Genomic DNA, 57671 nt, shown 5'->3' on the forward strand with positions numbered 1-57671 from the left:
ATTTAATTTATTTATAATATTTGTAATAATTTTTGAATTTAATATAGCTAAATGAATTTCTAGTTTTTCTGTTGGAAACATCATCATTCCAGCATCAGAAAATATAAAATCAGAATTATAATATCTAAATACTATCCCTAATTCACTTGAAGAAATTTTTGACCAACTTATACCTTCTTTAAAATAAAAATTCAAGTTTTGTGGCCTTGATCTTAGCTTTCCTTTTTCATCTTTGAAATTTTTAATTTCAAAACCATCATTTTCCCAATTTACTAAAAATGTGTTATTGCCATACCATTTACGAGCTTCTCCCCCCTTATTGTATGGAAACCATTTTGATTTTACCTTTTTATAGGAAACTTCATTCCAATCTCTTATAAATTTTTCATTATCTCCAGTTATTAAACCTTGTTTTGGTGGAAATTTCTCAGACAACAAATTCTCAGATTCATTTAACAGAAAATTTTCTTGTTCAGATAAACTATACGCAATCGGGCTACCTGGTATTTTATCAAAATTGGTTTGTGGGATGTTGGGGTAAAAAATACGATTTCCTACGGTAGTTCCTTCAACTGGAATTTCGCTTACACCTTCTTCATCTCTATAAAGATTAAAATCGTATTTGTAATCCACATTTCCTTTACTATACAAGAACAGCTTTTCGATATCCTCGTAGTAAATATGCTGAAAATTTCGTTCGTGCAATCTAAAATATGTACCAACGGGGTTTTGCTCTTTCTTCTTTAAAACTGAAAAAGCTACAGAACCAAAGTCAATACCAAAAATTCCTCTTCCCATATGTAAAAGAGAGTCAATTTGGTAATTCGCTAAATAATGCTGACGCATATTTTCAAACGTAGACAAGAATAACCAAGATGGTAAATTAATTAAGGCAAAACGAAAATTATCTTTGGTTAGATTCGGAATTACCTCCATAAAAACGGTCATCAAATCCGCCTTAGTCATCGGATATTGTGCATTTACATAATCCTTTAACTGCGCATTCATCGACTTTTGTCCCATATACGGCGGGTTAGCCACTACGGCAGCGTATTTTTTAGAAAGCACCAAGGCTACTTCGGTATAGTTTTTTAGTTTGTACCAAACGCCTGCCTCTTCAATATCTAGTGTTCCTTGTTTGTCTTTTTGGCTCCACGCATAATATTGAGCGATCAATACCTCACGTGCTGCATCGCTCAAGCTAATCTTTAAGGCTGAACCTATGTTTTTTCCTTCGCGTAAGGCTTCAAAAGCTTTATACACTTCCTGTACGTGTTGGTTTTGCGTAAACAGGGCCACTTCTTCCGAAGTAAAGCCTGCACTTTCTGGGAAAGCATAGATGTGCGGAATCACATCCAATGGGTTATTCATCAACACCACCGCTTGGCTGGCATCTACTTGCTGTAACTGCTGCGCTGCCTTTAGTAACACCGCAAAACGCGCCAATTGCATGGCACGATCGTCTATATCCAATCCAAACAAATTGTTTTTCAAAATGCTTTCGATGGCATTTTTAGCCGTGTAGCCTTGTTCGCGGTACATTTTGTACAACCACTCGAAGCCCGTTACCAAAATATGCCCCGATCCACAAGCCGGATCAATCAGCGTTAATTGTTCGATATCGTCAATTAAAGCGCCTTTACCTTCGGTTTCATTTTCCACCAAATACTTCATTTGGTCTTTTAAATCCGAATCCTCTTCAAAATCCAAATAGATTTTACCCACGGTATTTTCTACCATGTAGTTTACTATCCATTTTGGTGTAAAGATTTGAGTAGCGGCAGGAATATCTTCAGGACGTGCTTTTTTATTCGCTTTAAAACCTTTGAAGACCTCATCTTTTTTGTCGGAAATGTAAAACTGATACAACCAACCGATTAATTCCACTTCTTTAAAATCGGCAGCAGGTACTTGGTTCGTATCATTTAAGGCGTACAATACACCATTAGGCGCCAACAAATTTTGAGGAATCAATAATTCGGTATAATCGTTCACACGCCCAAACACCTGATTCAGCATCGGGTGTTTGTTGCAGTAATTGATTAAAAGAATAGCAAAGGCTTTTTCTTCGTCGCTATCTAATAAAGACTTTTGTAAATTCGCTTTTAAAGTAGGATGCGTTACCGTATGGTTCCCAGCTTTGGCATTTTGCAAAGCAATAGGAGTTTGTGCGCCATCGGCAAATTGTAAGAAAGGATCAATAAATCCATTTTCTTCCAATACTTTGATCGCTACCAAACGGTTGAACCAGGTATAAGCTGCCTCTTCGGCCACATCTTTAAAAGCATCTTTGTTTGCAGTAATCTTTTCTTTCAGGCGTTCCCATTTGGGCAAAACATTAGCATCGTTATATACTTCGCCACGATGAACGTATCCCCCTTGCGTTGCTGTCGGTTCATTTTCTACTTCTCCTTTTTGAGAAAAGCCCCAATATAATATTTGTTTGCCTACGGCATCCACTAACTGGATGCGCGCAGCTTTTGCAAACGATTTTAATGCGTTTGTATTCATGTTATTTTAAGAATATTTTACCGTTTTTACTTAATTCCACCATTAGCTTATTGCGTAGTTTTTCTACCAATGCATCCACCTGTTCTGGTGTTTCGATGGTATTACCCGCAATGATATCCGAAGAAACTTGAACGGTATGTATGGTTTTAGGTACATAGGTTTCCCCTTTTTCAGCCGCTACTTTTTTAGCACTTGCATCTTGTAAAACCTTTAGATTATCCAACTTAAAGTCAGTTGCTTTTAATTGGGAAATCTCCAGCTCGCTTACTTGTTTTGCTTTTTCAAGCTTCCCAATAATCGTTGCTCTATCTGCAATGATATGCGGCTCTGTAATGTTTAGCACTTGCTTTTTCGCATCCAATTCGTTAAAAATAGCTTCATACAATGCGATGACTTCTGCTTTTAACTCTGTTAAACGGTTTTCTAAAGCTTGTTTTATTTTTTTATTCGTTTTACGAATAATAGGGAAACTGTCGCCTGGTTGATCTTCCGTTTGGAAGTATTGAATCAAGTTTTGTAAATCGTCGGCAAGATCTACCTTTTCGATATTTTGTTTGTTATCGAAAACATAGTTTCTCATTTCGTTGTAGCTTTCAAAATTGCTATCCACAAACTCTTTGGTAGCAACATACACATCACGAAATGCTTTCAATTCCTTTTGCTTACTACTTACCAAATTCATCACTTTTTCTTCGCTACGCGTTTCGTAGATTTCTCTTAAGGCCGCATGGAAGTTATTGAAATGCTTTGCAAATGGATAACCTGCATATTCTTCTTTATACTGATTCGCTTCTTTCAAATAGACAGCAAGTGCATCTTTAAATTGCTTAACAAGCTCTGTTACTTCTGCAGAATTTGCAAAAGATAAGGTGATAAAAATATCTTTCACCGCATTTTTGAACTGTGTAACTTCCTCTTGATTGTAAGCCTTTAGATTTTTGATAATGATGGCCTCACGATCTCTGCTATTGATTGCTTTGGCATAAAAATCTTTTAGTTCTAACACTTCATTTTGGTATTCAATTTGACGGTGTTTTTTATGCGCTAGATTGAATACGATATGTAGGGTTGCTAAATCTTTCCAACCGTACGGCGCTTTTTCAAACATCTTTACCAATTCAGCTAATGAAACTTCATTGCCCAACATTTCAATTTTACTGTTGACTTCTTTTTCGGCAACATTTAATTCAAAATCCATTGTTGTTTGCATCAAGCTACGTTTAACCGCCTCTTGCAAATCGTTGTTGCTTTGGGCAAAATTTGCAGTCCACGCATGATTTTTATATAACGTTTGAATATGGTAGGTTACCATATCAGTGAAACGTTGCGCAGGATTGCTACTCGAAACATCAGATGCATCTACCACATTTTGATTCGAAATGAATGGCGTAGAGGCAAATAGTTTTTCAAAACGAATGATTAAATCTTTTAGTAATACTTCGTTACGTCCGTGAAACTCTTCAAGTGTTTTCGCGCGTGTACCTGTAGCTGATGCACGGTTATCTGATAAATATTGCGCTGTTTTGCAATACGTAAAAAAGTCTTTTTTGAAATCGTTTTGTTGATGGAACCACTGGTTGATGTTGATGCATAATTCATTTGATGCTACTGTCATAGCTAACTGATGGATATCAGCCGCCTCAAAAACCATGAACTTGATTTTAAAAGCATCTCCATTGACTAAGATTTTATCATCTATCGCTAATTCAGCCTTGATAGTTCTGTTTCCTAAGTTAATCGCAGCATCTGGTTTCACCACCTTTTTGATGATACTATCAAAAAAGTATGTTAAACGTGAATTGGATTTTACCTCTGCATCAGAAATGGCATTGGCTACTTTTATTCCTTCGTCATCTAGGAATTTATACTTCCCTTCCGATACTTGAATGATATTTTTATCTACAAGGATATCCAATACTTTCTGTACTTTTTCTTGTAGATTTATTTTAACCTCATTGACGTTGTTTAATAACAATAAAGTTAAGTTTTCTATGGTAGCAGGTAAATTTACACTTGTATCTTCGGTAAGATTCGAAATCATGAATAACACCTTAATCACACGGTCAGCGAAAGGTTTTAAGTCCCCATCGAACTGAATTTGTAATGCCTTATTCAGAATAGAATTAGCTGCATGTGTTAAGTTTTTACTGAATTGATCGTTAAAGAAATTATCAAAAGAGATAAAATACCCTAACTCGTTCAACTTTTGCTTTTCCGCTGTATAATGTGTAATCCCCAGAATTGCACGTTCGGTATTTTTTACTCCTTCACCCACATAACCAACTGTACTGAATGATTGGAATACATCAGAAATTAATCGGAATTGGTACGGAACAAATGGATAAGACAAATAAAAATCTTCGGCATTCTTGTAATTGTTTTACAAGTCGTGATCGAACACAAATTGATTTTCAATCGCTCCTTTGTTTTCTTTGAAGAATGGCACCAAAGCTTTCAGTCCTTCTTCATTTTTTTCCAAAATTCTTTTTTGTGTAATATAAGCAGCATCCTGAGAGTCTAAGGAGATCATGGTCTCAAAACGCCCCATGATTTTACCAAAATCTTCTGATTTTCTATCTGTGTTATTGACTAAATTCTTTAGATCCTGTTGCGCCGTACATACTATCCATACTTTGTTGCCTATTTTAGAACCTATTTCTTCTACAATGGTTTGAAGATTCAATAATAAATCTGTGTTGCCTCCAATATATTGAGACACCTCATCCATTAAGAAAATTAACTTATGATTATCTCCTTTTTGGCTTACATAGTCTTTCAATTCTTGGATCAACTCATCTATTCGATAATCTTGGTCTTCTTTGATGGCGTTTCGTAAAGCATCTTTATCGATGGTTTGGTCTAATTCAAATGCGATATCGATCACTTTTGCTAAACGCATACGAATAATGTCGCGAATTTTAGACTCGTGCCAATCTTCGCCAATTACTTCTTTAACTTTCTGTTTGAACGTTTTGAAAAGACCTTTTTGATCAAAGTGTTTTTCTATCAATAAAGCTACTGCAATGTTCGTGGTATTGTAACCACGTTTCGCATTTAACTGATTGAATAAAATACGCGTAATGGTATTGTTATTTTTTACCGTACCCGAAACAGCATCGACATTGAAGATGATTTCATTGACATCTGTCTTGTCTAAGCTATTTTGAATTAGTTGAACATTTGAAAGGGTTACCTCCGATAGATCATCCAACTTTAAGTCTGTCAATGCTTTTTTGAAACGATCAAAAGCAAATGCACGGGTTTCTTTATTTAAGCAATAAAATAGATATTTTATAAAGTGGGATTTACCACTCCCATAATAACCCGAAATCCAAACTCCAGTTTTTCCTTCTTTTTTATTCGTTATGGCATTTAAAAACTTGTATAGATTTTTGACAATATCTTGTGTGAAAACATACTCACCAATCTCTTGTTCAATTTTATTTTCTTCAAGTTCACTTACTACTACAGCCGGGTTGATATGGCGTGTAATATCTTTTTCATAAATATTTTGTAGAATCATAATTTACTATTATAGTAGTTGATTTAAATGGTTAGCTCTGTATAAATTATCATCATTGAATTCGCCAAACAATGAGTAATTTGCATGTTTAAAGTCTCCTGGATAGAAGACGATCAGTTTATGGTTTACCGCAGATTTTTCGATATTTTTCAAGAAATGTGAAACACGTAAATAAGGGAAAATAGTTCCAAATCCGTAGACCAAAAAATACACCTTATCACTTGATTTTTCTTTGAAATACAATGTGATTTTTTCTCTGATATAATCTAAAAATTCACTCTCTTCTTGTGCTTTTTCTTTGATGTATTCTAGCGCTTCTTCAGGATCTTCGTTTTCCAAATTGATGATTTCATCAATTAGAGATTGACCTGCAAAAGTTTGAGATTCAAGATAAGCAATAAACTCCTGGTAAATATTAATTACCAAACAATTTAGGCTGTTAGATGGACGTTTAAGCTGCTCGTTTAGAATGTTTATTTCCTCACGAATTTGATACTCATCTTTAGGGTCATAAGTGTATATATATACTGGAAAAAATAACAAGCCTGTATTGGGATCTTTAAATGCTTCGTCAGAAAGCAAATTAAAGATTCGTTCAATTCTATTTATTTCCATTATTCTGCTTCTTCTATACTAGGGTTTAAGATGCAAGGTAAAAACCAAGCATCTCCTTTTGTTTTCAATAACTCAACTAATTCATCAGAAATATGAACAGTAGACAACTTATCTTCTTTAAATACTCCTACATCTTTAAACATTTTCACTGCTACTTGCGATAATTTATAAAGCGAGTGTTCAGAAATCGAATTCAACTGTTCTTCAGATAATTTAGACGATAAGTAGTATTTAAAATCATACGTGCTTAGCTCATTATCGAAGTTTTTCCATTTGTTGAATACGACTTCTAGTGCGAATTCTGTAATGATGGAATAGGTTTTACAAATCGCTAAAAACAAGATTACTTTTTGATCTTGCTCCATGAATAGGGAAAATTTATTTAAATAATCAACATCTAAATTCTTTAATCGCTTATCTAATTCACTTTTTATTCTTTTACGTGAAGACTCTGCATTGGTTACTAAAACATCACTTTGTACAGAAAAATCATTTTTCAAATAATCTTCTTTATGATCAATCGCTTGTATGAAATGAAGAGATTCATTATACAAAAGCGCACCTGCTGTAAATGCTAAATTATATTTCATCTCTTTTTTCATCGTTATCAACTAATAAATCCTTTACACTCACATTAAGTATTTCAGCAATTTTGTACAAAGTCTCCAAACTAGGCTGATGCCTATTTTGTACATAACCATTAACCATATTAAAGCTTTTGCCTAACTTTTCAGCTAGCCAAGTCTGCTTTATTCCTTTTTCATCTATAACTTCCTTAATCCTATTCATTTAACTTTAGGTAATGATACAAGGTAAAAATAGTGAATTATTTAAGATAAAAAAAAATGAATTTTTCTGAATTATTAAAATTTCAATCAAAACATAAGAATAAGTTTGTATAAGTTTAATTTATTATAAAAATAATATTATAAATAATTTTTATAATAAAAATATTATACCTATATTTGCAGTTCAAATTTTAAGGTTAATAAAAATAATAGTCTTAAAACTATTATTAGAATAAACAAATGATCTTTTAAAAAGATCAAAAATAAATAGTCCTTATGTGAAAGCACATCATTAATTTTAAGATTTGAAAAGATGGCTGTTAATAAGCCCACTAAACAACCGTACAAGTTGAGTGACATACTTTACAGTAGTGATGTATGTGCAAAGCTTCGAATCAGCAAAAAGACACTCCAACGCTGGGAAAAGACAAAGGGTTTTCCGTTGAGAAGAAACAAACATACAAATATGAAAATGTACGTTGAGACTGAAGTTGTAGAGTGGTTGTTGAATGTCAAGAAGTAAAATAAAGGGGGCTATTATGCCCCCTTATTTGTATCTGAAAAATTCTGAATCCAAATCCTTTGTTGCGTCGAAAAACTCTATTGCTCTATCTATTTCGCTTCTTTTGTCATACAAGCTGAATGCACTATTATCTGACATCGCTTTATGTGTCATCATTTGTACTTTATTACGGTCAACCCTAAGATTTAAAAGGTTGGTAATAAAGCTCGCGCGACAAACATGACTACTTGCAACTTGTGTCATTTTCTTTACTTCATTAACTTTTCCTACACCATAAATAGTACGTTCAAGAGTTACTTTATCATTTACTTTCATTTCCGTTAATAATGCTCTTATCTGCCTTGTTATAGTGGTCACACTTTCATATTTAGGAAATTCTCCTAGTCGATCATAAACCTCAAGGGCTGGTTTCATTAGAGGACTTAATAACTTTATACCAGTTTTATTTGATATATTTTTAACACCAAAAAATTCTACACCAGATGGAGTTGTGATTGGTTGAGGTTGTTGACCATGCAACAACGAAACACTCTGGTGACGCATACCAGTTGTACTTGCTAACATAATATAATCCTTTGCGTGTTGTGTTGGCTTAGTTAATGCTTGATGATTATATATTTTATATAAAAGATCTTCATCAAAATAGAAGTCCTTTGAACCTTTACACGCACCTATGACAAGTCGTTTATCGTCAAGATGTAATGTTGGATGAAGATGATAACCTCTTATGCGAGCTTCACCAAGCATATATTTTAAACGACTCGTAAAAGTATTAAGAGTATTTAAAGAATATCCTTCTTCATTTGTTATACGACTCTTACTTTTTTGGTGATTTACTTTTAATTTTATTTGACCTATTGCTATTTTATTAAGAATATCAATCATTGAGACAAAGACATCATAACTAAGCTCATGTACATATATTTTTTTTTCAATAAATTCTTGATAATTTTTGACGTGAGTGTTTACTTGAATGTATTTTCTCATTGACGAGTCAGCTAACTTTTTCTGTCCTTTTCTTACCAACTCTTTCGACTCTTCAATATAATCCTCTATAAAATCAGTAACCAAAATTTCGTCTGATTTTTTATCAACAACTTTTTTTTCTCTCCCAAGATTTTCGAGTAATTTTTGTTTAAAAAGTTCTAAATCTGCCCCTATTTCTACCCCCAAAAAATACATTAAAGTCTTATCAACTGCTCTCTCAAAATCCTCTAAAACCCTCTTAAACACAAGGACTTCTGGTTTTTTAGAATTTTTTATGTGTTGCGAGTTGAAACTATAATTCTCAGATTTTAATCCGAAATCATTAGGGTTTATTGACTTTCCTATACTTATTTTAAGTCGTGCATTTGGAATATTGAACACACCAGTGATGTATGCGTACACTGGTTGATGTTTAGAAGTGTCCTTACTTTTTAACTGATAGTTAATCATATAGTTATATATTTTAAAATTATTTATTAAACAAAAATACCCCCAAATCTCGAGGTGAGAAATAGGGGTACTTTTAATGACTCAAAGTGTTTTTTAATGTCTTTTATTGTCTCTTAATATCTTATTAATAAAATAATTCAACTAAATGACTTATAATATATTATGTTGACTATTAATCATTTACCGACTCCAATTCGAAGCCCCAATCAATACCTTTATTAATTGCAGAAACTCCTTCTGTCATCCATTTTGGAGCAGGTTTATCTTTAAGATAATGATCAAAAAACTGAACTTGACGTTGCTGAATATCATTTTTATTCGCACGTTTTATCAAGTTATGATCATCACCATTATAATTCAACATCCAAACTGGTTTTCCTAAACGACGCAACGCCATAAACATCTCAATTCCTTGGTACCAAGGAACAGCACCATCTTCGTCGTTATGCATGATTACAACTGGCGTCGTAACTTTTGGCATATTGAACAAAGGCGAATTTTCGATATATAATTCTGGCGCTTCCCACAACGTTTTACCTATTCTACTTTGTGTTTGCTCGTACTGAAATTGACGACTCATACCCGTTCCCCAACGAATTCCACCATAAGCAGAAGTCATATTCACAACAGGCGCACCCGTCCAAGCCGCAGCATACATATTGGTTGCAGTAATCAAATGTGCTACTTGATATCCTCCCCAACTTTGCCCTTGTATAGCGATTTTACTTCCATTTACCCACGTATTTTTCTTCAATGCTTCTACTCCAGAATTGATATAATCTTCAGCAGATTTCCCAGGATGACCAATCGTGTACGAAATATCCGGAGTAAATACAATGTAATCGTTACTTACAAAATATGTATGATTGATACGAGAAGGTGTTGGCGCAGGCGCTTGATAACGATTCAAATTATCCGAAAGTTTTTCGTAGAAGTAAACAATCATTGGATATTTTTTATTTGGATCAAAATTCTCTGGTTTGTACACAACTCCAGTTGCATCTTTACCCGAGTACGTTTTCCACGTTACCAATTCACCATTCCCCCACAAATAATCTTTTTGTTGCGGATTGATTGCAGATATCTTTTTTTCATCTTTAAAATTCGTTGAAACATATACATCAGGCGAATTTCGGAACGATTCTTTTGTATAAATAAATTCGTTCGCATTCAACGCTTTTGTCATTTTTTGTGCTCCCCAAGTATTCGACATCACAACTTCTTCAGGATTTTTTGCTTTCGAAATGATAGTTTGATAAACTCCAGATTGTTTATTCTGATTATTAAAAGCACCTAAATAAACTAAATTATCACGGTTAAGTGTTTTAATATCATCATTTAATTGATTGATATCAAACGTAATATTATGTTTACGACCAAAACCATTTGTCATATTTTCAGGACGACGATTTCCAACCAAATCAAACTCCCAAATATCATAACGATCTTTGATTAAAACCGTTTCATCATTATCCGTAAAATAAGCAACACCGTATTCTTGCGCTAAAGTTGGCGAATCATTTTCTTCGTCATAGAATTTCACTTTTAGCTTTTTATTCAGAACTTTTTTTTCCTTTGTTTCGATATTATAGCTCGACCACAAACCATTTTCGGCATTATAAAAAACAGCAAATTTTCCGTTCGGCGACATCTCTACTCTTCCAGCCAAAGCTTTTGCAAATAACTCGCGTTGTCCCGTTTTCGTATTAATGATATAATAATCTTTACGACCTGTTACATCCCAATTAGAGCTTAATCGATAGGCATTATCAGAAGTTCCTAAAGCAAAGTTTGAATTTCCTTCGTTCAAAATTTCGACTTGATTCATATCCAAATCCGCTAATTGTGTCACTTTTACAGGATTCGATAAATCAATCACTGATAAATACGAACGCTTTTTTTCACGCTCAAGATTCTTTAATTGTTGTGGTTGAATAAAATCATCTTTGTAACTCCAAACATCCACTTTTGCATAATCATCAGCGATTAAAGTTGTGTCTTTTTCTGCTAATTTAGGCATCAAACCAATGAACAAAGAATTTCCATCTTTACTAAATTTTGGTTGACGATTTTCTGAAACTTGCCAATCTTTTTTCAATCCTAACAATTCAGATTTCTTGATTTGTTGCGGATTATTTGTTGCAGAATAATATAAATAATATGTTTTATTTTCCTTTTTCTCTTCGTCAGAAGTTCCAACAAAAGCAACTTTATTTGCTAATTCATCAAACGCAAATTGTTTGAAATCTCCAATTGTATCAACCAATTGTTTTTGAGCAAAAGTTACTGTATTTACCAAGAAAACACCATATTTAGTTTTATCTAAACTGTCTTTTTTCTCTTGTTTTGTCGAAAAAATTAATTGTTTACCATTTTCGCTAAACTCATAATTCATTACATTTTTGAAAGATTTTTTCTGACCAGAAATCAAATTTCTCAACACCAATTCTAACGGCGTATCTTTTTTATCTTTACCCGCTGGTTTTGAAGGTTTATCTTTCGTTTTTGTAGAATCTGACTTGTCTTTTTTATCATTCTTCGCTTCTTCTTTTTCTAATAAATAAGCCAAAAAAGAACCTCCTTTTTTCGGTGTTTTGAATGATTTTATATTTGGTAATTTCTCAACTTGATTTGTTGCTAGATTTAATATTCCGATTGAATCTTTTGCAATTTCATGTTCTTTCTTTTTCTTAATTCGAACCAATTTCAAATCTTTATAAAAAGGTCGAATTTTAAAAACGGCAAATTTAGAATCTGCTGTAAAAACACTTTGTTCACCACGATGAAAACTTAGATTTTTATCCGTTTTCAAACCAAAAAAGTTCAATGTATTATCACTTTCTTGTGCATTGACTTGATAAGCAACCCACGAACCATTATTCGATAATTCTTTCATTCCAATTGATTGCCATTCATCAAAAACAGTCAAATCTAATGGTTTCTTTTGCGCATCAACATTTGTTGCCAATAAAGCGATTGCCGCAGCATACATTGCTTTTTTTGTCATCAGTTGAGTCGCATAATTTTTCAATATTTTAGTAGATAATTTCGATTTCATTCTAACTAATTTTATGCGTTAATTTTATAGAAGTGTGAAAATACTAAAGTTTTTACAAACTATGAGGATATTTTAGTTTAATAATACTTTCGGTTGTATTTTTGTTAAAATTCTTTTTATGAAAAAATATCTATTAAGTATTGGATTTGGAATTTCGATGATTGCCTCAGCACAAAATATTCAGGTTGTTCCACTTGGAGTTTATGGTGGTAGCAACGAGAGTAATCTTTCTTCTTATTTGATTGGTGAAGAAACGACAAATAGCTATTTGGCGTTGGATGCAGGGACAATTCTTTCTGGAATCAATAAAGCAATAGAGAAAGGTACTTTTGAAGAACAAAATAGTAAAGTTCTGAAAAATTATATCAAAGGATATTTTATTTCTCATGGACATTTGGATCATCTTTCAGGCATGATTATTAATTCTCCAGAAGATGCAAACAAGCCTATTTATGGTATTTCTGAAACAATTTCAGTTTTAAAAAATAAATATTTTACTAATGATGCTTGGGCAAATTTTGCCAATGAAGGCGAATCGCCAATTTTGAATAAATATTACTACAAATATGCAGAAATAGGAACACCTTTCACAATAGAAGGAACTAATTTTACAGGAACAATTTACGAATTGAGTCATGTAAATCCTTTGAAGAGTTCGGCAATATTAGTTGAAAATGGTTCAAGTGCAGTCTTATATTTTGGTGATACAGGAGCAGATCGTATCGAAGGAACTAAAAATTTAACAACTATTTGGAAAGCAATTGCGCCTAAAATTAAATCAGGTAAACTGAAAACAATGATGTTAGAAGTTTCTTTTCCTAATTCTCAACCTGAAAAATTATTATTTGGTCATTTAACACCAAAATTGATGAACGAAGAATTAGGTGAATTAGCGAAAGAAGTTGGAAAAAGTAAGTTGAAAGGTTTTACAATCATCGTTACTCATATCAAACCAAAAGATGATTATGAGCAAAAAATTAAAGACGAATTGTTAAAAGATAATCCATATAACATCAATTATATTTTCCCTCAACAAGGTGAAAGAATAATTCTTAAATAAATAATAATTACGAATTTATCATTTAAAGACAAGATAATTTTTAACCATTTTATTTTAGTCGGTCAATTTTTATCATTTTGATAAATTAGCGCTATTGATTTTTCATTAATTCGTGTGGCTATTCTACATTTGAATAAACCATAAGAAAAAATGACCGCGCAAATAGGAGAAATTTTATTAATCGACAACCAACAATATATTATAGCCGAACAACCATTACATCATTATTTTAGAAAATTAAATCATCCACCTTATTTTACTCCGCCTTCGCCAACATGCTGGAGAGGATATTATGGGAAATGGGAATTGAGAAATGACGAATTGTTTTTAATTAATTTCAGAGGATATTTGGATGGTTTGGATGAAGTTGAATTGAATTATTTATTTCCAAAAAGAGAAGAAGTTTTTGCGAGCTGGTATTCTGGAATTATTAAAATTCCTCAAGGAAAATTATTACAATTTAATCAATTAACACATACATCAATTTATGAAGAAGATTTGATGTTGTGTTTTGAAAATGGAAAACTAATCGATTATATCGTTCATAGCAATTGCACAAATTCTGAACGAGAAGTTGAGATCTAATCAATCGAACGCTTCAAAGCTTGTCGGTGAATTCGTCTTGTTATTTGACCTTATTATTCTTTCGAATTCACCGATTTTTATAAAATAAAAAAAACCAACTTTTCAGTTGGTTTTTTCTTTTATCATCAAATCAAAAATTAACAATTTTCGATTACGCTTTTTACCACGCGAATTACATTTGGCATTGCTGTGTTTGCTGCATTTAATACATCTTCGTGCGAAACATCAAATGAAATTTCTGGTCCTCCTAAATCTGTAATAATAGATAAACAGAAAACGCGCATATCCATGTGACGAGCAACAATAACTTCAGGAACTGTACTCATACCAACACAATCTCCACCAATAAAACGAACCAATCCGTATTCAGATGGCGTTTCGAAAGTTGGTCCTTGTAATCCTACATAAACTCCTTGATGAACCAAAATATCATTTGCTTTTGCAAATTCTGCCGCTTCATTCAACATCTCTCTGTCATATGCTTTTGACATATCCACAAAACGAGGTCCTAATTCGTCGATATTTTTTCCACGTAAAGGATGTTCTGGCATCATATTGATATGATCTTTTACCAAACAAATATCTCCAACTTGGAAATTTGGATTAACACCTCCAGAAGCATTCGATAAAACAACTTTCTTAATTCCTAATCCATTGAAAACACGCATTGGGAACGTTACTTCTTCCATCGAATATCCTTCGTAATAATGAAAACGACCAGCCATCATCAAAACTTTTTTACCTAAAATAGTTCCGTATACTAAATGACCTTTGTGCCCTTCTACTGTTACTTGAGGAAAGTTTGGTATATCTTTGTAGCTAATAACAACTTTATTTTCTACTTCGTCTTCTAATTTTCCTAATCCAGACCCTAACACAATTACAAATTCTGGTTGATCTGGCAATAAATTATTGATGTACTTTACAGCCTCATTAATTCTGTCCAACATACTCTAAAATAGTTTGATTAAATTTTTCTTTATCGTTAATATCGATACTAATCGGAATGTAGTATAAATCGTCTTTTATCATGGATTCTTCCATCAAACGCATATAATCTTTCTCTGTTGTCATGATAATTTTATCAAAACGCTTTCTACCTTCCGTATCTTCGTATCGTTTGTAAATATACTCAATTTCTGATTGACTAAAATTATGATGATCTGGATATTCTAAATGCAAGACATTTGCAAAATTTTCTTCCGCAAATTTTACCAAACCATCTGTTTTAGCAATTCCTGTAACCAAAATAACATTCAGATTTTTCCAAGTTGATTTTTCAACATTATCCAATTTTCCAATCAATTTGTTGTCATAAACAATTTTCGAGAAAAATAATTGCTGATGAGATCTTAACTTAATCTTTTTCGAAATTTCTTTGTGCTTTTCCTCCGAAATTCTGTCTGGACATTTTGTTACAATAATAATATCTGCACGACGAACTCCACTTCTACTCTCTCTCAAATCACCTGCTGGCAATAAAAAATCTTTGTAATATGGATTATTGTAATCTGTTAACAAAATATTGAAACCAGCTTTTATTCCACGATGTTGATACGCATCATCTAACAAAATTGCTTCTGCATTGTAATGATCAATTAATTTTTGAGCTCCAAAAGCTCTGTCTTCGCAAACTGCAATCAAAATTCTGTTCTTGAAACGTTGAAAAAACTGCATTGGTTCATCTCCAATATCATAAACTTTGGATGAATAGTTTGCAATCAAAAAACCTTTTGTTTTTCGTCCATATCCTCTACTCAATGTTGCAATTAATTTTTCGTCTTTCAACAAATCAATTAAATACATAATATGAGGTGACTTTCCCGTTCCGCCAACAGACAGGTTTCCAACATTAATAATTGGAATTTTGAATGATGATGAACGCATCATTCCTATATTGTAAAACAGATTTCGAACCGAAGTTCCAATCCAATATAAACCAGAAAATGGAAGTAAAAATCTACGCCAATTCATTTTTATTTTTAATATTAAGCGAAAATACTATTTTCAATTTTAATTCTAAAGAAAGAAACACTTCATTTCTTTATTCAGCGAAAAAAAACCTATTCTATCGGAACAGGTTTTTAATTATTTATTAATCGTATAATTTATTCAATTCGTTGGCGTAACTCGTTTTATCCTCTATCTTCCAACCGTAGGTTTTGGCAAGGAAATACAAATCGCCAAGATTTTGAATTAATTGTTGATGTGCTTCTTGTTTTAGTTTGGTTTGATCAACGGTTTTTTCTACATGCTCCACAGCACGTTTCTTAATTCCGTTCAAATCATCTTTACTAAATTTATTAAAAACACTTTGATCCATATCATAAAAACTAACATCTGGATACACTTGGATTTCAACTGGAGGAATAGATTTGATGATAATTTTTTTGTTCACCGAATCCAATTCAATATCCATTTTTTTCAAATCATACGTTGCTTGTGCTTTGGCTTTCACCAAAAGTGTCACCTTTTTATCCGCAGAAAAAATATCAGTTAAACCTGGCAACGATTTCTTTGACGTGTGATTGTATAAATCTGAATATGTTTGTTCTGCAACAATCATTTTATTCATTCGTTCGATTTGATACGCAATTACATGAGATTGTTCGGTATAACTTTCAGATTTGAATTTGTCCATGATGAAATACGTTATCATCACACCAAAAATGAAGGCTACAACGACAAGAATTATTTTCTTTAAATTATTCATTTGCATAATTTGGAGTCAATGGCGTACCATTCACAATCTGTGCCAAATCTTCTTCTAAATAGCCCGAAACTGGAGATTCTACAATTCTACCAACTTCTTCTTTTTTATTATTATATACGATAATTGTCGGAACGTGCGTCACATTTTTATTGATTTCTTCTCCGTTGAAGCTTTTCTTTTGACGGTTTACACCAATCACTTTCAAACGATTTTGAGGAAATTTAATATCATCTAAAATTTTGTACAAACGCGGCAATTCACGACGAGAATCTGGACACCAAGTTCCTACAAAAACTTCCAAACGATAATTGCGTAAATCTTTTAAACCTTTCAATTTACTTTTTTCAACTTCGTACGTTTCATATTCGTGGTGGTACCAATCCTTAAAATCATCTTCTTCCAACGCTTTTCTTGTAAATTCTCCCGTCAACATTTTCTTCCCATTTTCAGCTGTAATCGTACGATTCAACACTTTATTTTGAGCAAACGATTGTGTAGAAAAACCCAACATTGCCACAAGTGCAATTGCCAATATTTTTTTCATTGTATTTTTAGTTTATAGGTTAAATGTATAAATAATTATGAAATGATTTGACCATTTTCAACTTTAATTGAGCCAATATCGAAAGTCGCTAATTGATTCAATAAAGGATAATTTTTGGTCGTTCCTTTATAAACTTGTTTTTCAGCATCAATTTCGAGATGACCAATAAATTTTCGTAAATCACCAATCTCAATAATTTTTGCGATTTGCTCTACCGAATTATTTTCTTCGTTGTATTCATCTTCAAAATAAATTCCCAAATCGACAACTGAAGAGTTTTCTCCATTTTGAATTTTAACATTATGAATAACAATATCCAAATACTTTTGTCCATTTTGAGGAATCGATAAATATTCATCAAACGGAAAATTTTCTTGCGTAGCTAACGCATTCAATCCCCCTAAAATAGCCAATGCATTGTATTTTCTTGTTGTATTTCGTTGATAATCATTCGGAAAATGTCCCGCTTCAAACAATACACAAGGATAACCCATTTTTGTAAAATTATCTCCAGTTGACATCGGATAAAACTCTGATGTATAACGACCTACATGACCAGAAATCACTTTTTGTAATTCAGTATTCATTGCCTGAATAATTCCCATCGTTTTTTCACGAACTTCGTTCACATCTTCTTCAACATTATAAGAAGGCGCTAAAAATGATAAAGTCGCTGGTTTAGCGGTTTGTCCAACATTGAAAATCGTACGTTGATCATGCAAATTGAATAAGGTTTGATAATTTCCTTTTTCCACTTGATCTAACAAAACATGAATTTCTGTTGATTCTTTTGCTAAAAAATCACGGTTAATGTCAATTCCAACCGCATTTCTACGTGTATTAACATTTGCACCATCAGGGTTTAGCATCGGAATAAAATCAATCGTCAATTGAGATAAAATGGTTTGAGCTAATTCAGATTTTTGTTCAAAAAAATTAATTACATCAAACATTGCACGCGTTCCAGAAGATTCGTTTCCGTGCATTTGAGACCAAATCAATAAACGTTTTTCTCCAGTTCCGAAACTTAATTTATAAATTTCGTTTCCTAAAAAAGATGTTCCAATTTGTTCTTTTTGAGTTGATTTTAATGAAAAATAGTAATTTAAAGCTTCAAAATTTAACCATTTCGAATCAAAACCTTCTTGTCTGAAAATTGAATATTCTTTCTCTAATTGATGAATATCAAACATATTTTTTACGTTATACGTTTATAAGTTCTATGCTATAAATTTTTAGAAAATATAATTCATCTTAATTCTCGATACAATTTTTAGAAATAATCTTTCTAAAAATCACTCGAATTGACAAATTTTAATTCAAAATATATAACATTATTATTTATATTTTACTGAATTGATTTCTTGAAAGTTTTACGACGTTTGTGGTTTACAGGATCATAAGCTTTCCACAAAACTTGAATACTTTCGTTGTCCGCTAGTTCAGGATTTGTTTCCAAAAATTTGATCCCGTTGTTTCTAAACGTATCAAACATTGCATTAAAAATCAATGCTGTAACTCCCTTTCCTTGAAATTTCGGATCAATTCCAATCAAATAAAATTGAGCAGAATCATTATTTTTACTTGCTCTCATCAAATGCCACCAACCAAAAGGAAAAATTTTACCTTTCGCTTTTTGCATCGCTTTCGAGTAAGAAGGCATCGTAATAGCAAACGAAACCATTTTTCCGTCTTCATCAACAATACAGTTTACAAAATCTGGATTAATAAACGGAATATATTTCTTTTTGTAATATTCAATTTGATAATCCGCAATTGGTACATAAGTAGCCAATTCGCTGTAAGTTTTATCTAACAAATCGAACATCTCGTCAACATACGGAATAATCTCTGAAGTTTTTGTAAACTTCAATTCTCGTAATTTGTAACGTTCTCGAATAATTTTATTGAATTTGATAACTTTTTCTGGTAATTCTGTTGGTGCAGGCAATTCATATTCCACCCACTCATTCGCCGTTTCAAAACCTAACGATTCTAAGTGTTGCGCATAGTACGGAAAATTATATAAACCAACCATTGTAGCCAATTTATCAAATCCAAAAGTTAGCAAACCTGCCTTTTCCAAATTCGAAAAACCAACTGGGCCTTCTATATATTCTAATTGATTTTCTTTACCTATTTCCGCTACTTTTGCTAAAAGTGCTTTTGTAACGTCAATATCATCAATCATATCAAACCAACCGAAACGCATTTTACGTTTTTGTTGATTATTGACTTCTTGCCAATTGATAATTGCCGCAACACGCCCCACAATCTTCCCTTCTTTTTCGGCAAGAAAATAACGCGCTTCTGCATCTTTAAAAACAGGATTTTTAGAAACATCTAGTGTTTCCTTCTCCTCATTAATAAAGGGCGGAACGTAATATTGATTATCCTTATACAAATTCATCGGAAACTTAATAAATGCTTCCAAATCATGTTTTGATTGTACTTCTTTTATGCGAATACTCATAGCTGGCAAAGGTAATAAGTTTTGTAATTTCAATTCAAAAATTTTTGAGCAAAATGTCAGCTTTTGTTCATTTTTTACATGATTTAATACAGAACTCTGCCAAAAAACCAACTTTTCTGCTATTTTTGTCTCTATTCACTTATTGGAATACTTTTTGAATTTTGAATGAATATTAAAATTGATTAAAAAATAAAATAGAAATAGATGACAGGTTATTACATTATTATTGGACTGTTTATGTTGATTAGCTGGTTTGTTAGCAACCAATTACAACGTAAATTTAAGTATTATTCGAAAGTACATTTGGCAAATGGAATGTCAGGAAAAGAGATTGCAGAAAAAATGCTTTCTGACAATAACATTCATGATGTACGTGTTATCTCTACTCCTGGACAATTAACAGATCATTACAATCCTGCTGATAAAACGGTAAACTTATCGGAAGTTGTTTACCACGAACGAAATGCGGCAGCAGCGGCTGTTGCAGCGCACGAATGTGGTCACGCAGTACAACATGCGGTTGGTTATAATATGTTGCAATTACGCTCAAAAATGGTTCCGATGGTAAACGTTGCATCGCGCTTAAATCAATGGATTTTAATGTTAGGATTAGTCGTGATGGCTTCATCTAAAAATGCAACTTTGCTGTGGATTGGTATTTTCTTATTTGCGGTAACAACTGTTTTTGCTTTTGTTACTTTACCAGTTGAATACGATGCTTCGAACCGTGCGTTAGCTTGGTTAAAAGGAAACAACATGGTGATGCCAAACGAATATGAAGGTGCAAAAGATTCATTAAAATGGGCTGCAAGAACTTATGTAGTCGCAGCGATTGGTTCGTTAGCTCAACTACTTTATTTTGTCATGATGGCAATGGGCGGACGACGAGATTAAAACTTGATTATTATAAAATTAAAAAATCCCTTCAAAACATTTTGAAGGGATTTTTTAATTTCTTTTTTATTTACTTTTTATCGTATAATTTATTGTATAAATCTTGATATTTAGCTAGCACATTTTTACGTTTCAATTTTAATGTTGGCGTTAATAATCCATCATCAATGGTCCATTCATCAGGCGTTAATTCGAACTTTTTGATTTGTTCCCAATGACCTAAACCTTGATTCATTTTTTCAATTTCACGACCAATAATATCTAAAATTGCTGGTTCTTTAATCAAATCTGCATTTGTAGCAGGCTCAGCAATTCCTTTGATACGTAAATAATCTTTCAACACTTGGAAATTAGGTTGAATAATCGCACAAGGCATTTTCTCTCCTTCTCCAACAACCATTACTTGCTCAATAAAACGAGATTGTTTGAATTTATTTTCGATGATTTGCGGCGCAATATATTTACCTCCAGAAGTTTTGAACATTTCTTTTTTACGATCAGTAATTTTAAGTAAACCTCTTTCAAGAACTCCAATATCACCCGTTTTGAAATAACCATCTGGCGTGAATGCTTCAGCAGTTTTTTCAGGATCTTTGTAATAACCTTGTGTAACGTTAGGACCTTTGACTAAAATCTCTCCGTCTTCTGCAATTTTAACCTCGATTCCTTTTAATGGAGCACCAACAGTTCCGATTCCAAAACCGTCTTTCTTCATACAATTCACCGAAATTACGGGAGAAGTTTCTGTCAAACCATAACCTTCTAAAATAGGAATTCCAGCACCCCAGAAAATATGATTCAAACGTGCTGCTAAAGGCGCAGATCCCGAAACCATACATACTAAATTACCACCAACTCCTTCTTTCCATTTACTGAAAACCAAACTTTTCGCAATTGAATGTTTCAAACCAAATAATCCACCTTTTGGATTGTAAGGATCGTAATCTTCAACAAGGCTTAAAGCCCACATAAAAATTTTCGTTTTAAGACCTCCTGCAGAAGCACCTGTATTGTAAATTTTATCGTAAACTTTTTCTACTAATCGTGGTACAACCGTCATTACATGCGGTTTCACCTCTTTCATATTATCTCCTAATTTATCAATGCTTTCTGCATACCAAATTCCTATACTCAAATGTTGATACAAATAAATCAACATACGTTCGAAAACGTGATTAATCGGAAGAAAACTCAATGCAATCGCATGATTTGGAAAATCTGGAATGCGATCAACGGACATTAAAACATCAGAAACGATATTTTCGTGCGTTAATACAACACCTTTCGGACGACCTGTTGTTCCAGAAGTATAAATCAAAGTCGCCATATCAGATGGTTTTATCATCTCTTTGATACTATCCACTTCATGTTGCGTTGAATTATCTTCACCCAAATCTAAAATTTCTTTATAATTTGGAACTCCAGCAATTTCATCAAAACTATAAATACCAACCAATGTTGACACTTTATCTTTTACGGCTGCAACCGTATCATATAAACCTTTATCAGAAACAATGATAAATTTACATTCAGCATTGTTTAAGATATAATCAAAATCGTCTTCGGAAAGTGTTGGATATAATGGAACGGAAATCGCTCCAACTTGCTGAATACCGATATCACAGATGTTCCATTCGGTACGATTAGTTGAAGTGACTATTGCAATTTTATCTTGTGGCTTGATTCCTAATTGTAATAATCCTCGACTAAATGCATTTGCTTTGGCAACGTATTCTTGCGTAGATGTTTTCACCCAAGTTCCGTTCACCTTAGACACCAATGCATCTTCTCGAGGATTATTTTCTAATTGATTTTGTGGAAAATCAAATAATCTTTTTATTTCCATGGTTTTGAATAATTTTCTTAGTTGCAAAATACTAATAAAAAAATTATAATGCAAGCATATAAAATTATTTTAGTGTAAATCTTACACCAATAAAAACATGGAAATTTTATTAATTTAAGACTTATTCTTCGTCATCTAACAAAGACATTTCTTGATCATAAAAATCTAAAGCGTCTTCGATTAAATTAGCAATTTCAGTATTAAATTCTTCGTTATCTTCTTCTTCAGAAATATCTTCAAACCACTCGATATCGTCAGTTTCTACGTCTAATAAAAAACGAGGATAATCTGTATGTAAAATAAAGATTTTGTCTGGCATTGTAGAGTTATCAGCCAATAAAAATTTTGGTAATTCCATTTTATATGTTTTTTAATTTATCTTCTAAAATTATTTCTGTATTAGGATTTTCCCTAATCATTTTCTTCGTTTGACGATTGTAACGAATCATCAAAAACACTGCCGAAGCTGTTAATCCAGTTCCTAAACCAATCCACATTCCAAACGCACGCATTTCGAAAACAATTGCTAATACTACACCAATCGGAATTGCGATTAACCAATATGATATAAACGTTAGAATAGAAGGAATTTTAACATCGGTCATTCCTCTCAAAGCACCTAATAATACCAATTGAACGCCATCTGACATTTGGAAAAGCGAGGCAATAATTAATAATGATGCAGCTAAATTGATAACGTCTGGATTGTCTAAATAAATTGTTGGTAATTGATAACGGAAAATAATGAATAAAATTCCGCACAAAATCATAAATGATAATACCATTAAAATACAAGACCAACCTGCTTCTCGTAAGGTTTTGTAATCTTTTAAACCTAATTGATTTCCGATACGAACCGTTGCTGCAACTCCAATTCCTGTACACATCATAAAAGTTGTGGAAGCTAAATTTATCGCAATTTGATGCGCTGCTAAATTTACTTTAGCTAATTCTTGATCTGCAATAGAATTTGTAAATGTATAACCGCAAACAAAGGCTGCCAAAGAGAATGCACTCATTTCGAAGAAAGAAGTTAACGCGGTTGGAATTCCAATTCCAGCAATTTTTCTGAAAATAGCTTTCTGAAAATTACTTGCCTTAAATTGAACTTCTTGTAATACAGATTTCGTTTTCTTAAAATTAAATAAAACAAGAATTAAGAAAATCATCATTACCAAACGCGCAACGAATGTTCCCCAAGCTGCACCAGCGACTTCTAAACGTGGGAATCCCCAGTTTCCATAAATCCAACCATAATTTAACGTAATATTAATCACGTTACTCAATACAGTTGCAATTGTAACAGGAATCGTTAAAGATAAACCTTCTGATAATTGACGAAACGTTTGAAAAATCATCAACGGTATCATCGAAAATGTCATAATCGTAAGATATGGAATACATTTTTCTACTACATCAGCGGGTTGTCCCATGTAGAACATCAGCGGTTTTAGGAATGTAATCAATAAGAATAAACCGATTGATAACGTAATATTTAAGACCAAACTGTGCGAAAAATAATTTGCAGCCATTTTTTTATCACCTTTCGAATCTTCTGCTGCAATCAATGGTGACAACGCAAAACTAAATCCGAAAGCAAATACTAAAACTGCAAAAAACAATGAATTTCCTAAAGAAGCTGCTGCTAGAGCTGTTTTACCCAAAACCTCATCTTCTATATTATCATATTTTCCACCTAAACCACCAACCATAATGTTATCAATAATGTTGACAGAAATTTGCCCCATTTGAGTAATCATTACAGGAAATGCTAATTTGATATTACGCCTTAAATGCTCTTTTAATTCCAATTTATTCTCTATTTACAATTGCAAAGATACAGCAAAGGTTTTGCTTCTACATTTAGAAATTGTGATGTAATTTAAAATTAATCAATAAAAAAAGATCAAAATAAAATTTTGATCTTTTTTCTATATCAGTATATTTCATTTAAATCGTTTTACAACGAAACAGTTGTCAACATAGTACTAACCGTAAATGATTTTGTTGTGCTTCCTTCAGTCACTGTTCCTCCCACAATATACCCACTTGGAGATTCTGTTCCTCCAGAAACTGAAGCCCCTTTACTAATTGTGTAACTTCCGTTTATAATCAAAGGATCTGTGATTAAAATAGTAACTGAATTACCATTTCCATTAGAAGAAAAAGCAGGAATTCTATATGTTAAGATTCGTGTTCCAGTAGAACTTTTTAGATTAATGATTGTTGATGTATTATTGGTAAAAGTTGTTGTGATTTTTATTGACCGTTGCGTACTTACATTCGTTGTAGGATTACTCGTTGCTCCACCCGTACCTATTATTGTACCTCCAGTTATTTTGAATGTATTATTATCACAATCAAAACCTTCTTCTGGTGATCTGGCTCCGTTTGAAACTGTAAACCCTCCATTTATAGTAAGCGTTCCATTACTATCAATCCCATCATTTCCTCTTGCTTTCACCCATGTATTTCCTCCATTAATTATTATAGCAGTAGCTGCATTAATTGCATCATCATAGGTTTCAATATTAATTATTCCATCATTAATTGTAAGAATTGCTTTACTTTCCAAACCTTCTCCTCCGTCTGCATTTTGTGTTCCTTTTATTGTTATCGTTCCACTATTAACAGTTAAATTACCATCTGCTTTTACAGCTTTAGGATTTGCGTAATCTGCATTATTACCAGATCCTGATACAAGAAATCTTTCTCCAGATGTTGTAATATTTAGATTTAACAAAGAATTATCTTTATTTAGCTCTCCTATTGTAATATTACCATCAGCCGAAATCCCTTTTCCTCCATTACCAGAACTTGTAGTTGTAATATTTCCTCCGTTAAGATAAATATTAGTATCAGCTGTTATAGCAGTAGAAGCATAAGAATCTTTTATTCCGCTTTCATTTACATAAACGGCACCAGTCGCAGCAGTTTTAATATTTATTGTACCTCCATTAATAATAATTTCTCCATCAGCAGAAATTCCTTTTCCTCCTTGAGAAGCAGAGGTTAACGTAAAATCATACGTTCCTGAATTAATTGTAATATTTTTGTCCGACTTTAATACTGTTCCATACGATGGATCATATCCACTTCCAATTGCTTCAAGAATTACTTTACTACTTATAGATGCTGTAATATTTGCATCTGATATATTAATATTTTGATTCGATTTTATACCTTTTGAAGCAGCACCTGAAATTGTTAAAACAATTGTACCTCCTGAAATATCAACATCTGCTGCACCATTTTTTATTGCTTTTACATCATCTGAAGTCGAAACAATATCAATATTTCCATTAGAAATAGTTATTTTCCCATCGCCTGCATCAATTCCGTCGCTTAAAGAATTTACTTTCAGATTTCCATTAATCATTGTAAAACCTTCTGAATGTAATCCATCGCTAACAGCAGTTTCAACAACAATATTTCCATTATTTACAGTAATCAAAGAACTCGAATTTATTCCATGCTTTTTATATCCTTTGATTGTTAAATTTCCTGTATTTTCAAAAATAAGCGCTCCATTACTTGTCACTACACCAGAATTACTTCCACTAGTTCCATCTATTAAAGTATTTTTAGAATTTTGTTTTACATCAATAGTTGTTGTTTTCTTTCCACTAATCGAGACTGCGGCTCCGTTTGGATTTGTTAAATTCAAATTATTAAATACTAATTTTGAAGACAAATCAGTATTAAGCGAAAAAGAACCATTTGATGATGTTCCGATTAAATTATAAACCAAGTTTGTAATTCCTGCAGTAGAAGTTGCCGAAACTATTCCTCCATTTACAGAAATCACAACGCCTTTATCATTATACGGATTAATAATTGTTGCGTTTTCTAATCCATTATAAATCACAAAAATTTCTCTTTCATTTATAGGATTAGTATCAAAGGAAATACTATCAATAAATGATTTCTGAATTTCAAAAGTTGACACAATTGAAGATTCTTTAATATTAACAAATTGATTCGTTAACTTGATACTATCAACTTTAGTAATTTCGGATTTGTAGATTGTGTTTCCTGCATAATGAACATTAATATTATGCTGAGCTTTTACTCCAAATGGAATCAAAGCAAGAATAAAAATCAGTAAAAAACTTCTCATTTCTTTATTAATTTTAAAGTTGAACCATTCACTTTTACAAAATAAATCCCAGGTAATAAATTTGATACATTTATTTCTTCATCTTTTTTGTAGACTTTAGATAAGACTAATTGTCCCGCTGAATTATAAATATTTAACGTAGATTTTGCTTCTTTAGAAGAAATTTTAAAATAATTAGTTGCAGGATTTGGATAAATGATGATTTGTTCTCTATTCTGCTTAATATCTTCTACTGCTAGAGAATTTTTAAACGTAATCTTAGAAATAATTGAAACTGGAATATTAATTTCAGTACTTTCAAGTGATGTTTTAATGATTAAATTATCATTTGAAAAAAATAATTTTCCAGAATCTTCAACAGCATATTGTTGCTGGGTTCCTGTATAGTAATTGATAACTATATTTGTTTGTGCGAGAGCATTATAACTTACAAACAAAAAAATCGCAAACAAGAACCTAATTAGAAATTTGTTATTTAGTTTCATATATAGTGTTTTGTCAAAACTAAAATTTCAATTATTCATTTCTAAATTTAATCGGTAAACCGTTAAAATTTGTCGGTAAATATTTTCTATAAAAGAACGTTAAATTCATTTTTTCTATTAAAAACTTCTAGATTTTCATTCTAAATTATCCTTATATTGCATCCTATACCACATCAAAAAAAAATTTTAGTATGACCCTACAAGAATTTAAAAATAGTTTAGATTTACCTTTAATCACTTCTCCTATGTTTCTTGTTTCTCGAACTGAATTAGTTGTAGAAGCTTGTAAAAATGGTGTTTGCGGAACTTTTCCTTCTTTGAATGGAAGAACTTCCGAAGATTTCGAACAAATGTTAATTGATATCACTTCTCAATTAAAACAATTTGAAGAAGAAACAGGTAAAAAAGCGGCTCCATTTGGAGTGAATTTAATCGTTAACAAAACAAACCCTCGTCTCGAAGGTGATTTAGCTTTATGTGCAAAATATAGAGTACCACTTATTATTACGTCACTTGGCGCTGTAAAACAGGTTGTAGATGCAGTTCATAGTTATGGAGGCTTGGTTTTTCATGATGTGATCAAAAAACGTCATGCCGAAAAAGCTGCTGAAGCAGGTGTAGACGGAATTATTGCTGTAGCTTCTGGTGCTGGTGGACATGCTGGTACGGCTAATCCTTTTGCTTTGATTGATGACATTCGTACTTTTTATGATGGTTGTTTAATTTTAGCAGGCGCGATGAACAACGGAAATGATATCTTAGCAGCCGAAAATATGGGTGCTGATTTTGCATACATCGGAACTCGTTTTATTGCGACAAAAGAAGCGTCTGCTGATCAAGATTATAAAACAATGTTAGTCGATTCTACTTTCGAAGATGTGATGTATACAGATGGAATTTCTGGTGTAAATGCAAATTTCTTGAAACCAAGTATTATTCATTCTGGAATTGATTTAGACGAAAAGAAAGAAGAAGATTTTTCGAAATTAATTGGAGGCGATGGACATAAAGCATGGAAAGACATTTGGTCTGCTGGACACGGAGTTTCTGGAATTCATGATATTATTTCTACCGAAGAATTAATCAATCGAATGAAAAATGAATATAAATGTGCATTAGAACAAAATGTGCAGAAATTAAATAATTTGAAATTTTAAACTTAATAATGAAAACTACTCAAGAACTCATCGAATTAATTTCTCTCAAAAAACTAGAAGAAAATTTATTCGAAGGGAAAAGTTCTTTTATGGGAAGTCCAAATGTTTTTGGAGGACAAGTTGTAAGTCAAGCTTTGCACGCGGCGTATCAAACTGTTCCTGCAGATCGTTTTTGTCATTCCCTTCACTCCTACTTTATTTTACCTGGACATTTAGAAAAACCTATCTATTTTGAAGTAGCAAATCTTCGTGATGGAGGAAGTTTTAGTACGCGTGTTGTTACAGCAAAACAAGACAGTGTGCCTATTTTTGTAATGGCTTGTTCTTTTCAGTTGAAGCAAGAAGGTTACGAACACCAAGAGGAAATGCCTGTTGTAACGCCTCCTGAAGAATTAATGAGTTGGAACGATGTCGCAGAACAATTTGGTTCGGTTTTACCAAAATCAATAATGCGATTTGTCTTAGCAGAGCGTCCATTGGATTTTAAACCTGTTGAATTTGTCAATCCTTTTGAGAAAAAAGATTATCCAAATTTTAGTAATGTTTGGTTAACTTTTAATGATGTTCCAAAGGATTTACCTTTACCTATTATTCAGCAATTAATTGCGTATAGCTCTGATTACAATTTGTTATCAACAGCGATAAAACCACATGCCTCTAAAGCTCATTTTGGAAATACGCAAATGGCAAGTTTAGATCATTCGATTTGGTTTCACAGAGAACCAAATTTGCATGATTGGATATTAGTTAATGTTGAATCTCCAAGTGCAAATGACACAAGAGGTTTTACAAGAGGAAATTTATTCAATCGTTCTGGTGAACTAATTTGTAGCGTTGCACAAGAAGGTTTAATCAGACCAATAGTAAAAGATAAATAATGAAAAAAGCTAACCAATTGGTTAGCTTTTTTGTTTGAATCTATTTTTAAATTTGATTTTACTATCTTTAATAAAACAATTAAGATGAACAAAGAAAAACCTTTGAGCGAATTAACATTAGAAGAATTAAATGATAAAAGAAAAAAAGTTAATAAACTTAATCTTAGCATTCAAATTCCTTTATTACTCATTGCAATCGTTTTATTAATTCTGAAGATGACAAACAAATATGATATCAATGTAACATTCGTTATTTTATTATCATGTTCTGTAACTTTTATTCCTCTTATAACAGGTTTAGCGAAAATAAATGCAGAAATCAATACCAGAAAAAAAGCGAATCAATGAGTTTCTTTTCTCTTTTTCCTAAGATGTAAAACATTTTTGATTGGATTATAAATCATAATAAAAACCATCATTACAATTCCGAAATAAAATAAAGTTCTAAAAATTTGAATATCTGCAATCAACAAGGCTTGGTTATACAATTGAGATTTCAGATTACTTGCTGTCAAACTGATAGATTCATTTACTAAATGAGTTGTATTGTGTTTATTGAATAGATTATTCCATTGTTCTTGAAAAATCGTATTGGTAATATCTAAATTTTTCGTCATCAAAAATTGATGTTTAGTCGTCAAGAAAAGAATTGCATTTTGCATAATCGAAAAACTAATTGTCGACGACCAATAACGCATTGCAACTGCTGCTTGCATAGTATTCATAGAAAAATTAGCATGTACAGAACATACCATATATTGCAAAATTGGCGCAAACAACATTCCTTGTCCCATTCCTTCCATCAACAATGGCGGAATAACTGCATTCGGACGAGTATCTGGAACCAAAATGTAACTAAACCACAACATAGCAAACGTTAAACAAAAAAAACCTCCAAAAAACACATACTTATATTGCGTTTGAAATTGTGTAATGATGTAATAAGCAAACAATGCTCCGATATAAATTCCGGCACAATTATAATATTGTATTTGCAAAACAAACTCCCAATTCCATTTCCAAACAACATTCATAACTTGATAAATGTTACTCATACTCGATTTGAAAATATAAAATGTAAAAAACAACAACATACCTACAATAACTCTTTCGGAACGAAGAATCTCGAAATGAAAAATCGGTTTTTTAGACGTTAATTGTTGCAAAATAAATAAGCCTGAAAAAATAAACATTGCAGCAAACGCAATAACGATATAAAGCGATTCGAACCAATAATATCTTTTACCATAAATCAATAAAAAAGCTCCTGCTATTAATGACATCATCATCAAAAAATAACCCGCCAAATTTAACTGATACAATGGTTTTTTGGGATACAATCTACCATGACTAAAGAGAAAAACATAAATCAATAATGATAAAACATGAAAAAAGATGACAGTATAAATCACCATATTGAAATTATAATTTTCGATGGCAAATTTTACAATAGAAGTCGTGTATTTATCAGCCGTCATCATAAATCCATACAAAAAAGTATTTCCTAATAATCGTCCATATTCGCCTTTTATACGCGACATAATTAGCGGAACAATAATACATCCTTCGAGATAAGATGTTGTCCCTTGTATCACACGAAGTAAATAAATCAATTGCGTATTTGTTGTCAACGAAATTATTAACATTAATACAATATTGATAATAGTCATAGACAATAAATAAGAACGAATATTAAAGAACTGAAAAAGCCGTTCGTTAATAAAAAGTCCACAAACAATTGTAGCGTAAGCCAAAGAAAAAATGAATTGTAAATCGTCTACATCAACATCTAGAAATGAAGCTGTAAATATACTATTCATATTGAAAAGTGAGAGAATCATCACATGCGGAATCAACGCGGCAATGAGAATTGGAAGCACCAATTTTTCTGGTATCCATTTCTTGAAAATGGGATGTTGATTGTGCATTGAGTTATTTATTCACTTTTACAATCAAGTTCAAAACATTCATTCGAAAGTTTGTCTAATTAAAAATATTTTATTGATTTCGTGATTATCTTACCTAAAAAGTAAAAAAAGGAAGCTGCCTGAGAAAAGTCAAAAGGCTAAAATGTGATTCTGAATAATAAATCGTTAAAATACGATGATTCATTTTTATAAAAATATAACAAATTTAAAATCAATAAAATACAACTAATATTTATTAAAACAATTAATCATTTTTCGTTTGATTTATTTTGATGGCAAAAGTAAGTGTTGTCTCAGAAAAACAAGTTGATTATTTAAGAATAAAATTTGTTCATTTAAGCCATTTATAAATTTAAAAAACTTTAAAATATGACCTTTCTACAGGATAATTTTGATAAAATATTCATTTTAAAAAATTTGTCATAAAAAAAAAACGTACTTGATTCTATTAAATCAAATACGCCAATTAAATAAAAAAGTAATATATAAAAATTATTTTAACGATGTAAAAGTCTATTTTTTATCGGTTGATAAAGAATTACAAAAATCGCAGCGATAATTCCCACAACAAACAATGTTCGGAAAATCTCTATATTACTAACCAACAAAGCTTGGTTATACAATTTTGCTTTTAAAGCTGCGGCAGTAATACTTTCTGCTTCGTTTGGAAGATGACTCGCAATATTTTTATTGAACAAACTATTCCATTGCTGTTGGAAAATCGGACTCGTTTTGTCTAAATTTTTGGTCATCAAAAATTGATGTTTAGTCGTCAAGTATAAAATTGCATTTTGCATCAGCGAAAAACCAATTGTTGTCGTCCAAAAACGAATCGCCGTACCTGCTTGCGCCGCACTACCAGTAATAGAAGGATGTACAGAACCTGTAATATACAACACTAATGGCGTAAAAATAACACCTTGCGCAATTCCTTCTAATATCAGCGTTGGCGCTACTGCCTCGACTTTTGTATCTGGATAAAACAAGTAACTAAACCACAACATGCTCATGGCTAAAAGTACAAATCCAAGAAAAAATATTTTTCTAAAATCAACTTTATTTTTAACCATGAAAAATGAAAATACAATACCAATGATGGAACCTGCTACATTAAAATATTGAATCTGCAACACATATTCCCATTGCCATTTCCAAACTGTTGACATGACTTGGTAAATATTGCTCATCCCAGCACGCAAAGTATAGAAAACAAAAAACATTAATATTCCTAAAATGACACGTTCTGATCTGAAAATCTCAAAATGAAACAAAGGTCGTTTGGCTGTTTTTTGATGCAATAAAAATAAGCCACTAAAAACGAGTGTTGATGCAAATGCTGTGATAATAATTGGCGATTCGAACCAATAATATTTTTTCCCATAAATCAAGAAAAACGCGCCAGAAATTAGGGAAATAATCATCAAGAAAATTCCTCCTAAATTTAATTGATACAATGGTTTTTTAGGAAACATTCTGTTGTGATTAAAGAAAAATACATAAATAATTAATGCTACAACATGAAAACTCATAATCGTATACACCATCATATTGTGGTTATAATTCTCAATCGCAAACTTCACGATAGAAGTCGTAAATTTATCACCTGTTAACATTACGCCATACAAAAACGAATAAGCAATCAATTTTGAATGTTCACTTTTAATATTCGACATAATGATTGGCAACAAAATACAACCTTCGAAAAGCGATAAAGGTCCTTGAATAAAACGCAGAATCAAAATCAATTCTGTATTTGTCGTTAATGTCATTCCAAACAATACCAAAATGTTAAGCATGGTCATTGTTAGCAAATAACTTCTGATATTGAAAAAGTGAAAAAATCGAACGTGAATAAATAAGCCACAAACAATAGTGGCATACGCCATCGAAAAAAGGAACTGCAAATCGTCGACCTCCAAATCCAAAAATGATGCTGTAAACGTACTATTCATGTTGAATATAGTCAAAATCATCAAGTGTGGAAATAGCGCAAGGATAAAAATTGGCACAACCAATTTTTGCGGAACCCATTTATTAAATATTGAATTTTGTTGTGACATTTATTTAATTTACTTTTTCTGCGGAAACATTTACATTCATTCCGGTACGTAATTTTTCGTTGTTTTTAGACTCTTTCAGAATTATTTTTACAGGAAAACGTTGTTCAATTTTCACGAAGTTTCCTGTAGCATTATCAGGTTTAATCAAAGCAAACTCAGACCCAGAAGCTGGCGAAAGTGATTCAATTTTTCCTTCAAACTCAATGTATTTGTAGGCATCAGCTTTTATAATAACTGGTTGATCCAAATCGATTTCTCCAATTTGCGTTTCTTTAAAATTTGCAACAATCCATTTCTCTTTCGAAACTACTTGCACCAAGGCCTGCCCTTCTTTTATTAACTGACCTTCTTGTATATTTTTTGTTCCAACCCAACCATCGTAAGGTGCTACAACATAGGTATATGAGAGAATAAGTTTAGCATCGTTCAATTGGGCTTTTCGTTGTAAAATTTGAGTTTTTGCAGGCGCAACTTTTGTTTGTTCTGCAGACGCACTAACATTCACGGCATTACGTTGTTGTTCCAAAGCACTCAAACTTGCTTTTGCTTGTTTATATTTCGCTTCAACTTCTTCAAACTGTTGCACGGTTGCAGCATCTTCTTGCACTAAATTTTTGAAACGATTATAATCTTTTTCAGTTCTCCAAACCTCTATTTTAGCAGCTTCTATATTTGCATTAACAATATTAACATCACTTGATTTTGTATCTACCGCTTTTTCATATGTTAAAACAGATTGCGAAGTCGATTCTAAATTTGCTTCTGCAATATCAATCTGGTTCTGAAATTCTCTATTGTCAATCACAACAAGCGTATCACCTTTGTGTACAAATTGATTTTCTTCGAAATTTACTTTTTTGATAAAACCAGAAACTTTACTCGAAACTGGCGTAATATATTGTCGCACTTGCGCGTCATTTGTATTGACATGTGAACTCGAAAAGAAATAAAACCAAGCTACTGCAGTGATTCCTATGATAATAAAAATCCAAGCAATCGCAGAAAGCGTTCTATTCATTCGTTTTTCTCCTTTTGTCTGTTGTTTTCCCATTTTTATAAGTTTCCTAAAATGTATTGTAATTGATAGTATTTTAATTGTTTGTTAATTTGCAATGAAATCAAATTCGATTGAGCTTCTAAATAAGCGTTATCCGCATCGATAAGTTCTGTAATCAAACTCAATTTGTTGATGTATTTTGTTCTAACAATTCGATAATTTTCTTTGGCTTGACCAATTGCTTCTTCCGCAATTTTTATTTTATCGATCGATTCTTCTAATCGTTTATTCGCTGCAAAAACATCATGTCGAATTTGTTCTTCTTTCTCTTCTATTTCTAATTTTGCAATTGAAATGTTACGATCTGCGATTTGCATTTTTTGTTTATTCTTGAAAAAATTACTCAACGGAATCGAAACATTTACACCAACAGAACCAAATCTGTACAAATATTCTTCTGGTGGAAAAAACATAAAGTTTGGATAATTATATCCATATTCCGCTCCAGCAGTTATTTTTGGTAATGTATTAGCTTTGGTAATTTTCTTATCAATTTCTTTCAAATTCAAATCATCTTTCGCAATTTTCAAGCTTTCACTTTGATCTATTGCTTCCAAAATCATTTCATCAACCAAACCCAAATGCTCTTCATTTGTAAACAAATCATTGGTGTCAATATGCATTTCTTGATTTTCTGGTAAGGCTAAAATTGTTTTGATTTGATGTTCAATAATCGAAATTTCATTCGCCAATTCTGTAAAAGACATTTTATGATTTGACAATTGCAATTCTGTTCTCAAGACTTCGTTGTAGGTTACCAAACCATTTTTTTTCAAGGATTCTGTTTGTTTAATCACAACCGAATCTTCTCTCATTTTATCTGAAATTAACTTTTGTTGTTCTTGCAAATGCAACGCTTGTAAATAAGCTGTGATGATTTGCATTCTCAATTCTCGTTCATCTTTTCGAACTTGCAGTTTCGAAATATTAGTTTCTATTTCAGATTTTTTCTCATCATTTTTTAATTTACCACCTAAATAAATTGGAATTTCTGCCGAAAGTGTAAAATCGTATTTTACTCGAGGAACAGCATATTTTGTAGAAGGTTTTAGAAAACCGTCTTCATATTGGCGTAAATTACTCAAAACATGAAAACCAGTATGAAAGTCTACATCTGGCAATTTCTCATTTTTAAGATCTTTCTCTTTTAATTCAGCAATATTAGTTTTTAAAGCGCTAATTTGTAATTTTTTATTATTTTGAAGTCCAATTTCAATTGCTTTGCTTAATTTCAGTTGGTTATAGTCTATTTCATTTTGAGCATAACTCAACCCACTCAGCATTAACAACAATGTAAGCAACTGATATTTAACGAATTTAAATATCATTTTGTATTATTTATAAGTCTGTTATTGATTTTTAGTGATGCAAAGTTACATTCAAAACACCTTTACCCTCTTGATAAAAAAAGAAAATAATTTGCTCATTTACGCCAAAATAAAGTAATTTGCAAAAGCAAAAATATTTCACTTTATAAAAGTATAAAACAATGTTGTTTGATCAGTTTTTTTTTAACGAAGTTGACAAATCTAAAGTCCATTTTTACATACAACATGCACATTTAGATACGATAGGAACGCGCGTACATGAACACAAAAAAGCACAATTATTATATGCAGAAGGCGGAATTGTACATGTTTTTGTAAACGACAAACATTGGTATTTGCCTGCGCGTTGTTTTATGTGGATTCCTGCAAATACGCCACATTCTATCTTAACGAATAGTAAAACAGGCGATTTGTATAACTTTTATTTCAAGACCGAAAAAGAAGAAAACGATTTTTATTCGATTACAAATATTTATTACACGAATGAGTTGTTAAGGGAAATGATTTTGTACACCAAAAATTGGAGTGGATCAATTTCGGAAAAAGATCCTGCAAAATATGATTTTGTAAAAGCCATACGATCTATTCTACCCGAAATGGAATCGAACAAATTACCTGCTTTTATTCAGCATCCATTTCCAAAAGATCAGAAACTGATTGATATTGCTCGATTTTTGATGAAAAATATCGAGAAAAACTATACAATAGATGAAGTTGCGCAACAATTTGGTTTGAGCACGCGAACATTATCTCGAAAATTCAAAGATAATATGGGAATTAATTATGTTCGATTTTTACGCGCATTACGTATCACAAAATCATTGGAATTGATTGCTGAAAATAAATACAATATGTACGAAATCGCAATGTTAGTTGGTTATAATTCGTTGTCATCTTTCAGTAATATTTTTCAGAAAGTTTCAGGAATTCGACCAACGGAATATGCGCAATTATTACACACAAAAAAACAATAACTTAAGATAAAAACTATGATTATTAAAGCTTTTGCTGGTAGTAACAGCTCTACTTCTATCAACAAACAATTGGTAACTTATGCTACTTCATTTTTAGATGAATTTGAAATTGAAATTTTAGATTTAAACAATTATAATATTCCAACTTTTGACATCGATATTGAAAAAAGAGAAGGCTTTTCTGATGAAATAAAACGTTTTTATCAAACTTTGATTGATACAGATGTTTTATTGATTTCTTTAGCGGAGCACAATGCAAATGTAACCGCGGTTTTCAAAAGTTATATGGATTGGTGCTCAAGAATTAATTATAAATTTCTTGAAGGAAAAAAGGTCTTCGTTATGAGTACATCTCCTGGTGGTTATGGAGCTAAAAACTCTTTAGAAATAGGTTCTAAATTAATTACAAAATTGGGAGGTGACATTTTAGTCGATTTCTCTTTGCCTAAATTCAACGAAAATTTTGCAGAAGATAAAATCACTAATGAAGAATTAAACAGAGAATTGATTCTTAAAATTGATGAATTTAGAAAAAAAATATAAGTTTTTATCTTTTCCTAACATAGGTCAATAAAATTTATGGTTGCTTGCAATAACTTTGCTTCATCAAAAATGAAAATACTCAATAAGAATATGAAAATTTTAGCTTTCGCTGGTAGTAACAGCAAAAAATCAATCAATAAAGAATTATTAAATTATACATTAAATCAAATCGAAAATGCAGAAATCGATTTAGTTGACATCAATGATTTCGAGATGCCTATCTATTCTATTGACCGTCAATTAGAAAATGGATTTCCACAAGAAGCGCAGGATTTTTACAATAAAATCAAAGATGCAGAAGGTGTTGTAATTTCTTTGGCAGAACATAATGGAAACTTTTCTGTTGCATTAAAAAATATTTTGGATTGGGTTTCTCGTATCGAAATGCCATATTTGAAAGATAAAAAATTGTTGTTATTAAGTACATCTCCAGGTGCTTATGGTGGAGGAAATGTAATGGAAGTTGCAACAAAATATTTTGGAATGTTTGCAAGCGGAGAAATTGTAGCAAGCACAACTTTCCCATCTTTCAACGATAATTTCCAAAATAACGAAATTGTAAATGAAGAATTTAAAAATAAAGTATTAGCGCAAGTTAGTATCTTTCAAGAAGCTTTAACTATTGTTGAAGCTTAATTGAAAATGTATGTATTAAAAAAAGGTCTTTCGAACGAAAGACCTTTTTTTTGTTATCAATTTAATTCACATTTATCTCGTAGGTGATATCAATCCCGCCATTTGCAAGCATATCATGTACACTACAATACTTCTTAACCGCTAATTCAGCAGCTTTATTTGCTTTATCTAAATCAATATTTCCTTTTAAGAAAAATTTGATGTGAATATTCGTGAAAATATTTGGAATTTCATCTCTACGTTGACCTTCAACTTCAACTTTAATATCTTCAATTTCTTGGCGTTGTTTCTTCAAAATCTCATTCAAATCAAAAACACTACAACTTCCCAAAGCAATCAAAACTAACTCCATCGGGCGAACTCCTTTTCCTTCTCCTCCAATAGATTCTGGTCCATCAATATTTACTTTTACTGAAGAACTTGGTGCTGTCGCTTCATAGTGAGAAGCCTGATTTACTCTATTTAATTCAATTTTCATCTTATTTCTTTTAAAGTATAAAAATAATCATTCTCAAAAGATTTATTCTAATATTTGATTGAATAATGATTTTCTGAATAAATTTTCACTAAATTTAAATTCAATTATAGAAAATTTACCACAGATGAATAGCATTGTATATTTTGAAATTCAAGCAAATGATCCACAGAAATGCATGACATTTTATGAAAATGTTTTCGGATGGAGTTTTTTAAAACAAGAAGGTTTACCGCTCGAATATTATCGTATCAATACATCTGGAATGGAGGGAGGAATGTTTAAGCGCCCTGCCGAAACACCTCCTCTAAATTGTGGTACAAATGCTTTTACATGTACCATGGAAGTAGAAAATTTTGATAAAACTGCTCAAAAAATCCTGGAAAACGGAGGAATAATAGCTATGCCAAAATTTGCAATTCCTGGAATGTGTTGGCAAGGTTATTTTTTGGATACAGATAACAATGTTTTTGGAATTTTTGAAGTTGATAGGCACGCGAAATAAAACTGAAACACACCAATATGAAACAATTTACTTTTCTAATTTTATTTATTTTTTCGCTGAATTCTTGCGAATCAACTAAAACTTCTGCTGATAAACCAAGTTTTGATTTTTTGGTTGGAGAATGGATTAGGACGAATGAAAAACCTGATCGAAAAACGTATGAAAACTGGAAAAAAGTTGATAAAAATACTTTTTTAGGTTGTGGTTTTACTATCAAAAATAATGATACAATTTCGCAGGAACATCTTACTATCACAAAGATTGATGATAAATGGATATTGAAAGTTAACTTGGACAAAACTAAAAATGAGACAACTGATTTTGATTTGATCAATTCTGATAGAAATTCATTTACATTAGAAAATCTAGAGAATGATTTTCCTAAACTTATCAAATATTGGAAAGTTGGAAATCAGTTAAAAGCTGAGATTAGTAATGATGAATCAAGTAAAATTGCGTTCGATTTCGAAAAAGTAAAGAAATAATTAAGCAACATTTGTGATCATCGCGTAAGCAAACGTTAGAACGGATAAAATTGTTCCGATCATAAAAATTGTGTACGTGATGCTTAACAAACGATATTTTCTTTCCAAAACTTTTCCTAAATAATACAAATCTCTTGTCATAGAATTATATAAATAATCGCGGTCTTTCATAAGTTCTTGCATCGCTTCTTCGTAGGCATCAAGCGACATTTGATAAAAATTTCCGAAGAAAAGTAAATTCACTTTTTTGTTTTTTACATCTTCTTCGTTAAAACTTTCGTACGTTACATTTGGTTTAGTTGCTAAAATTGCAAAAATAATTGAAACAACGCTTGATAAAAGCATTACAATTGAAGGTAAAAGTAAATATTCATTCTTTGGACTTCCTAATTTTGGAACCAAAGTAGAAAGTGCAATCGAAATCACGATAGCATTTACAGACAATAAGATATTGGCTTTACTATCCGCAATATCGCTTAAACGAGTATGATTATTTAACGTCACACGAAAAAGTGTATCAACTCCACGTTCTGGTTGCTGAATTTTATCGTTTTTCTTTTTCTTAATTTCATACTTATTAGGAATATCACCAATCAACTCTATCTCTTTGATTTTGTTTTGTGTATAAATTAAGTTTTCTTCTTTTCCTTTTTGCCAATGTTTTTTTGCGGCATCTGTATAAAAATGATGAACATTTAGAAAGAAATTTCTATTTTCTAGATGCCATTCGTAGTCCGAAAATTCTTTGTGACAAATTTTGGCAATTTCATCACGTAACAACTCAGAAATCTTAGGATATTCGGTTTGTCCTAAATGATAGTTATCTGCATCTTTTACAATTGCTTCACCTATATTTTTCGGAACACTATTTAACGTTGTGATTAAAATATAATCTTGGACTTCGCTGATGTAATTTTCGTCGAAATTATGCTCGCTCAAATATTGTTTTGCAATATTTGCACTTTCGTTTTCATGACCTTGCACGGTTTTTGTATATCCCGTATCATGAAACCAACCAGCAATTAATAATTTCTCTTGTAAATCTGTAGAGATTTGTTCCTCCGCGCTCAAAGTTTTTATAGCTTCTACAACTTTTACAGTATGCATAAAATTATGATACGTAAAATCTAAAGAAAGATTATCTTTGAACAGATTGAAAACATAGTTTTCTATATCTAATAACAATTGGTTCATCACAAGTTTTTAACGCTTAAATGTATGAAATTATTACCAACACTGAACAACAAAAAATTGAATTATCCTTTTTTGGCTTTAGTAGGTTCTTGCCTTTATATGACATCTTGCGCTACGCAACATCCTCAATATGGGAGAAACATTAAGACAGAAAAAGTACAAAATGTAGAAGGAAATAAAATTCAATCTATCTATTTAATTGGCGATGCAGGAGATCTTGATCAACCAAAAAATAAACAAAATTTAGAAATTCTAAAAAATCAATTGGCGAAAGCTGACTCTTCTTCTTACCTTTTCTTTTTAGGTGATAATGTTTACGAAAATGGAATTGTAACAGATTCTACAAAAGCTGAATATACAACAAGTAGAGAAAAACTTCAATTTCAGATTGATTTAGCGAAAGAATTTAAAGGAAAAACTCTTTTTATTCCAGGAAATCATGATTGGCGAAATGGTGTAAAAGGATTAAAAGAACAAGAAAAATTAGTCAAAAATCAATTGGGTAATAAAAAAGCTTTTTTACCAAAAGATGCGTGTCCAATTGATAAAATAAATGTAAATGATAGCATCGGAATTATTGCGATAGATTCTGAATGGTATTTGCAAGATTGGGATAAACATCCTGGCCTGAATGAAAAATGTGATATCAAATCACGCGAAGCTTTCTTCGAAGAACTAGAATCGCAATTGAACAAATATCAAAACAGAACAACTGTTATCACGATGCATCATCCGTTATATTCGAACGGAACACATGGTGGACAATTTGATTTCAAAAAACAGTTTTATCCATTAGGAGATAATTTCAAAGTTCCATTACCTGTAATTGGATCTTTTATCAATTTACTAAGAAGTACAACAGGTCTTAGCCCTCAAGACGTTAATAATTTCAAATACAGAGAGATGGCTTCTCGTATTGCAACGCTTATCGAAAATAGAAATAATGTAATTGTTGTTTCTGGACACGATCACAACTTGCAATACATTCAGCAAAACAATGTCAAACAAATTATCAGTGGTTCTGGTTCTAAAAAAGAATCGGCAAAAGCGGTTGGTAAAAACGATTTTTCTTACGGAGATAATGGTTTTGTTGTCTTAGATTTGTATGATAATGGTGCTTCTAAAGCTAATTTCTATGGTTTTAAAGACGGTGGAATCGAATTATTATTAGCAAAACAAATTACAGAAAAGAAAAAGGAATATTTGGCTCAAGTTTATGATGACAAAAAAATGCCGAAAACGAAAGAAACAAGTGTATATCCATTAGAAGATACACGTAAATCTGATCCGTATAAATTCTTTTTTGGTCGCCATTATCGTCGAACATATGGTCAAACAATTACTGCTAATACCGTTAATTTAAGTCAGCTAAATGGAGGTTTAACCCCTGTTAGAATGGGCGGTGGACATCAAACGCAAAGTTTACGATTGGTGAATGCGAAAGGTGAAGAATACAATATGCGATCGGTGAAGAAAAGTGCCACGCAATTCATTCAGCAAGTTGCATTTAAAAATAAATATGTTGCAGATGAGTTTGAAGATTCGTTCACAGAAAAATTTTTGATGGATTTCTATACAACCAATCATCCATATTATCCACTAACAGTTGCTAATTTGATGAAACCGATCAATATTATGCATTCTACGCCAAAATTATATTATGTTCCGAAACAAGAAGCCTTGAAAGAATATAATGAGAATTTTGGTGATGAATTATACATGATAGAAGAGCGACCAATGTCTGGATATCAAGATGGTGTTTTCGGAAAACCAAAAGATATTGTTAGTACAGATGATATGTTGGCTGCAATTCACAAAAACAAAGATGTTGTTGTAGATAAACAAGCCTACATTCGTGCACGACTTTTTGATATGTTAGTTGGTGATTGGGATCGACATTCTGATCAATGGCGTTGGGGCGTTTACAAAGAAAATAATCAAACTATTTACAAACCAATTCCACGTGATAGAGACCAAGCATTTCCACGTTATGACGGACTTTTCTTTCATTTGATTATGAAAATTCCTCCGCTTAGACATATGCAAGATTACAAAGATGATATCAAAAATGTAAAATGGTTCAACAGAGAGCCTTACCCGTTGGATTTAGCCATTTTAGAATCATCCGATCTTGATTTATGGAAAAAAGAAGCAAAATATATTCAAGATAATTTGAGTGATGATTTTATCAAACAATCATTTGAATTAATTCCTGAAGAAACAAAACAAGAATATGATCAAGAAGTCATTAATAATCTTATTGCTCGAAAATCTAAATTAGAAAAATTCGCTGAAGAATATAATAAAGTTCTTCGCAAATTAGTCATTCTGAAAGGAACAGATGAAGATGAAGATTTTGTGATAACTCGTTTACCAAAAGGAAAAACAAATGTAAAAATCTATTCAGGACAAAATCGAACTTTAATTCTTGATGAAGATTTTGATAAAAAAGAAACGAAAGAAATTCGTTTATATGGATTAAACGGAAAAGATAAATTTAAAGTTGAAGGAAAACCGAGCAATGCTATTTTAGTTCGAATTATTGGAGGAATTGACGATGATGTGTACGAAGTAAAACGTTCGGCAAAAGTAAAAGTATATGATTACGCTAACGGAAGCGATGCATCTGAATCTACCTTTTTAACGTCGAAAAATTTTGTCAACGATTACGAGGTTAATACATACGATTACAAACAACCGATGTATAATTTCTTTACTATGTTACCTAATATTGGCTACAATCCTGATGACGGAATAAAAATTGGTTTATCGCCAACCTACACTGTCAACGGTTTTGATCGTAAACCATATTCGCAACGTCACAATTTGCAATTAAGTTATTATTTTGCGACAAGCGGTTGGGATGCCAAATACAAAGGAACGTTTACAAAAGCTTTGGGTAAATGGAATTTAGATCTTAATGCAGCTTACACTAGTCCGACTTATAGTACAAATTTCTTTGGTTTAGGAAACGAAACCGTGAATAATCAAGAAGAAATTGGAATGGATTATAACCGTGTTCGATTAGAAAGTTATAGTATTGGACCGTCTATTTTCAAAATTATGAATAACAATGGTCGTTTAGATTTTTCTGCGATATATAGTTACAAAAAAATTGAAGAGAATAAAGATCGTATCGTCGAAGATTTACCATCAATTAATAGAGACGTTTTCAAAGGACAACATTTCGGAGAAATTGGAGCCAAATATTTGTTCAAAAATTACGATAACGAATCATTACCAAAATTAGGCATGACATTTTTAGCTAATGCGAAATGGATTTCTAACTTGACAGATTTTGAACGTAATCATTTTTACACAGAACTTAATTTAGGTTTTACGCACAAAATTTCTGCAAATGGAAGATTAACAGTTGCTTCTATGCTAAAAGGTAAAGCAGTTTGGGGTAATTTTATGGAATTCTACCAAATGGCTAATTTAGGTGGAGATCAAGATTTACGTGGTTATCGATTAGGTCGTTTTGCTGGAGACAAAGTTTTCTTACAAACATCTGATTTACGATTTGATGCTTTACGTTTCAAAGCCGTTGTTCCATTGCGATTAGGCGTTTTTGTTGGAGCTGATTATGGACGAGTTTGGTTAAACGGAGAAGACTCAAATAAATGGCATTCATCTATGGGTGGCGGACTTTGGATAAACGGAGCACAATCTATTACCGCAACAGTTTCATACTTTAAAGGTGAAGATCCAGGGCGAATCGTTTTTGGATTGAATTTCGGATTTTAACATATAAAAAAATAACCTTCAAAAATTTGAAGGTTATTTTTTTTGTACATATTTCTTGATTGCTTGCATCATATTTATCCACGCATTTTCTGAATGTGAGCGTTCAAAATCATCCGCAAAATCTTTTCCTTCAATTGATAGATAAGTAAAATTACCTGAAGATTTTAGATTAAAAATCACTTCAATCTCATGGTTTGTATTTTGTTTTTTATAATTATATCGCAAACGTTCATTCTCCATAATAGATGTAATCAAAGCTTCATCTACCAACGTTTCATTATTTTTTAGCGTTACAAACTTTATCTTCTCTCCTACTTTCCATTCGTTACAAGTCATTTTTATGTTTTCAAAACATTCATTAAACGCTCGTTCATCTGTCAAAACTTTCCAAATATTTTCGGCAGTATTATCTATCGAAATATTAAGCAATACATCATCTTTTTCCATTCTTTATTCTTCTATTTTAGTATATTTTTCGAGTTTATTTTTATAATTAATCGAAACTCTAATTGCTTGCAAACCACTTATACCCTGCAAATCATCAATTTCCAAATATTCAACATCTTTTTTCAAAAAATTCTTATCAATTTATAAATTGATATAATTTGAGTATTCTTCTTTTAGGATATCTTCGGTATAAATAATACAAATTTTGTGTGGCAAATTGATTCGTTCATTTGTCCCTTTCACAAAAGCTTTACTCAATCTTTTCTTGATTATTTCATATTTTGCATTGTTGTATCCATTAACATCAAAACGTTTCTCATCTAATTTGAACAAAATATCTAAAGTGGTATTCGTTGCAAAAATCAACGAAGCAACCTCAACTTTTAATGGTGTTTTTTTCTGAATTTCTTTGTAAGATTGTTCCAAAGCTATCATCGCTTGTAGTTGCCAATATCTAATTTCTCGAATATTTTGATAGGAGAATTTTTTGAACGGCGCAATACTTCGTCCAACATACAAATTATAATCAATTCCATCTGTCTTGAAACGTTCGTAATAATGCGGAAATACACCTTGAGCATCTTTCTGAAAAGTATCTAATTTGTTCGACAAAAGTGAATTTGTCATTACAATTGTTTGGTCAAATTTTTTGCGATCAACATAAAATAATCCCGTTGTAGAATCTAATTTTTTTAGATATTCTTCGATAATCGATTTCTCATCATCCTTTACATATTTGGGAATTTCAGGATGAATATGCAACGTAATGTAATCAAATAATTCACTTTCGAAATAGATTTTATCTACATTATCTATTCGTTGCAAAAAATCAGTCAAATCGTCACTATAATCCAAAAATTTATTCTTTTTTGTACGATTATATAACTCGTTACAAATCAAAATCAAGTAATTAATCTGATTAGTATAATCCATTTTTAAACATTGATTTCGAATCACTGACGAATTTCTCACATCCAATTCACCATAAATTGGATATACATTTTGAAAAGAAATCTGCGATTTTTGTTTTCTGTTTCCCGGATGCAATATGTGTTCGCGAGCTTTTTCTCTAAATTTCCAATCTACACTTGGATGCAACGACGTATATTCGGTTTGTATATAAGCATTGATTTGATTCTCAAACTCTACCGTATAACGGTAAATAGATTCTTCTAAAAGAGGCGTGATTTCGCGCAAAAGGTTTGCATTAATTCGATTGAAAACTCCAGCTTCTTTCGAGCCTATTTCTAAAATACCTAAATGAGATTTTCCGTTTTTCAATGGGTAAAGAATCAAACTTTTCAAACCAGATTCATTTGCCATTCTCAACATTTTATCTTGCGGAAACTTCTCCAAAGCAGCGTCAATATTAGAAACAACATAATAATCTGATTTCGATATTTTGTTCTCTAAATCAGCACAAAAAATTTCATTCAGTTTTATTTTTTTATGATTATCAATCAATAAACTATCATTCAATTGTAATAAATGACTAATTTCCAATTGATTTTTATCCGAATTATAAGCCGAAAAACCGACTTCTAAATTATTGATTCTAAAAATAGATTTTAATGCAGAAATAATATCATTTCGAACAATATTAAAAGGTTCTCCATAAGATAATAATTTAGATTTTAAGTTAGAAAGTGCAATTTCAGTCGTATTATCAAAAAATGAAACAAGATTAAACCCTTTTGCAATCCACGATCCAATTGGAATTTTTCTCATCCACAAAGCTGTATCTTCATAATTATTCAACAACTCTTCAATTTCATCTTCGGTTAATTTAAATTTATCTTCGGATGGATAAATACGAAAATAATCATGGTTTATATCAGTCCCAAGATAAATTCTGTAGCCATTTTGATTGTCTATCACCAACTGATTTGATAAATTAAAATCTAAATTTTTATGATAATATTTTGATAAGATGAAGCAACAACAAAACTTATATAATGTATCATAATCTAAATCTTCAAAATTGAATTTTAGTCGTGATTCATTATTATCAATCAACTCTTTAAGTCGATCCGTTGCAAAAATAAATTTATCTGAAAAGGGAAAAGTTATCGCTTTTAAATTATATTTTACAAATGGGTTTGGAATAATTTTCTCAATAATAGGCTCAACATCTTTGATAATTTTCTGAAAATCTTCAAATGTTTCAACACCATTAATCAACTCTGGTCGAGTAGCTTTCAGGTATTCTAGAAAAGCTTTAAACTCTCCAAAATTGTATTCAGATCGTTCTAATTCTTCAATCAGAGATTGGAACGAGTAAATAATTTTGATGGGTAATTTATCGATAAAATTTTCTTTCATATATGATTTAAAAATAACAAAAGACTACTAATAAAGCAGTCTTCAAGTTATTATTTTTTTTAGTCATTATCTTGTAAATACCAAAGTTTCTTCGGTAGAAAGGTTCTCATCAAAACGATAACCATCCACGTCAAATGCTTTCACTTGATCCAAAGTTTCAACTTTATTTTCTGCACAATAACGCGCCATTGCACCACGAGCATGTTTAAAATACATCATGATTTTTTTCAATTCACCATTCTTGTAATCTTGAAACTCTACATCAATCATCGGAACTTTTAACGATTTTCTATCCAAAACTTTTGCATATTCATTGCTTGCTAAATTTAAGATAAACTCGCCTTTCTTCAATTTTGAATTTAGAAAAGATGTCAAAATTTCTTTCCAAAAACCATACAAATTTTTCGAACCATGAACATCTAATTTCGAACCCATTTCCAATCGATACAACATTACTTTATCAGAAGGACGCAACATCCCATAAAGTCCAGATAACAAAAATGCATGTTTATTAAAGTAATCAAATGCATCATCATCTAAAGTTTCAGCATTCAACCCTCTATAAACTTCACCTTTGAAAGCTAAAGCTGCTGGAATAGCTTGTTTTGCAGTAGGTTTAACATTCCAAACCTGATTACGCTCCACATTCATTTCCGCAATATCTTTCGAAATTTTCATTAATTTTTCAAGATCTGTTGTACTCATCTCTTTCATAACATCCATAATTTCTTGCGAATGTTCCAAAAATTGAGGTGTTGTTGCTCTCCATTTAGCATTCGTTTCCAAATTCATCATCTTCGCTGGAGAAAGTAATATTTTCATAGTTTTTTCTTAAAAATAAATTATAAATAATCTTCAATATCACCTTTACCTTCACGTAAAACCTCTACTCCATCTGTCATATCAACAATAGTAGACGCAATATTATCTCCATAACCACTATCAATCACAGCATCCACAAGTTTCTCCCATTTCTCAAAAATCAATTCAGGATCTGTTGTATATTCAACAATTTCATCTTCATCATAAATAGAAGTTGAGGCAATAGGATTTCCTAATTTTTCGACAATCATTTGCGGAACAGCATGATCTGGAACACGAATACCAACCGTTTTTTTTCCTTTGTAAGCGACAGGTAAATTGCGCGATGCATTCATGACAAATGTAAATGGCCCTGGTAAAGCGCGTTTCAAAATCTTAAACGTACTATTATCAATTGGCAAAGTGTATTGAGACAAATGGCTTAGATCATTACAAACAATAGAAAAATGAGATTTTTCTAATTTAACACCTTTCAATCGTGCCAATTTTTCCATCGCTTTGATATTCGTAATATCACATCCTAATCCATACACAGTGTCGGAAGGATAAATAATTAAACCTCCATTTTGTAGAATCTTAACCACTTGATCAATCGCTTTTTCTTGTGGATTTTCTGGATGAATTCTGATATAATCTGCCATTTGTAAATCTTTATTCAAAGATACAAAATTGACAACAAATCAATTAAAATACACATCCAACTTTTCTATCCTACAATTAATATAAATGATAAATATTTAGGACTTACATATAATTTCTATCACATATACTTTGTAAATTTTCTTGAATTCAAAACTTTTAAATAAATACATAAAACACTAAATAACTATAACTTACCCTTCATTATTTCAGAAAACTATCTATTAAGTCAAAACTTATATAATCAATTCATAAGAATAGGTAATTTTAAAATTAATTAATACAAAATATTTATGAAGAAGTTTTATTACAAATTATTTAAAGGATCATTAGTTCTATCTTTGTTTTCAATGTCACCACTTACAAATGCACAAGTTTATGTAATTGGAAATGGACAAATGGCAAAAGCAGTTTCTGATAAAGGAAAAGTTGTAGTTCTTAATTCAAATATAGTTAGTTATTATTGGACACCAGAAGAAGGATTACAAACCTTAGATGAAATGCCTAGTAATGTATACTATATAGGTAATCCTACGATTACTGCAGATGGAAAAACGATTGCAAGTACGGCAACAAATAAAAATACAAACATTGTAGAAATGGCAACGTATAATCTAGAGTCTAAATCATGGAATTTTCTCGGTAATTTAGGTTATACTCTAGATGGAGTAGCAAGCTCTGTATGGGGAATGACTCCAGATGCGAATACTATTGTAGGCTTAGCAAACACTGAAAATAAAGGTTCTAGAGGTGTATACTGGAATAAAGAAAAAGGCTTAGTAGATATTGGAGTTACCTATGCAGATCGTTATTCAAGAATAAATGATGTGAGTAATGATGGTAAAATTTTTGTTGGATGGCAAGATACTTATGATGGATCTCGAACTGGCTGTTTTTGGGAAAATGGAAAACAAACTTTAATAACAAATCCTGAAGGTTTATTAGTTAATGAAATATCTAAAATTTCTGGAGATGGAAAATGGTTAGTTGGTTCTAGTGGTTTTTATGCAACAAAATGGAGCAAAGAAACTGGAATAGTTAAAATAGAGCACCCATATGCAAGTTCTTTTTTTTATGGCGCAGCTACCGCAGTTAATAAAGATGGAAGTCTAATTGTTGGATATTACAGAGGAGCTGGACCTGTTATTTATGGTGAGGGTTTTATTTGGACAGAAAAAATGGGTTTAATGACTCTTAATGCTTATGTAAAAGATATATTAAAATATGATGATTTAGGAATCTCGTTTGCATTGCCATTAGAGATCTCTGAAGATGGAAAACAAATAGTTGGCTACGGAAAACAAGGAACTAATAATGCTGTATCATTTTTAATTAGTTTACCAGATTCTGATTTAAGCACTACTAATATTAATAGCACAACTTTGGAAATTTATCCAAATCCAACAACAGAAACCATAAATATTCAAACAAATGGAAAGTTAACCACTGCTACCTTGTATGATATGAATGGTAAATTAATTCTTAACACTTCTGAAAAGTCTATCAATGTGAAACATTTACCAAAAGGCATCTATATACTAAGAACAATTATAGATGGAAAAGAAAGTACAAAAAAAATAATCAAGAAATAATATAACAAAAAAGGCTTAAAAATAATTTTTAAGCCTTTTTTATGATTGTAGTTTACTACTTATTTTTCAGAATTTCGTGGAAAACAGTTTGAGCAGAGAAAATTCTATTTGTTGCTTCATCAATTACGATAGAACGATCAGAATCTAAAACTTCATCAGATACTACCACATTACGACGAACTGGTAAACAGTGCATAAATTTTCCGTTATTTGTCAAATTCATTTTATCCATTGTCACTTCCCAATCTTTATCACCATCATTCGCTTGACCATAATTTTCATAAGAAGACCAGTTTTTTGCATAAACAAAATCAGCATCTTTCAACGCTTCATCTTGATCATAAGCAATCGTTGCTCCATCAGTAAATTTTGGGTCTAATTCATAACCTTTCGGTTGTACAACTGTAAAATCTACCCAATCTACTTTAGAAAACCACTGTGCAAAAGAATTCGGAACAGCTTGTGGCAAACGACGTGGATGCGGCGCCCAAGTCATCACAACTTTCACTTTCTTTGCAGGTTTTGTTCCTGGCGTATAACCCGTTTTTTCTGCAATTGTAATTAAATCCGCAAAAGACTGTAATGGATGTAATGTTGCACTTTCCAAAGACACAACAGGAACAGAAGATAACTCTTTTACTTTATTGAACATGATTTCGTTGTAATCCTCATCACGATCTACTAATTTCGGAAAAGTACGAACTCCTAAAACATCACAATACGCACTCATTACCTTGATTGCTTCCTTGATATGTTCTTGCGAATCTCCATTCATCACAGCTCCATCAGCCATTTCCAATGTCCAAGAATCTGCTCCAGCATTCAAAACCCAAGCATTTGCTCCAAGATTATAAGCCGCTTTAATAGAGCTTAGACGTGTACGCAAACTTGGATTAAAAAAAATTAAACCAACTGTTTTGTTTTTACCAACTTCTTGTTGAGCAAAAGGATTTGCTTTAATTTCTAAGGCTGTTTTTAGTAATTCGTCGATGTTTTCTACATCATAAACCGAAGTAAATTGTTTCATAATTGAGAAGAATCTTTTGTTTTATTTGTTCTGCAAAATTAGTTGAAACAATCGAGGTTTAAAGAATTATTTGTATATTTTTGTAAGAATTATACACTAAAAATTTTCACAAAATAGAATGAAATACTTTATACTTTTTTTCTCTTATTTATTATTTATTCAAACTGTTAATTCTCAAACAAAAGAATTAGATTCTAAATATGTTAAAAATATAAAATCAACCCTTAGTAATTTCAAATCAAAAGAAGAAAGAAAAGAATATGATAATTATTTTGAATTTTTAGAACATCGAATTTCTCTTAATTATACTAAAAATAATTACATGTTAGATAATGATTATCAAAAGCTTACTCAAAACACTTTTAATCAAATCATTTCTAAAAACACTGATTTAAAATCGAATACAAATAAATTCTATATTATTAAATCTAATATTCCTAATGCTGCTTCGTTAGGTTTTAATATATATTTTATAGAATCTGGTTTATTTAATTTGTTAGATAATCAATTTCAATTTGCAGCCGTAATTTGTCATGAGATTGCGCATAATCAATTAAATCATACAAGATTATCAATAGAACAAGATGCAGAATTTGAGAAAGATTTTAAAAGAGAAATCAAGTCTATCAAACGACAAGATTTTTTAAAATTGATTAAATCTCAAGATGTAGTTATTCAAAAAAAGTATGATTTAGCAGAACAATCGCGCAAAAAAGAAATTTCTGCTGATAGTTTGGGATATATTTTATATAAAAATCTTAATTATCCTAAAAGTGAATATTTTCATCTTTTAAAGAAAATTGAAGAATTTGATCAAAACGATAAATTTATACTTGATGATTCTATCTACGCTTATTTATTTGATTTACCTGAACAAAAATTCAATCCTAAATCGATTAAAATAGAAAAAAACTCATTGTTCGAAGGATTAAATTTTACTGAATATATTGATAAAGATTCTATTCGTACACATCCAAATTTGAATGATCGATTAAATTGGATTCAGAAAAATTTTCAAGAAGATTTTACGAAACAAAATGTAACTCCTTCGGCAGAATTTGAAAATGTCAAAGCAAAAGAAATCCAAAATTATTACGAAAATTATATTCACAATGAAGAATATACAACAGCACTTTTGGAGTTGATGTATGAGAAGCAAAATCATTCGAATAGAACAGATTTAGACAAATATATTGGAATAATTTTCACTAAGTTGTATGAAGGTCGAAAATCATTAAAATTTAATAAATATGTTGCTCAAGTTGATGCAAATGACAAAAATATCAATAAGCAAAAGTTACTGAGTTTCTTATGGAGTTTAACAAATGACGAATTAAAAAATATTGGAGAATATTATACAAAAAAAGCAACTAATTAGTTGCTTTTTCCTTTTATAAATTTAGTTTTTCTATTCGAACTGAGCTTTCTTTCTCATCTTTATTATATTCACTAATAAAAATATAGCCATATTTAGCTTTACCAAAACGCATACTTGTTTCCTTTGTTTTGAAAGGCATTTTATCTTGAGTTAACACGCCATTTTTAAGCTTATTAATGATTAAATTCCAAACTTTTTTATCATTTTTATCTTGTTCGCTATAAAAAAACAAAACTTCGTTTTCAGCTTTATTTTCTTGAGAAAAAAGATAACTATCAAACATTTTTTGTTTCGATTTTTCTAAAACAATATGATTTTTAAAAATTCCATTTTTATCAAAATTAGCGATAATATAGTCTGTAGATCGAATAATAGTAAAGCTATTATCTCCTTTTTGCTTTTCTAATAAAACCGTAAACGAATTATCATCATAATTAAAAAACTCTTTCAAAGCATAACGATAACCATCATTATCTCTTAATGTTTTAAAACCAATATCAGAAAATATTTCGTTGTAATTAATTCTTTTTTCTAACAATTGCTTTCCTACACTATCATAAATTGTTCGCATCAATCCAATAGTTGGTCCAAATCTAGAGTATGGAATAGCATGTTCTGAAGATTCTTTTATTTCTCCTATTACAAGTAGTTTATTATTTTGTATTTCCATCTCAGGAAAAACATAAATACCTTCTCGGTTAGTTTTTGAACTATATACAATATTTGATGTGTTTTTTCCGTCAGCCAAATCATACGTTAACAACCTCTCTACACCAATTTTAGAAAATCCAGAAGATTCATCAACCTTTTTTTGCAATAAAACTAATTGATCATTTTTAAAAGTTCCTAGTTCAAACTTATAACCATCTTTTTTCATTTTTTTATCAATCACATAAGAAAATGTATTCTCATAATTCTCGTTATAAATATTTATACTTTCTAAAAGATTTTCGAAACCAATCTTAAAATCAACATAATAAACTTGATTTTCGTCTTTATACATTTTAAATACATTGGCAGAATACATCGAAGTGTTCAAAAATTTCATCTTATCAAAACTTTCAACTTCAGAAAACGAAGTATAACCACCATTTCTATAAAACATAACATCTTCGGTTTTATTTGTTTTCAAATCAAGCTTCATCAAAATATTTCCATATTCTCCAAAACTTTTAGCATGGTATAATTTCGAATTGATATACAATTTTTGCTTCAAAAATTCTATTCCTGTAAAGCTATAAATTGACTTTGCAATATTACGAAGCTCAAAATCTCCATTCGTAATTTTGTTCAAATTATTGTCTAACAATACATATTCGTATTGAACAAATTTATCTTCTTTTATTAAACCTTTGTTGAAAATGAATGCATATCCAATCACATTTCCATCGTTGTCATTAAGTCGAGAAGATTGCTCTAAAACTCCAGTAGACAACTCTTTCAAATTCTGAACTTGAGCAAAAGAAAAAGTGAGAGTTATAAATGTAAGTAGTACAAATAAAAGTTTTTTCATATAGTTTTTAAAATAATTTCTAATAATCTTAAACGTCTAAAACAACGTCAATTCATCTTGCGGACCACGAATGTCTAAATCTAAATCATTGTTCAATTTCTTGATGAAATATTTGGCTAACATTGGCGATTCTAACTCTAAATTTTGATGAATAAAGAAATACAATTTCTGCAAACCTTCTGCTTTCCAAAGTTTAATTGTTTCAATCCATTCATCTAATCGTTCATAATCGGATGGAATATTTGCTCCAACAAAATGCACAAAAGCTTCATTCGAAGTCAATCGCATATGCACCATATCTCTCCTACCCGCTGTGTCAACAATGATATTTGAAATGTTATGCTTTTCTAATAACGAAACTAATTGATTAAAATTTTCTTCATTCGAAAACCAATCTTCATGACGAAGTTCTACAGCTAACGGATAACCTTTCGGAAAATTTTGAATGAAATTTTCTAATTTTTCAAAATCTTTTGGGGCAAAATTTTCGTGCATTTGTAAGAAAATCATTCCTAATTTTTCTTCAAATAACGCAACTGCATCCAAATATTGATTCAGTTTATCTGTCACATTTTGCAATCGACCATAATGACTAATACTTTGCGGAATTTTTGGGAAAAATTTAAAATCTTTTGGCGTTTTATTCGCCCAAGTTTCTACATTTTCTTTACTCGGAGAACGATAATATGTCGCATTTAACTCGATACTATTAAATTGTGTTGAATAATAACTTAATTCATCTTTTGTTTTAGGCGGATAAAAATTCTTCAAATCTTGCTTATTCCATTTCGCACAGCCTACATATACTTCAAAATTATCTGATTTATCAGCCTTATTCAACAAATCAATCGTTTCTTTTGGCGTTTTTGGTAATGTAAAATCAACCAATTCTGGGTTTTCTACTTTTCCGAATTTCATCTTTCTAAATTTGAACGAAAATTAAGCAATTATAAGCAGTTCGCAAGATCTATTTTACGACAAAATGTCAGAAAAATTTCATTTGGAATATCTTTTGAAATTTAGAATTCGTCAATAAATCTCATGATTTAGACTATTTACAAGAAAAACTAATTATTAAATAATAAAAATACAATAACGATGAATAAAGGAAATATTAATGTTTCGGTAGAGAATATCTTTCCATTAATTAAGAAGTTTTTATACAGCGATCACGAAATTTTTTTGCGTGAATTAATTTCGAATGCTTCTGACGCAACCCTGAAATTAAAGCATTTAACAAGTATTGGTGATGCAAAAGTAGAATACGGAAATCCAAAAATTGAAGTAAAAATCAATAAAGATGATAATACTTTACACATTATTGACCAAGGTTTGGGAATGACAGCTGATGAAGTGGAGAAATACATCAATCAAGTAGCGTTTTCTGGAGCGGAAGAATTTATCAATCAACACCAAGATGCGGACGGAATTATCGGACATTTTGGTTTAGGTTTTTATTCTGCGTTTATGGTTGCGGATAAAGTAGAAATCATTACAAAATCATACAAAGACGAGCCTGCAGTTCATTGGACATGTGATGGTTCACCTGAATTTACGTTAGAAAATTCGGATAAAACTGAGCGTGGAACTGAAATCGTTTTACATATTGCTGAAGATTCGAAAGAATTTTTAGACGAATGGAAAATCCGTGAATTATTGAATAAATACAATAAATTCATGCCAATTCCAATCAAATTTGGAACGAAAAAAGAAACACTTCCTTTACCAGAAGGTGCTGCTGAAGATGCAAAACCTGAGGAAATCGAAGTTGATGATATTATCAATAATACAAATCCAGCTTGGACAAAAGCGCCATCTGAATTGTCTGACGAAGATTATCAAAATTTCTACAGAGAATTGTATCCAATGCAATTTGAAGAACCTTTATTCCACATTCATTTAAATGTTGATTATCCATTTAATTTGACTGGAATTTTGTTCTTCCCAAAATTAGGAAACAATATCAATATTGATAAAGATCGTATTCAATTGTACCAAAATCAAGTGTTTGTAACAGACGAAGTGAAAGGAATTGTACCTGATTTCTTGATGTTATTGCGCGGTGTGATTGATTCTCCAGATATTCCGTTGAATGTTTCGCGTTCGTACTTACAAGCTGATGGAGCAGTGAAGAAAATTTCTGCGCATATTACGAAAAAAGTGGCGGATAAAATGTCATCATTAATAAATCAAAATCGTGAAGATTACGAGCAAAAATGGAACGATATTAAAGTTGTCATTGAATATGGAATGATTTCGGAAGATAAATTCTTCGAAAAATCTGACAAATTTGCATTGTATCCAACAGTTGATGGTAAATATTTCACTTGGGACGAATTGAATGTTGCAATCAAAGACAATCAAACCAACAAAGACGGAAAATTAGTTATTCTTTATGCTTCTGATGTTGATGGACAAGATCAATACATTCAAATTGCTAAAGAGAAAGGTTACGAAGTAATTTTATTAGATTCTCCTATTTCTTCTCACTTGATTCAGAAATTAGAATCAACAAAAGAAAATGTAACATTTGTTCGTGTTGATGCAGATCATATCAATAATTTGATTGAAAAAGATGAAGTTAAAATTTCTAAATTATCTGATGATGATAAAGAAAAATTGAAAACTGAAATCACAGAATCAATCAACAACAAATCATATACAATTCAATTAGAAGATTTATCTGGAACAGACGCGCCTTTCATCATTACGCAATCAGAATTTATGCGTCGTATGAAAGACATGCAAGCTTCTGGTGGAGCTGGAATGTTCGGAATGGGTAATTTCCCTGAAATGTATAATGTTGTGGTAAATGCAAACTCGGATTTAGCAACAGAGATTTTAGCTAAAGATTCGAAAGAAGAAAAAGATGCGTTGATTAACCAAGCATTAGATTTAGCAAAATTATCACAAGGTTTGTTAAAAGGTAAAGAGTTAACAAATTTTATCAATAGAAGTTTTAAGAACATTAAATAATCTCAGAACACTATATTTTAGTAATCTTAAACTTAAAATCCAGCACATCATGTGCTGGATTTTTTATTTCTCAATAGATTTATTGATGTGTTAAACTTTTAAAGTTAGTCTGAAATAATTTGCAAAACATGATTTTTGTCATTAATTTTACATCAAGGAATTAATAATTATTCGTTCAGGACTTCAAAATACTTTAGTTGTTATGAAACAGAACATTAAAATTAATAGTTGTTTTTCCACAAAATAACGAAATTTTTAAGCCGACAGAGAATTTTCATAATAAGGTGAAAATTAATTCAAATCATTATCAAAAATTTCGGGAAGGATTTCAAGAAATTGAAATCCTTTTTTCTCCAGACGTTCTTTTTAAATCGATTTTACTCATAGTTTCTGCATTTTTGCACTTGGTTAATAATCAAACATGAGTACATTTCATTTATTATTTACAATAGATATTTGTTCTATTTATAAAAATTCTTTTTTTATAATCATTTAAAAAGAACAAGTTACAATGGACTTATTCAGAAGAAAGAATTTGACATTGGGAAGGATTTCAAGAAATTGAAATCCTTTTTTTATGCAATTATTATACAAAAAAAGAGCGACAAATATGTCGCTCTTTTAATATATATCAGAATTTTATTATTCTTGTGATACAATTTTTGCAGATAAATACTCACGGTTCATACGTGCGATGTTATCTAACGAAATTCCTTTTGGACATTCGATTTCACAAGCTCCTGTATTTGTACAGTTACCAAAACCTTCTAAATCCATTTGAGCAACCATTTTTTGTGCACGACGAGCTGCTTC

At 31.2% G+C, this 57671-nt stretch carries 49 protein-coding genes (2 of these 49 cut by a window edge); 15 read left to right on the plus strand and 34 right to left on the minus strand.

Annotated elements, in window-relative coordinates; genetic code table 11:
- The 8 genes from pglX to HXZ74_RS10510 form a co-directional block, all read right to left on the minus strand.
- Positions 1–2511, minus strand: partial view of a BREX-1 system adenine-specific DNA-methyltransferase PglX gene (gene pglX / locus HXZ74_RS10475; RefSeq protein ID WP_286475271.1) — the 5' portion only. Its footprint begins 1149 nt before the window's first position; 2511 of the gene's 3660 nt are visible here — the first part of the coding sequence; the start codon lies at positions 2509–2511; the stop codon falls past the left edge of the window.
- Position 2512: 1 nt separating this feature from the next.
- Positions 2513–4861: a hypothetical protein gene (locus tag HXZ74_RS10480; protein ID WP_286475273.1), complete on the minus strand. Its 2349-nt coding sequence runs from the start codon at positions 4859–4861 to the stop codon at positions 2513–2515.
- Positions 4862–4891: 30 nt separating this feature from the next.
- The gene (locus tag HXZ74_RS10485; RefSeq protein WP_286475275.1) at positions 4892–6034 is read right to left on the minus strand and encodes a DUF6079 family protein; all 1143 of its coding nucleotides are present in this window, start codon (positions 6032–6034) and stop codon (positions 4892–4894) included.
- A 9-nt stretch (positions 6035–6043) separates the two neighbouring features.
- On the minus strand, positions 6044–6649 hold the full coding sequence (locus HXZ74_RS10490) for a BREX protein BrxB domain-containing protein (protein ID WP_286475277.1): 606 nt from the start codon (positions 6647–6649) through the stop codon (positions 6044–6046).
- Positions 6649–7239, minus strand: coding sequence for a BrxA family protein (locus HXZ74_RS10495; protein WP_286475279.1), 591 nt, complete (start codon positions 7237–7239; stop codon positions 6649–6651). The genes HXZ74_RS10490 and HXZ74_RS10495 overlap by 1 nt, the downstream gene beginning before the upstream one ends.
- Positions 7229–7438, minus strand: a complete 210-nt coding sequence (locus HXZ74_RS10500; RefSeq protein ID WP_286475281.1) for a helix-turn-helix domain-containing protein — start codon at positions 7436–7438, stop codon at positions 7229–7231. Before HXZ74_RS10500 ends, HXZ74_RS10495 begins: the two co-directional genes overlap by 11 nt.
- A 546-nt stretch (positions 7439–7984) precedes the next feature.
- Positions 7985–9397: a hypothetical protein gene (locus HXZ74_RS10505; RefSeq protein ID WP_286475283.1), complete on the minus strand. Its 1413-nt coding sequence runs from the start codon at positions 9395–9397 to the stop codon at positions 7985–7987.
- Between the two features lie 172 nt (positions 9398–9569).
- The gene (locus HXZ74_RS10510) at positions 9570–12455 is read right to left on the minus strand and encodes an alpha/beta hydrolase family protein (protein WP_286475284.1); all 2886 of its coding nucleotides are present in this window, start codon (positions 12453–12455) and stop codon (positions 9570–9572) included.
- Between the two features lie 118 nt (positions 12456–12573).
- On the opposite strand from HXZ74_RS10510, the gene HXZ74_RS10515 reads away from it, so the two are divergent.
- Both HXZ74_RS10515 and HXZ74_RS10520 read left to right on the plus strand, forming a co-directional pair.
- Positions 12574–13515, plus strand: coding sequence for an MBL fold metallo-hydrolase (locus tag HXZ74_RS10515; protein WP_280051594.1), 942 nt, complete (start codon positions 12574–12576; stop codon positions 13513–13515).
- Positions 13516–13665: 150 nt separating this feature from the next.
- The gene (locus HXZ74_RS10520; RefSeq protein ID WP_286475287.1) at positions 13666–14100 is read left to right on the plus strand and encodes a hypothetical protein; all 435 of its coding nucleotides are present in this window, start codon (positions 13666–13668) and stop codon (positions 14098–14100) included.
- Positions 14101–14237: 137 nt separating this feature from the next.
- Here the strand turns inward: HXZ74_RS10520 and HXZ74_RS10525 are convergent, their stop codons facing one another.
- The 6 genes from HXZ74_RS10525 to HXZ74_RS10550 all read right to left on the minus strand — a co-directional run bounded on the left by HXZ74_RS10525 (position 14238) and on the right by HXZ74_RS10550 (position 19830).
- Complete coding sequence (locus HXZ74_RS10525) at positions 14238–15050, minus strand: purine-nucleoside phosphorylase (protein ID WP_280036054.1); 813 nt, start codon at positions 15048–15050, stop codon at positions 14238–14240.
- The gene (lpxK, locus tag HXZ74_RS10530; protein ID WP_280062154.1) at positions 15034–16074 is read right to left on the minus strand and encodes a tetraacyldisaccharide 4'-kinase; all 1041 of its coding nucleotides are present in this window, start codon (positions 16072–16074) and stop codon (positions 15034–15036) included. Before lpxK ends, HXZ74_RS10525 begins: the two co-directional genes overlap by 17 nt.
- 121 nt (positions 16075–16195) lie before the next feature.
- Positions 16196–16813, minus strand: coding sequence for a DUF4230 domain-containing protein (locus tag HXZ74_RS10535; RefSeq protein ID WP_052217853.1), 618 nt, complete (start codon positions 16811–16813; stop codon positions 16196–16198).
- Positions 16806–17357, minus strand: a complete 552-nt coding sequence (locus HXZ74_RS10540) for a TlpA family protein disulfide reductase (protein WP_280051598.1) — start codon at positions 17355–17357, stop codon at positions 16806–16808. The genes HXZ74_RS10535 and HXZ74_RS10540 overlap by 8 nt, the downstream gene beginning before the upstream one ends.
- 35 nt (positions 17358–17392) lie before the next feature.
- A complete protein-coding gene (locus HXZ74_RS10545; RefSeq protein ID WP_286475289.1) occupies positions 17393–18550 on the minus strand; it encodes a M14 family zinc carboxypeptidase in 1158 nt (385 codons plus the stop codon).
- Between the two features lie 155 nt (positions 18551–18705).
- On the minus strand, positions 18706–19830 hold the full coding sequence (locus HXZ74_RS10550; protein ID WP_280062177.1) for a GNAT family N-acetyltransferase: 1125 nt from the start codon (positions 19828–19830) through the stop codon (positions 18706–18708).
- 204 nt (positions 19831–20034) lie between these two features.
- Between HXZ74_RS10550 and HXZ74_RS10555 the strand changes: the two genes are divergently transcribed.
- A complete protein-coding gene (locus tag HXZ74_RS10555; RefSeq protein WP_286475291.1) occupies positions 20035–20724 on the plus strand; it encodes a zinc metallopeptidase in 690 nt (229 codons plus the stop codon).
- A gap of 70 nt (positions 20725–20794) precedes the next feature.
- On the opposite strand, the gene HXZ74_RS10560 is transcribed toward HXZ74_RS10555, so the two are convergent.
- From HXZ74_RS10560 to HXZ74_RS10580, 5 genes are all read right to left on the minus strand, one after another.
- Positions 20795–22570, minus strand: a complete 1776-nt coding sequence (locus HXZ74_RS10560) for an AMP-dependent synthetase/ligase (RefSeq protein ID WP_280062158.1) — start codon at positions 22568–22570, stop codon at positions 20795–20797.
- Between the two features lie 121 nt (positions 22571–22691).
- Positions 22692–22928, minus strand: coding sequence for a DUF8828 family protein (locus HXZ74_RS10565; RefSeq protein WP_038336082.1), 237 nt, complete (start codon positions 22926–22928; stop codon positions 22692–22694).
- Between the two features lies 1 nt (position 22929).
- Entirely contained in the window at positions 22930–24381 is a 1452-nt protein-coding gene (locus HXZ74_RS10570) for an MATE family efflux transporter (protein WP_280049542.1), read from the minus strand.
- Between the two features lie 149 nt (positions 24382–24530).
- Positions 24531–26690: a carbohydrate-binding domain-containing protein gene (locus tag HXZ74_RS10575; RefSeq protein WP_280062159.1), complete on the minus strand. Its 2160-nt coding sequence runs from the start codon at positions 26688–26690 to the stop codon at positions 24531–24533.
- The gene (locus tag HXZ74_RS10580; protein WP_280062160.1) at positions 26687–27175 is read right to left on the minus strand and encodes a T9SS type A sorting domain-containing protein; all 489 of its coding nucleotides are present in this window, start codon (positions 27173–27175) and stop codon (positions 26687–26689) included. Before HXZ74_RS10580 ends, HXZ74_RS10575 begins: the two co-directional genes overlap by 4 nt.
- 191 nt (positions 27176–27366) lie before the next feature.
- Here HXZ74_RS10580 and HXZ74_RS10585 point away from each other — a divergent pair, with 191 nt between their 5' ends.
- From HXZ74_RS10585 to HXZ74_RS10595, 3 genes are all read left to right on the plus strand, one after another.
- Positions 27367–28332: an NAD(P)H-dependent flavin oxidoreductase gene (locus tag HXZ74_RS10585; protein ID WP_286475294.1), complete on the plus strand. Its 966-nt coding sequence runs from the start codon at positions 27367–27369 to the stop codon at positions 28330–28332.
- An 8-nt stretch (positions 28333–28340) separates the two neighbouring features.
- Positions 28341–29210, plus strand: a complete 870-nt coding sequence (locus tag HXZ74_RS10590; RefSeq protein ID WP_286475296.1) for an acyl-CoA thioesterase — start codon at positions 28341–28343, stop codon at positions 29208–29210.
- Between the two features lie 84 nt (positions 29211–29294).
- Entirely contained in the window at positions 29295–29558 is a 264-nt protein-coding gene (locus tag HXZ74_RS10595; protein ID WP_115001096.1) for a hypothetical protein, read from the plus strand.
- Here HXZ74_RS10595 and HXZ74_RS10600 read toward each other — a convergent pair.
- From HXZ74_RS10600 to HXZ74_RS10615, 4 genes are all read right to left on the minus strand, one after another.
- A complete protein-coding gene (locus HXZ74_RS10600; RefSeq protein ID WP_125349254.1) occupies positions 29552–31138 on the minus strand; it encodes an efflux MFS transporter permease in 1587 nt (528 codons plus the stop codon). The two genes, HXZ74_RS10595 and HXZ74_RS10600, sit on opposite strands and share 7 nt — an antisense overlap.
- 497 nt (positions 31139–31635) lie before the next feature.
- Positions 31636–33198 (minus strand): MFS transporter, encoded by a 1563-nt coding sequence (locus tag HXZ74_RS10605; protein ID WP_115001100.1) that lies wholly within the window; start codon positions 33196–33198, stop codon positions 31636–31638.
- Between the two features lie 4 nt (positions 33199–33202).
- The gene (locus HXZ74_RS10610; protein ID WP_280037837.1) at positions 33203–34249 is read right to left on the minus strand and encodes an HlyD family secretion protein; all 1047 of its coding nucleotides are present in this window, start codon (positions 34247–34249) and stop codon (positions 33203–33205) included.
- A 2-nt stretch (positions 34250–34251) separates the two neighbouring features.
- Positions 34252–35583, minus strand: a complete 1332-nt coding sequence (locus HXZ74_RS10615; RefSeq protein WP_260391946.1) for a TolC family protein — start codon at positions 35581–35583, stop codon at positions 34252–34254.
- A 161-nt stretch (positions 35584–35744) separates the two neighbouring features.
- On the opposite strand from HXZ74_RS10615, the gene HXZ74_RS10620 reads away from it, so the two are divergent.
- From HXZ74_RS10620 to HXZ74_RS10630, 3 genes are all read left to right on the plus strand, one after another.
- Positions 35745–36557 carry an AraC family transcriptional regulator gene (locus tag HXZ74_RS10620; RefSeq protein WP_038336064.1) on the plus strand — a complete coding sequence of 271 codons (813 nt, stop codon included), beginning with the start codon at positions 35745–35747 and terminating at the stop codon, positions 36555–36557.
- Between the two features lie 15 nt (positions 36558–36572).
- Complete coding sequence (locus tag HXZ74_RS10625) at positions 36573–37100, plus strand: NADPH-dependent FMN reductase (RefSeq protein WP_286475298.1); 528 nt, start codon at positions 36573–36575, stop codon at positions 37098–37100.
- A gap of 90 nt (positions 37101–37190) precedes the next feature.
- Complete coding sequence (locus tag HXZ74_RS10630; protein ID WP_286475300.1) at positions 37191–37736, plus strand: NADPH-dependent FMN reductase; 546 nt, start codon at positions 37191–37193, stop codon at positions 37734–37736.
- A gap of 61 nt (positions 37737–37797) precedes the next feature.
- On the opposite strand, the gene HXZ74_RS10635 is transcribed toward HXZ74_RS10630, so the two are convergent.
- The gene (locus HXZ74_RS10635) at positions 37798–38214 is read right to left on the minus strand and encodes an OsmC family protein (protein ID WP_038336062.1); all 417 of its coding nucleotides are present in this window, start codon (positions 38212–38214) and stop codon (positions 37798–37800) included.
- Positions 38215–38338: 124 nt separating this feature from the next.
- Here HXZ74_RS10635 and HXZ74_RS10640 point away from each other — a divergent pair, with 124 nt between their 5' ends.
- Together HXZ74_RS10640 and HXZ74_RS10645 are read left to right on the plus strand one after the other, a co-directional pair.
- The gene (locus HXZ74_RS10640; RefSeq protein ID WP_180904698.1) at positions 38339–38716 is read left to right on the plus strand and encodes a VOC family protein; all 378 of its coding nucleotides are present in this window, start codon (positions 38339–38341) and stop codon (positions 38714–38716) included.
- A 17-nt stretch (positions 38717–38733) separates the two neighbouring features.
- Positions 38734–39201, plus strand: a complete 468-nt coding sequence (locus tag HXZ74_RS10645) for a DUF6265 family protein (protein WP_180904699.1) — start codon at positions 38734–38736, stop codon at positions 39199–39201.
- Here the strand turns inward: HXZ74_RS10645 and HXZ74_RS10650 are convergent, their stop codons facing one another.
- A complete protein-coding gene (locus HXZ74_RS10650) occupies positions 39202–40395 on the minus strand; it encodes a Pycsar system effector family protein (RefSeq protein WP_286475302.1) in 1194 nt (397 codons plus the stop codon).
- 24 nt (positions 40396–40419) lie between these two features.
- On the opposite strand from HXZ74_RS10650, the gene HXZ74_RS10655 reads away from it, so the two are divergent.
- The gene (locus HXZ74_RS10655; protein ID WP_286475304.1) at positions 40420–44142 is read left to right on the plus strand and encodes a metallophosphoesterase; all 3723 of its coding nucleotides are present in this window, start codon (positions 40420–40422) and stop codon (positions 44140–44142) included.
- Between the two features lie 33 nt (positions 44143–44175).
- Here the strand turns inward: HXZ74_RS10655 and HXZ74_RS10660 are convergent, their stop codons facing one another.
- The 5 genes from HXZ74_RS10660 to HXZ74_RS10680 all read right to left on the minus strand — a co-directional run bounded on the left by HXZ74_RS10660 (position 44176) and on the right by HXZ74_RS10680 (position 48374).
- Positions 44176–44589, minus strand: a complete 414-nt coding sequence (locus tag HXZ74_RS10660; RefSeq protein WP_286475306.1) for an SRPBCC domain-containing protein — start codon at positions 44587–44589, stop codon at positions 44176–44178.
- A 3-nt stretch (positions 44590–44592) separates the two neighbouring features.
- On the minus strand, positions 44593–44715 hold the full coding sequence (locus tag HXZ74_RS10665; RefSeq protein ID WP_286475309.1) for a hypothetical protein: 123 nt from the start codon (positions 44713–44715) through the stop codon (positions 44593–44595).
- Between the two features lie 15 nt (positions 44716–44730).
- A complete protein-coding gene (locus HXZ74_RS10670; RefSeq protein WP_286475312.1) occupies positions 44731–46911 on the minus strand; it encodes a hypothetical protein in 2181 nt (726 codons plus the stop codon).
- A 66-nt stretch (positions 46912–46977) separates the two neighbouring features.
- Positions 46978–47733, minus strand: coding sequence for a peroxide stress protein YaaA (gene yaaA / locus HXZ74_RS10675; protein ID WP_286475314.1), 756 nt, complete (start codon positions 47731–47733; stop codon positions 46978–46980).
- A gap of 20 nt (positions 47734–47753) precedes the next feature.
- Positions 47754–48374 carry an L-threonylcarbamoyladenylate synthase gene (locus tag HXZ74_RS10680; RefSeq protein ID WP_038336126.1) on the minus strand — a complete coding sequence of 207 codons (621 nt, stop codon included), beginning with the start codon at positions 48372–48374 and terminating at the stop codon, positions 47754–47756.
- A gap of 348 nt (positions 48375–48722) precedes the next feature.
- Between HXZ74_RS10680 and HXZ74_RS10685 the strand changes: the two genes are divergently transcribed.
- Positions 48723–49964 (plus strand): T9SS type A sorting domain-containing protein, encoded by a 1242-nt coding sequence (locus HXZ74_RS10685; protein ID WP_038336049.1) that lies wholly within the window; start codon positions 48723–48725, stop codon positions 49962–49964.
- 55 nt (positions 49965–50019) lie between these two features.
- On the opposite strand, the gene HXZ74_RS10690 is transcribed toward HXZ74_RS10685, so the two are convergent.
- The gene (locus HXZ74_RS10690; protein WP_038336047.1) at positions 50020–50991 is read right to left on the minus strand and encodes an N-acetylornithine carbamoyltransferase; all 972 of its coding nucleotides are present in this window, start codon (positions 50989–50991) and stop codon (positions 50020–50022) included.
- A 118-nt stretch (positions 50992–51109) separates the two neighbouring features.
- Here HXZ74_RS10690 and HXZ74_RS10695 point away from each other — a divergent pair, with 118 nt between their 5' ends.
- A complete protein-coding gene (locus HXZ74_RS10695) occupies positions 51110–52369 on the plus strand; it encodes a M48 family metalloprotease (protein WP_038336045.1) in 1260 nt (419 codons plus the stop codon).
- Between the two features lie 13 nt (positions 52370–52382).
- Here the strand turns inward: HXZ74_RS10695 and HXZ74_RS10700 are convergent, their stop codons facing one another.
- Positions 52383–53882 (minus strand): DUF6770 family protein, encoded by a 1500-nt coding sequence (locus HXZ74_RS10700; RefSeq protein WP_152606185.1) that lies wholly within the window; start codon positions 53880–53882, stop codon positions 52383–52385.
- Between the two features lie 36 nt (positions 53883–53918).
- Complete coding sequence (locus HXZ74_RS10705) at positions 53919–54800, minus strand: DUF72 domain-containing protein (RefSeq protein ID WP_280062174.1); 882 nt, start codon at positions 54798–54800, stop codon at positions 53919–53921.
- Between the two features lie 180 nt (positions 54801–54980).
- Here HXZ74_RS10705 and htpG point away from each other — a divergent pair, with 180 nt between their 5' ends.
- Positions 54981–56858: a molecular chaperone HtpG gene (htpG, locus tag HXZ74_RS10710; protein WP_286475317.1), complete on the plus strand. Its 1878-nt coding sequence runs from the start codon at positions 54981–54983 to the stop codon at positions 56856–56858.
- A 642-nt stretch (positions 56859–57500) separates the two neighbouring features.
- On the opposite strand, the gene HXZ74_RS10715 is transcribed toward htpG, so the two are convergent.
- Positions 57501–57671, minus strand: the 3' end of a protein-coding gene (locus HXZ74_RS10715; RefSeq protein ID WP_038337216.1) for a succinate dehydrogenase/fumarate reductase iron-sulfur subunit. It continues 600 nt past the right edge of the window; 171 of the gene's 771 nt are visible here — the last part of the coding sequence; its start codon lies off the right edge, out of view; it ends in the stop codon at positions 57501–57503.

The sequence above is a fragment of the Empedobacter sp. R750 genome, assembly GCF_030324345.1.
Classification (GTDB): Bacteria; Bacteroidota; Bacteroidia; order Flavobacteriales; family Weeksellaceae; genus Empedobacter; species Empedobacter falsenii_C.

Bases quoted from the DNA above. Each gene is read 5' to 3' on its own strand.
- HXZ74_RS10485 (WP_286475275.1), bottom strand. From the start codon at position 6,034: ATGATTCTACAAAATATTTATGAAAAAGATATTACACGCCATATCAAC.
- HXZ74_RS10490 (WP_286475277.1), bottom strand. From the start codon at position 6,649: ATGGAAATAAATAGAATTGAACGAATCTTTAATTTGCTTTCTGACGAA.
- HXZ74_RS10495 (WP_286475279.1), bottom strand. From the start codon at position 7,239: ATGAAATATAATTTAGCATTTACAGCAGGTGCGCTTTTGTATAATGAA.
- HXZ74_RS10500 (WP_286475281.1), bottom strand. From the start codon at position 7,438: ATGAATAGGATTAAGGAAGTTATAGATGAAAAAGGAATAAAGCAGACT.
- HXZ74_RS10505 (WP_286475283.1), bottom strand. From the start codon at position 9,397: ATGATTAACTATCAGTTAAAAAGTAAGGACACTTCTAAACATCAACCA.
- HXZ74_RS10510 (WP_286475284.1), bottom strand. From the start codon at position 12,455: ATGAAATCGAAATTATCTACTAAAATATTGAAAAATTATGCGACTCAA.
- HXZ74_RS10515 (WP_280051594.1), top strand. From the start codon at position 12,574: ATGAAAAAATATCTATTAAGTATTGGATTTGGAATTTCGATGATTGCC.
- HXZ74_RS10520 (WP_286475287.1), top strand. From the start codon at position 13,666: ATGACCGCGCAAATAGGAGAAATTTTATTAATCGACAACCAACAATAT.
- HXZ74_RS10525 (WP_280036054.1), bottom strand. From the start codon at position 15,050: ATGTTGGACAGAATTAATGAGGCTGTAAAGTACATCAATAATTTATTG.
- lpxK (WP_280062154.1), bottom strand. From the start codon at position 16,074: ATGAATTGGCGTAGATTTTTACTTCCATTTTCTGGTTTATATTGGATT.
- HXZ74_RS10535 (WP_052217853.1), bottom strand. From the start codon at position 16,813: ATGAATAATTTAAAGAAAATAATTCTTGTCGTTGTAGCCTTCATTTTT.
- HXZ74_RS10540 (WP_280051598.1), bottom strand. From the start codon at position 17,357: ATGAAAAAAATATTGGCAATTGCACTTGTGGCAATGTTGGGTTTTTCT.
- HXZ74_RS10545 (WP_286475289.1), bottom strand. From the start codon at position 18,550: ATGTTTGATATTCATCAATTAGAGAAAGAATATTCAATTTTCAGACAA.
- HXZ74_RS10550 (WP_280062177.1), bottom strand. From the start codon at position 19,830: ATGAGTATTCGCATAAAAGAAGTACAATCAAAACATGATTTGGAAGCA.
- HXZ74_RS10555 (WP_286475291.1), top strand. From the start codon at position 20,035: ATGACAGGTTATTACATTATTATTGGACTGTTTATGTTGATTAGCTGG.
- HXZ74_RS10560 (WP_280062158.1), bottom strand. From the start codon at position 22,570: ATGGAAATAAAAAGATTATTTGATTTTCCACAAAATCAATTAGAAAAT.
- HXZ74_RS10565 (WP_038336082.1), bottom strand. From the start codon at position 22,928: ATGGAATTACCAAAATTTTTATTGGCTGATAACTCTACAATGCCAGAC.
- HXZ74_RS10575 (WP_280062159.1), bottom strand. From the start codon at position 26,690: ATGAGAAGTTTTTTACTGATTTTTATTCTTGCTTTGATTCCATTTGGA.
- HXZ74_RS10580 (WP_280062160.1), bottom strand. From the start codon at position 27,175: ATGAAACTAAATAACAAATTTCTAATTAGGTTCTTGTTTGCGATTTTT.
- HXZ74_RS10585 (WP_286475294.1), top strand. From the start codon at position 27,367: ATGACCCTACAAGAATTTAAAAATAGTTTAGATTTACCTTTAATCACT.
- HXZ74_RS10590 (WP_286475296.1), top strand. From the start codon at position 28,341: ATGAAAACTACTCAAGAACTCATCGAATTAATTTCTCTCAAAAAACTA.
- HXZ74_RS10595 (WP_115001096.1), top strand. From the start codon at position 29,295: ATGAACAAAGAAAAACCTTTGAGCGAATTAACATTAGAAGAATTAAAT.
- HXZ74_RS10600 (WP_125349254.1), bottom strand. From the start codon at position 31,138: ATGCACAATCAACATCCCATTTTCAAGAAATGGATACCAGAAAAATTG.
- HXZ74_RS10605 (WP_115001100.1), bottom strand. From the start codon at position 33,198: ATGTCACAACAAAATTCAATATTTAATAAATGGGTTCCGCAAAAATTG.
- HXZ74_RS10610 (WP_280037837.1), bottom strand. From the start codon at position 34,249: ATGGGAAAACAACAGACAAAAGGAGAAAAACGAATGAATAGAACGCTT.
- HXZ74_RS10615 (WP_260391946.1), bottom strand. From the start codon at position 35,583: ATGATATTTAAATTCGTTAAATATCAGTTGCTTACATTGTTGTTAATG.
- HXZ74_RS10620 (WP_038336064.1), top strand. From the start codon at position 35,745: ATGTTGTTTGATCAGTTTTTTTTTAACGAAGTTGACAAATCTAAAGTC.
- HXZ74_RS10625 (WP_286475298.1), top strand. From the start codon at position 36,573: ATGATTATTAAAGCTTTTGCTGGTAGTAACAGCTCTACTTCTATCAAC.
- HXZ74_RS10630 (WP_286475300.1), top strand. From the start codon at position 37,191: ATGAAAATTTTAGCTTTCGCTGGTAGTAACAGCAAAAAATCAATCAAT.
- HXZ74_RS10635 (WP_038336062.1), bottom strand. From the start codon at position 38,214: ATGAAAATTGAATTAAATAGAGTAAATCAGGCTTCTCACTATGAAGCG.
- HXZ74_RS10640 (WP_180904698.1), top strand. From the start codon at position 38,339: ATGAATAGCATTGTATATTTTGAAATTCAAGCAAATGATCCACAGAAA.
- HXZ74_RS10645 (WP_180904699.1), top strand. From the start codon at position 38,734: ATGAAACAATTTACTTTTCTAATTTTATTTATTTTTTCGCTGAATTCT.
- HXZ74_RS10650 (WP_286475302.1), bottom strand. From the start codon at position 40,395: ATGAACCAATTGTTATTAGATATAGAAAACTATGTTTTCAATCTGTTC.
- HXZ74_RS10655 (WP_286475304.1), top strand. From the start codon at position 40,420: ATGAAATTATTACCAACACTGAACAACAAAAAATTGAATTATCCTTTT.
- HXZ74_RS10660 (WP_286475306.1), bottom strand. From the start codon at position 44,589: ATGGAAAAAGATGATGTATTGCTTAATATTTCGATAGATAATACTGCC.
- HXZ74_RS10670 (WP_286475312.1), bottom strand. From the start codon at position 46,911: ATGAAAGAAAATTTTATCGATAAATTACCCATCAAAATTATTTACTCG.
- yaaA (WP_286475314.1), bottom strand. From the start codon at position 47,733: ATGAAAATATTACTTTCTCCAGCGAAGATGATGAATTTGGAAACGAAT.
- HXZ74_RS10680 (WP_038336126.1), bottom strand. From the start codon at position 48,374: ATGGCAGATTATATCAGAATTCATCCAGAAAATCCACAAGAAAAAGCG.
- HXZ74_RS10685 (WP_038336049.1), top strand. From the start codon at position 48,723: ATGTCACCACTTACAAATGCACAAGTTTATGTAATTGGAAATGGACAA.
- HXZ74_RS10690 (WP_038336047.1), bottom strand. From the start codon at position 50,991: ATGAAACAATTTACTTCGGTTTATGATGTAGAAAACATCGACGAATTA.
- HXZ74_RS10695 (WP_038336045.1), top strand. From the start codon at position 51,110: ATGAAATACTTTATACTTTTTTTCTCTTATTTATTATTTATTCAAACT.
- HXZ74_RS10700 (WP_152606185.1), bottom strand. From the start codon at position 53,882: ATGAAAAAACTTTTATTTGTACTACTTACATTTATAACTCTCACTTTT.
- HXZ74_RS10705 (WP_280062174.1), bottom strand. From the start codon at position 54,800: ATGAAATTCGGAAAAGTAGAAAACCCAGAATTGGTTGATTTTACATTA.
- htpG (WP_286475317.1), top strand. From the start codon at position 54,981: ATGAATAAAGGAAATATTAATGTTTCGGTAGAGAATATCTTTCCATTA.